The sequence below is a fragment of the Solibacillus isronensis genome (genome assembly GCF_900168685.1).
Lineage (GTDB): Bacteria > Bacillota > Bacilli > Bacillales_A > Planococcaceae > Solibacillus > Solibacillus isronensis_A.
On record NZ_FVZN01000009.1, the window covers coordinates 115,344 to 173,014 of the forward strand.

Below are 57,671 nucleotides of genomic sequence, written 5' to 3' on the forward strand. Positions count from 1 at the left end.
AGAAATTCCAAGTTCCCGGTCGAGTTCACCCATTTTCGTTAAAATTTCACCATACGAAATCCATGGTAAAGGGTTACTAGTCAAATGTAATGACATAAAAATAACAGGTACTAAATATGCGATAATTAAAATGACATATTGTGCTACTTGAGTCCAAGTGATACCTTTCATACCACCAAATGCAGCATAAAATGCAATAAGTACAACGCCGATTAGTGTTCCTATTTTCGCATCAATTTCAAAAAGACGTCCGATTACTACACCAGAACCTGATAGCTGTCCGATTGAATACGTGAAACTTATAATAATTGTACATATAGCAGCTATTATTAGTGCTGCCTTACTATTAAAACGATCCCCAATAAACTCAGGTACAGTATAGCGACCAAATTTCCGAAGCTGTGGCGCGAGTAATATTGATAAAAATAAATAGCCGCCAGTCCAGCCCATAATATAAGCTAATCCATCATAGCCAAGTAACATGATCGTACCAGCCATCCCGATAAAGGATGCTGCACTCATCCAGTCTGCCCCAATTGCCATCCCATTAAAAATAGGTGGCACTCCACGACCAGCAACATAGAAATCAGATGTTTGTTTAGCAGTATTATAAACCGCAATCCAAATATACAAAGCAAATGTAGCCAATATAATTAACGTTGAAACTATAAATTGAGTATCCATAAATTACCTCCCTTCATTAATGATTTATCATATTGTTTGCGCTTATTTCTTCATTTCGCGCTTCACTGATCCCATACTTTTTATCGATTTTGTCCCCAACGATCGCATTTACAAAGAGTAAAATAATGAAAGTAAGCAAGGCTCCAATTGCCCCCATGAAATAGTGGAACGGGAATCCTAAAAACTGAACATCGGTTAATGAGTCTGCAAGCGCTACCATAACAAAGGACACTAAAAACCAGATAACAAAATAAATAGCCATGTACGTATTTTTCTCACGGAAATAGGCATCAGCAACTTTTTTATCGATTTTTTTCATCTAGACCTTCTTTCTTCAAATTTTTATCTTAAATCAAAAATAAAAAGAAGTGTTTCCTTTAAAGGAAGTGGTACTAAAATCACCTTAACAACCATTAACATAATAAGTCCTATTATAGGAAAGGTGAGGGCGATGAAACGTTTTTTAATTAGTCCATAAGCAAGACAGCAAATGGAGAAAAGAATAATAAAAAGAAGCAACTAATTCCTCCTAGTCTCTAAGTTTTTTTTAATGTATGTTAAAAAGGTCCAGGATAAAACGACTATTTAATAAAAAAATCATTTGAGTAGGGATAACTAAAACAGACAAGCATCAAAAAATAAAACTACCTGATACGATGATAAATCAACGTTCGAGGTGGTTTTTATTAAAAATAATCCAACTTATGATATAGTTTATTTCCTCCTTTATCGGATATATTTTTTCTTATAAACTTAAATACAGAATACATAATTATTAAAGATTCCATGGGTTACTATGTTATATTGGAATAGTAGTAAATGGCCAGCATATTTTTGACATCGACAATGTTAATTTATAATCGTTAAATCAGCATTATTGGGTGCCAAACCCATTAGAGTTCTTCAGGAACAAAGAATTCTACCGCAGCATCTCCAAGTGAGATGCTGCCTTTTTATTTGCAGAAACAATTTACAGTTTATAAACAAAAACTAAAAAGCTTAGAGGATATTAGTTGCTAACATCCTCTAAGCTTTTATATATATTTTCTTACACACCAAAAATTAACTGAATTTTTTATCAATCCCCGTTATTTTCTACACATGAAACAGTACCGTTCGTTGGTGTAAGCCTTTTTTGTTCCCGTTGTTCTTCTAGAAGATTCATCATTAATGATTGAATCAATTTTATTACAATATTTGCGTGTATAGGATTTGCAAGATTTTTTCTTTCAAGAGAATCCTTCGTAAGATTATACAGTTCATATTGTTCAGGAACAGAAACTGTTTTCGTTACTATTTTTGACATAGAAACAGTGATTTCTTCATTAATAGGAGTTTGACTCTGGACTTCCGTTACTTGATCTTCTACTCCTGGGTTACTCCAAAATTGCGGATTGTCGAAATATCTTGAAAACTTCCATAGCTCCCTTTCTCTATTTTGACCTGTTGGAAGATAGGCGATGACAGATTCAATATGGTTTGGCTGGGAAACAGAATTATAAGGTTGGCCGGAAATACTAATCTGAGATAATCCTCTCGTAACATCATCATCTGTCATAAAATAAATCGGCTCATTTGCCCGTAGAAAAACATCTTCGCCATTGATAAGCGGCGTTAAATCTCTACCTACAGGTGGATGTACTTCAGTATGATTTTTCCTTAACTCCTTTTGAACTTTGTTTACGTCAATTTTAGCTAATCCTAACAAGGTTGGCAGGATGTCTACATGACTAGTCAACATATCCGCAGTTTGCCTATTTGGAAACAATTTTGGACTATGAACGATAAAGGGTACATGAGTCGCTTCTTCGTATGCGTTATACCACTTTTGAAATAATCCCCCGTGAGCACCTAATAAATCTCCATGGTCAGAAGTAAAAATAACAATTGTATTATCATAAAATTTGCTGGATTTTAGTTTATTGAATACTTTACCCATTTCGTGATCGACTTTTTTATGAAGAGAGAAATAAAGCTGACGATAAAAAAGACTATCTCTTGTTGGCTGGAAGGCTTTGTGGTAAGTCTCTTTGTAGCTTTGTTGTGCATCTGGCTTTGTGTGCAATAATTCATCCGCTGTAGGAGCAGGTGGAATAAAAGGAACAGTAGGGTCTACTTCAAAATTGAATAACGGATGGTATTCAGTTGTTTCTCCAAACAACGTAATATCATGTGGATTTAAAAATGAAGATACAATCAACCAAGGTTGACTTTGATTAACACTATCCGCTTCGAGTGAATGAAGTAACTCAACTACTTCCCTTGAATACACTTCATCACGCCCACTTGTTCCAATGCCAGCAGATGAAGCAGAATTACGAGGATTGGATCCATGAGGTTCTGGACCAAGCCAGCCTGAAAAGCCATATTCATTTAGACGATCCGATTCCAAGTAAAACTCTTCAAGATTTCGGTCAGGAATACCTGTATTTGAGTCATAACTAGGCAATGCATTTTGAGTTCCAGGAATCAAAATATCCTGAGGACTCACATGCCATTTTCCCTTCCAAAATGTGCGGTAGCCTGCCGAACGAAAATAGTCCCCAAATGTAGGAACTGTATTAGCATCTAGCCAAAATACATCCGGTTCAAATGAAGAGGCAGCAGCACCAGTTGTTTTAGTTAGCCCATGTAATGATGGGTATTGCCCAGTATACAGTGTTGCTCTACTCGGTGAGCAAGCCGTGCTTCCAACGTAATGGTTTAAAAATTCCAGTCCATTTTCCCGTAATAATTCCTGTGTCTTTAGATTTTCTTTACGCCATTTCTTTAGTTCCTTATTTTCATAAACTGTCGGAAATCGTTGTTCATCCACTATAAAGATAAGGAAATTAGGTTTTGTTCCTTCTATGTTCTCCTCTTTCTGCAATTCCAAATATTTTCCCCCTTGCAAACATGAATAATTAAAACATTTTATGTTTACAGGCTCGAAAATACCATACACTTTGAAGGGTATTATTTAGAAAGATCCGCACTGCAACAAAGTTACAAAAACCGCATCTATTTAAGATTGCGGCAAACAAATTGTAAAGGTTGTCCCTTTTCCCTTCTCACTTTTTACTTTTATTCTTCCTCTATGCAACTCAATAATGTGATAACTCATTGATAAGCCCAACCCCAACCCGTCTTTTTTCGTTGAATGAAAAGGAGTGGATAGTTTTTCTAACGTATCTTTATCCATTCCAGATCCATCATCTCTGATCGTAATTTCAACTTCGTTATCAGAATGACTTTGATCAATAGCAATTGATATATTGCCATCAAAGTCAATGGCATCAAAAGAGTTTTGTAGGATGTTTAGAAGTACCTGCTTGATTTTATCCTTATCTATATTAATCTTATCCTTAAAAGAAGCCTGATAAAGAACCTTTATATTTTTATTTCTAAAATCATTTTCCATTAACGTCAATATATCTTCAATAAGTTCATGTAAACTCACTCTGGATTTAGAGACTTCTTTTTCATCCGGTTTAGCCATCATCATAAATTGTAAAGTGTACCCTTTGTAAAGGACATTTTGAAAAAGCCTAGGCAACTTGTTGAAGCTGCTGTCTGTATTTTACAGGCGGCAGTTTTTTTAAATTCCACTGGCCTCGATAATAATTGTAATACGTCATATAACTCTTTATCTCTCGTTTTACTTCTTCTAACGTCTCACACTCTTTTAGATTGGCTTCATCTTTAAAATGCCCGAAGAATGATTCCTGGGGCGCATTATCCCAACAGTTCCCACGCCGTGACATGGACTGACCTAAGCCCAATCGCTTCACCAATGCTTGATAGATCGGGCTTGTATAATGAAAGCCCTGATCCGAATGGATAAAGGCATCTTTCACTAAATGCTTGTGTTTTTTCAATTTCTTTAATGTATCGAGGGCGATATCCAACGATAAGGAATTTGATACTTCATACGCTAAAATTTCGTTCGTTTCAGCGTCTTTAATCGTGGATAAATAAGCGCGTTTTCCGTTTCGATACGTCAAATACGTGATATCTGTTAATAACACTTTTCCTACTACACCTTGTTTGAAATTCCGTTTTAAGTCGTTTGGGCATGTACGGTGTTCTTTCGTTGCTTTTACCATACGTCGATAAGGATTCGCTTTTCGAATGGGACAAACAATATCATACTTTTTCATAATGCGACGAATTCGTTTTAGGTTGTAGGTGATACTATATTGATTTTGAAGTGTCATTTTGATTTGGCGCGCTCCCTTTTTGCGTCCTCGGAAATGATAGGCCTTTAAAATGATTTCTTTCACTACTTCATCTGCCGCATCTTGGGTTGCCCGGTTTTGGGCGGATTGTTCATCAAAATAATTGTAATAACCCGAACGGGAAACACCCATCATTTCACATAAGTAGCTCACCATGCGCTTCAATTTATACTTTTCGATGGCTCCTTGAATTAATTCAAATTTTATTTTCGCTTCAATTGTGATTTCTTCTTCAACATCTGCCTTTCGAGTAGATCCAGCTTTTTTAGTAGTTCATTCTCTGCCTCAAGTAATCGCGTTTTCGCTTCTAAACGTGCATATTTTTCTTCAAGGCTTAATTCACGTTCAAGTTGGCGTCCCGAATTCGTTTTACGTGTATCCTGTAAACCATTTATTCCGGCTTTTCGGTAAGCTGCTTGCCAGCGTTTTGCGGAAGAACGAACACGCTCCAAACCGATTAATTCAACGTCCAATCCCGCTTCTTCAAAAATGGCTCTTGGTAATTTCCCCTTTTCATTTTCTGCAATAAAATGACGCTTAAATTCATCTGTATAGGTAATGGCCTTGTCACTGACGGCCTGTACATTCGGATTACATTTTAATTGTGCTTGTTGTTTCTCTGTGAAGTAGATTTTTGTCATTCAATTCCGCTCCAGTATCTTTTTTCTTATTATAAATAAAAATACCCTACAAGATAGGCTTTTTTCAAAGTGTCTATCTTATAGGGTACATTTTATTGCTGAACAAGGTTTTTTATTCTTTCTAATTCACTGTAGATAATTCTAAAATATTCTTCTTGCTTGTCATTATCTGTTTTTAAATTTTCCTTAAATATTTCTAATAAACCTATGATTGAAGTAAGGGGATTTCTAATTTCATGAGCAAGTCCGGCACTTATCTTTCCTATTGCTGACAATTTCTCACTTAGCATAAGTTGTCTTTCTAATGCGAGTCTTTCTGTAATATCTCTAAACTGGCCAAATACTCCATTTATTTGGTGGGATTCATTATAAATTGGAAATGCGTCAAATAAATATGTTTTATTGGATATAGAGACTTCAATATCTTCGTACTTTTTACTATCTCTCAAAACATTCTCCATATATCCGCCAATTACTGCTATTTCTGTAATTGGACGATTGCATACTTCTTCTTTACTGCAAGATAATACTTTCTCAGCAAAAGGATTAATTTCAACTATTTTACCGTCTTCATCGGCCATAATGACCCCGTTTCGACTGTTTTCCATTAGCACTTGATTTAAGACTAATAATTTCTTATTCTGTTGCTTTACTCTGACCTCACGCTCTATAGAATCTACTGCAGATTTGAGTAAACCTGAATGGAAGGAACTTGCATGATGAGCCGCCATCATTACTGATATAGTCCCGCCTATCTTACCTGAAGAACTAAAAGGTACAGAGAAACAGGCACTTTCATGTAAGCTATGGAAGAAATGGTCTAATCCAATAAGCTCCACAGATTCCCCGATTTTTAATGCCATTTCAATGGAATTCGTTCCGACCTCTTCTTCTATTAATCTAACGCCCGGAGTTAACCCTAACGACTCAATTTGCCACTTAATCATTTCATCTCCGTACAACTCTATAATGTATCCTTCATGATCAGTGATAACGATTAAAACAGCTGTCCCATCTAGTTCAGCTATTATCTTCGTCATAAATTTTCTTGCCACGGAAATGATATCATCAAGAATCCTCTTCTTTTGTACCAACTCACTTTTTGGCAATTTCTCTCCAGGAATCGGCAGTTCATAAGGATCCATATTTCTCTTAAGACATCTTTGATGCGAATTATATATATATGTATTTCTAGTTTCCATTTTATTAAAGCCACCATTTACAATTTATTTGTAAGTTTTCCCTTTCAACCTATTAAGAATATCACGTTCATTTGGGAATATGTGACTATAAATTTACTAGATGCTATTTGCTTTAATTTCAGGATATCCGTGTAATAATAATGACCTTTTCGGAAAAACTAGTTCAAAAAGCGATGATAGGAGTGCCTAAAAGTGACAGAACGCCCAAACATAAATCTTAAGACCTTTTGCATGAGTGAATACGATGTTTTAAAAAGAGTAATTCTTTGTCAGCCTCAATATATGACGATTCGTGAGGTAATTAATGAAACACAGGAGCATTTTAAGAAGGAAGGCATCCATATTGAACGCGCACTCGAACAGCATGCTGAATTTGTTAGAATTCTACAGGAAAATAACGTCGATGTTATTTTATTACCTTATCATAAAAAATATCCTGAACAGGTCTTTACAAGGGATGTTGGTTTTACACTAGGACAAACAATTTTTGTTGCTAAAATGGCAACAGAAATTCGCTCAGGAGAGGAAAACATTTTAAAGCAGTGGCTGGAGGATGAAGAAATCTCCTATTATAATTTAATCGAAGAACGAATTGAAGGCGGGGATGTTGTAATCGATCAGAATACCATCTTCGTGGGACTCAGTAATCGGACGGACGAAAAAGCTGTTGAACAATTACAGCGTCTTTTAAATAATTTTAAGGTCATTCCTATTCCATTTAAAGAAAAATACTTACATTTAGATTGTATATTTAATATCGTTTCCCCTGAAGTAGCCCTTATTTATCCAAATGCTTTAACACAAAAAGAAATTGATTTTTTTGCTGCACGTTATGATTTAATTGAGGTTTCTGAAGAAGAGCAATTTCAATTAGGTACCAATGTATTGAGTATTGGTAATAAGCGGATATTAAGTTTGCCAGTTAATATTAATGTCAACAAACAGCTTCGTGATCGGGGCTTTCAGGTAATTGAAGTGGATATTACAGAAATTATTAAATCCGGCGGCTCGTTCCGTTGCTGCACCCTTCCTATCTTACGAGAAGCATAAATAAAAATATATATTGGATCTGTAGTTGCATCTTCCGTGAACCACAAGAAGCATATTCACTTGATATGAATATGCTTCTTTCACAAAATTTTTATACACACTTATTTATCTCCGTAATATAGCTAAGTGCCATTTCTATATTATACGTATATTGGTATGATGTTAAGGTTGTGTAATTACTATGTCACACATTTACATTCATCTAAGAAAGAGGTATTTATGCACTCCACAAAATTATCAAAGCAACATTGGTTGCTGATCTTAACACTTTCTTTATTAACATTTGTTCTCGGGACAAGTGAATTTGTTATTGTCGGAATCTTAACAGATATTTCTTTAAGTCTTAATATGACTAATGCAAAAACCGGCACACTCGTTTCTGCGTTTGCAATTACGTTTGCCATCGCTACACCACTGGTGATGTCAGTAACAAGTCATTTACCAAAGCGAAAATGGATGTTGTTTTTAATAGCATCTTTCATCATTCTAAATGCTTTGTGCGTAATTTCGACGAGCTATATCATGCTCCTTACATTACGGATTATGACAGCGATTGTAACAGGAGTTTTAATCTCTCTAGCCATGATTGTAGCAAGTGAAACCATACCGATTAAAAAACGCGGACTTGCTATTTCATTCGTTTTCGGTGGTTTCACACTTGCAAATGTCGTTGGAGTGCCAATTGGTATTGTTATAGCCGAAGATTACGGCTGGAATACCACTTTCATGTTAACCACTTTCCTTGGAGGATTGGCGTTTTTGGCATCCTTTTTTGTCTTACCTCATAAACTCAGCCAAGTACGCAGTTCGGTACGTGATCAGTTTTCTTTATTGACCAAGCCTCGTATATTGATGGCTTTTTTCATTCCTGCACTCGGATTTGGCGCAACTTATGCAGTCTTTACATACCTTGTACCAATCTTGAAAGAAATGGGGGCACCAAATAAGTCAATTAGTATAATCTTATTTAGTTATGGGTTTATTTCGATTTTCAGCAACATCCTCGCTGGTAAAATTGCTAGCCAAAATGCAATCGGTCGCCTTCGGTTTGTTTTTCTCGTGCAAGCAGTTGTTCTGACAAGTTTATTTTGGACTACCAATCAATTTGTTTTAGGATTAATAAATATTGGATTAATGTCGTTAATGGCTATCCTTTTAACAACATCTACTCAGCTATATTTAATTGACCTTGCAGGAATTTATCAGCCAAAAGCAACAGGACTCGCCGCTTCACTAATGCCAGTGGCAAGCAACGTAGGCATCGCTTTTGGTTCTGCATTAGGTGGAATTGTGTACCATCAAGGAAATTTAATGAATGTAGCTTGGGTCGGTGGGATAATTGCCGTCTGTGCAAGTCTGCTAACTTTCTTTAGTCATCAATTAGACCAAAAAAATTTACATCAGAATAGAAATGATTAATTAAACAAAAGTTTATATTAATTCTACATCAATCATTGCTACCGGTTTGTATTTTTCGGCAGATTGAGATGAATTTTCAGAAACAGTTGCCAATTAAAAGGCTTACTTAGTTACAACCACTTTAGTAGAAAAACAGGCACAATCGCATGAAGCGAATGTGCCTGTTTCAAAAACTGTAATTACTTATGATACGGTTCACCGTACTAAGTCTATATGCGGTTTTTAGATTGCGCTTAAATATAAGTCTAGTGAGGCTTCTACTTCTTTTCCTACTAACTCAACAAAATCTTCATAGTCATTTGTAGTATGTGCCTTATCTAAAGCATTGTAATATGCTAATCTATTTTCTACACGAATGATTATTGGCGGATAACCCGACTTCATTAGTTCTAAATTTAATAATAGTCGTGAAGTGCGACCATTCCCATCAATAAATGGATGAATCCCTACAAATATTGCATGAAGCATAGCACCACGTACAATTGGATGTAAGCTTTGCGCTTCGCCGTCATACCAATTCATTAATACATCCATTTCTTCTTGAATTTTTAATGGTGGCGGAGGTGTATGAACTGCCCCTGAAATAAATACTTGTTGATCTCGGTAAACACCAGCATAGCTATCATCAATCCCCTTTAACACAAGGCGATGTAAATTTTTAATTTGCCATTCTGAAAATGGTTCTTCTTTATGCACAACATCTTCAACGTAAGAAATCGCATCGCGGTGATTAATAACCTCTAAATGCTCTCGCATCGTTTTGCCACCAACTGTAATCCCTTCAAGAACTACTTTCGTTTCATTAATCGTTAAAGTATTACCTTCGATAGCATTTGAGTTATATGTCCATTCTAAAAAAAGCTTTTCTCGTAAGCTTTGCACAGTATATTTAGGTAATGGTCTCTTCGAATCTAACTGCTGCTTCTTTAAATCAATTTGTTCGAACATCTTTTCATCTCCTTTATAGATGAATGTTTATTACTTATCATATTATATGTTTTTCTCTTTTTGTCTATTTTCTATTAAAAAATCCTATCACATCTGTAATAGGATTTAATATTATTTTGAGGCCATTTATATTTTATAGATGATCGTTAAATTAATTGTTCTGTCGCCGTTTGTACAATCGATTGTTTTATTAATTCATGCGTATAATTATTTTTGTTATCTCCATGCTTAAAATCATCAACCATATCAGTTATAAGTAACCAAGCTAATGTTTTATGTTCATCATAACCCAGATTATCTCGATAAATTTTATATAATTCATAAGCATTATCAATAGCAGATTCTTTATCTGTAATTATTTGCTGTAACAAATATTGAAGTTGGGCATTTACTTGTTTCTTATATGTTGGTTCATCTAATTTTAACTCCGCTACAGCTCTTTGGAATAATTGTTCTACTTCAAAGATATTTATAGGTTCTTCTAAAAAAGCTAAAATGTTTAGTGCAGATGAAGTATATTTATTTTCCAGCATGGAATAAGCCCACTCAAGATAATCCTTTGCTTCAATTTGACATTGAGATTTCTTATAAAATAAACGGTTAGTCTCCATAAAATGCGCTCCTCTTAAGTCCTTCTATATTGTATTCTAATTCAAAATTCAATTATTTAGTTACATACTTTCTAGAAAGATATTAAGAAGAACGCGCAAAATTATTATAACTTTTTAAAAACCGCACTTACTTATGATACGGTTCACCCTTAATAATTCTAAAGCTGCGGTAGATTTGTTCTACTAGTACGAGTTTCATCAACTGGTGAGGTAGTGTCATTTTTCCGAAGCACAGTTTTTCATCCGCGCGGTTAAGTACATCGGTATGCAATCCTAATGATCCGCCTATAACAAACGCGACTTTGCTTTTCCCGTAAGTCATTAGCGCCTCTAAATCTGCTGCCATTTCTTCGCTCGATTTCATTTTACCGTCAAGTGCTAACGCGATGACATATGTACCGTCATTAATTTTTGCAAGGATACGGTCTCCTTCTTTACGTTTGACGATTTCCATATCAGCATCACTTAACTGCTCAGGTGCTTTCTCATCCGGTACTTCTACTAAATCGATTTTCGCATAGCCGCCCAATCGCTTCACATATTCCTCAATACCCATTTTTAAATATTTTTCTTTCAACTTACCAACCGAGATGATAGTAATATTCACAACTTATCCACCTTTACGTTCCATTTACAAACAAGTTATCCACAAAAGTTATGCACATATCCACAAATAAAAACTATATATTGTGTAAAGTTATTTACTTGATACAACATATGTTGCTGACTGTTCACAGTAGGAACAAGTTGTTGATAACTTTTCCTCTTCTGATAACAAATCCATCATCGGAAAATTTTCTGTTTCTGCCACATGCATATCTAACGCATGATCTATATGGGTTTCACAGCTGTATGTCTTCATTTTTAAACCTTCTTTCTTTTCTGAAATTTCCACAAACTTATTCACAATTTTTAAAATGTTATCCACAACCCATTGTAACAGACAAAAAACGAGTAGAAAAGACAAGCCTTTTTCTTATCTACCCGTTGTGTACAATTTCATTCTTTAATTAAGTTATCCACATTTACAATTGTGCATTTTCCACTAACTCTAAGTTAGCTTCTACTATTTTACCGTTGCGATATACTTTAATTTTTAATGTATCGCCAATAGATTTTTGATTATATAAATGTTTGCGAAGCTCAATTGCATTTTCGATTTTTTCGCCATCCATTTCTACAATGACATCGTACTGCTGTAAACCTGCTTTATCCGCAGCTGAACCTCTTACAACTTGAGAAATGACAACACCATTCGTTACTTCCTCAGGTAATTTTAATGTTTGCTGTTGATAATAAGCCGGTACTTCCGTTAAATCGACTAAGGAAATTCCCATAGTTGGGCGTTGTACTTCCCCATGCTTTTCGAGTTGTTCAATAATTGGAATTGCTGAATTGATCGGAATCGCAAATCCTAAGCCCTCAACTGAAGACTGGGCAATTTTCATCGAATTTATACCAATTAATTCACCTGCAATATTCACTAAAGCGCCACCTGAGTTCCCTGAGTTGATTGCTGCATCAGTCTGTAATACTTCTGTTGACCAGTCTTCTGCACCATCTTCATTTAAGTCAACTGGTACGGAGCGGTCTTTCCCCGAAATTACACCTGTTGTTACCGAACCGTAAAAATCTAAGCCTAATGGATTTCCGATGGCAATTACTGTTTCACCTTGTTTTAATACATCCGAATCTCCAAAATTAGCTACTGTATCAATGCCTTCACTTGGTATTGAAAGTATTGCCAAGTCTGTCCAAATATCAGAACCGATAAGCTCTGCTTTTACTTTCTCGCCATCATCTAAAGTTACTTCAATTTGTTCTGCACCGTCCACAACATGGTGGTTTGTTACGATAAAGGCAAAGTTTCCTTCTTTTTTATAAACAACGCCTGAACCACTACCTACCGCTTGAGCTTCTCCCGTGCTTTGGTTCCAGAAGTTTGGCGCTACATTTTGAATGTTTGTAATCCCAACAACGGCACTCGATACTTTTTCGACCGCATTTGTTACATCTGTTGTCACCTCTGTTGCAGTTTGACTAATTGTTGAGTTGGGGGAGTCATTTGTAACCGAGTTTACTTCATTACCACCTGGTAGCTGATTTGCCAATGAGGGAAGCAGGAGCCATAATAATAAAGCACCAACGACAACACCGCTTAAGCCAGATAAAAAATATCCGCTTTTACTGCCACCTTTTTTTTCTTTTCTATTTTGCCGCTGTTTTTTCTCTTCTTCTTCTCTTTTTAAACGAGCCTCAAGCTCTGCTATACGATCATTTTGGGTTTCTTTCTTATCGTCTTCAGGATAGTATCCCATATTGCTCATCCTTTCTTTATTCTTCTTACTGATAGCATACACACTTAACATTAAAATTAGATGAAAATCACATAAAACCTAATTAAAAAATTATCATAAAATAAAAAAGGTATGCTAAAAGTAGAAACTTTTAACACACCTATCTTTTACCCATATTTACTTCAATTATGCCTTGCTGAAATTAAACTGTCACAAGCTTTGTCGGCTCATTTGCATCGGTATCATGCAGATGCAGATATTCCCCTGCTATAATACCGCATGACTGCAATGTCTGTTCTACGCTCATCCGCGCCAGATCTTTCATATTGTTGTCTTTACTTAAATGTGCCAAATAAATTTGTGTCGGTTTTTCAGCTACAACATCAGCCATTGCCACTGCAGCATCTTCGTTCGAAACATGCCCTACATCGGATAATATACGGCGTTTAATACTCCATGGGTATTTCCCCATTTGAAGCATACTTACATCGTGATTACTTTCAAATACGTAGGCATCTGCCGCTGAGATATATCCCTTCATCCGGTCGCTGACATATCCTGTATCTGTAATGACAACAAGCTTTCGTCCGTTTTCATAGAATGTATAGAACATCGGTTCAGCAGCATCGTGAGACACGGCAAATGATTGAATATCCAATCCTCCAAATGTTTTTACTGTTTCCATATCAAAATCGAAACATAAATCTGTTGGAATTGTTCCTACGAGCCCGTCCATTGCTGTCCATGTTTTTGCATTTGCAAATACAGGAATATTATATTTACGTGCAATGACACCGAGCCCTTTAATATGGTCGCTATGCTCATGTGTTACTAAAATACCTGATAAATTTTTCATATCACGATCTATATTAGCAAACAGTTGCTCCATTTTCTTTCCGCTTAAGCCTGCATCAATCAAAAATGAATGTTCATCATTTTCTACGTAGACTGCGTTTCCTGTACTGCCACTTGCTAAAACGCTAAATCGCATTGTTAAAACTCCCTACTCTTCCAAATCCTCTGTCTGCTCGACAATTTCGGTTAAGTCATTTTGGATCTCTACAATTCGTCCTTGTACCGCATTCACAAAATGTATTTCTTCTGTGTCATCAGCCAGCTTTACCCGGACTTCCCATGTTGGTGCAAATACTTGTGTTTGCGTTAATTGCACAATTGTAGAGTAGCCTAGATTCATTTCCGTAATCTGAGAATCTGGTTTTAATAAATTCTTTCCATATAAAATCTGCAATACTTGTCTTGCAGTTAATAGATTCTGCTCTTTATCTAACTTTTCATGCTTTTCCAGCGTTGTTTGTTCATAGGAAATAATGCGGTTGTCATCATCCCAATAAAGTTTGATATACCCACGTACATTATAATACAATGTTACGTCGTTTACCTTCTGGAAGAATGTCGCTTCCTTTTTCTCTTCATCAATATCCCAAAGTACATAGGAATCACCTTCATATACATTTTTGTGGACAAAATCAGTATATGAATCTCGCGTATCGCTTTTCTGTAGTTTCACAGGCTTGTCCATCGTCACAATCAGCTTATTGTTATTTTCAATTTTTGCGCTTTGATTCGGAAAGTATGGCACTTCAGATGGAGAGAAATTTTTAATTTGTCCGGAGTAATATGCTGCACTTGCACTTTCCTTATTGTTCGGAAGGGCAATATACGTTATATTATCCCCCTTCAAACGTGCTTCGATTTCCATTGTTTCCCCTAAAACTTCTATTTTCTCTCCTTCTTTATAGCTCTCTAAATACTGCGTATACAAAAAGAGATTTAATACTAGAAAAACCCATATAAAAATAGTTTTCGTTCTACTCCAATCCAAATTCATCACCCCCTATTTCCATGGGTGAAAGGCGTTTCCATGTGTTGTTGGTTACGGCAAACCATTTTGGCTCCAATACGAGGACTAAATCCGTATCCTGCTCTGATTCTTCAAGCGTTAATTCGTACCCAACAACAATTTCATCTGCTTCTCTAAATAATTTATTGTTTTCCGTACGAAGAGACTCAACTATTTGTTCGCCTGATTCCAGTTCTCTCTGTACCCTTTGAAATATAGTACCCATCGAATAATAAGGGCGTCGGTAACGGAAAATACGGTTTTCACCCCAAGTAGTTCCGAGACGAGTCATAACATCACTGTATACAGGAAGCCCCTCTATAAACAGCTGATACTCTGTAATATGCCTTTCAATATTCATTGAAGACAAGCGGTAATCCATTGTAAACCCACCATGGTCATTTATAAAATTAAAGCTATCTATAAATAATCTTGCGGCAGGAATCGGTGCAGTACTTTCTGCAGTCGGATATACATAATTTATAACCCGATTTTGGCTGTCTACTGTCATTAACGATGTCCCATCAGTAAACCTTTCTGATTGAGGACTTTCAATATTCCGTTGTACAATTTTTAAATCGGTAAACAGGATTTTTTTAAATAAATCAGGCTCAATATCTTCAGCTAAATATCTTAACCTTGTTGATTGAATAGGATCTTTCGGTACATATAATGAACGTAAAGGATCCCGTTCAACTTCAACATATGGGCTATAATTATTTGCCGGTTCAATTATCTTCTCCATGAAATAATCTTTATCCGGTACGCTCGCATATGCTCTATATAATGATCGCTTTTCGGTGTTTAGGAAAAGCAACTGCAGCTGATTGCTACTCTCTACATTTGACCAGTCTACAATAAGACGTGTAAAAGTTGTATCTGGTATTTCATTATCATTAAATGACATAAGATTAGAGAAAACGCGCAAAGGAATTTCTTCATTAAAAAACATTGTTATACGATTATCCATACTTAGCATTTCGTTCATTTTACTATCTGATAGTTCACTGTTAATTAAACCCATCTCGTAAACTTGCCATGACCGTAAGTGGCTGTATAAATTTTGTAATGGTGTTGAAGAGACTGTCCCATAAAATTGCTCATTTTGGCGATACAACAATCGGTACGGTTTTATTACTTCCTGTAATTCCTTCGGTTTGCCGACAAGTACTTCCTCAATCTGGGTCTCCTTTACCGTTTCATATTCAGGTTTGTAAGTCCAAATAAGAAGTGTGAAGACGATGCTGAGTAAAACAAGGAATGCTAATAAAAGTGATTTTATCTGTTCAATATATTTCATTCCCAATCCCCCGCTTCATCCAATTCATATGGCAGTGTGAAGAATATCGTAGTACCTTGGCCTTCCTCACTTTCCGCCCAAATTTTCCCGCCATGTGCTTCAATCATTTCACGAGCGATTGCAAGACCTAAACCTGTTCCACCCATGGATCTTGCTCTTGCTCGGTCTACGCGATAGAAACGATCAAAAATTCTTGTCACATTTTCTTTCGGAATCCCCATACCGTCATCTGAAATCATAACGCGAATCATATTATCATGAACGGTAAAGCCAAAACGAATATTGCCGCCATCCGGAGAATATTTCAATGCATTTGAAATAATATTATCGATTACTTGTGTAAGTTTATCGGTATCAATATCAACAAAATAGCTTTTTTCCGGAAGCAATCGGATAAATTCTACATTCTGTGACTTCGACATTTCAAAACGGTCGATAATTTGCGTGAAAAACTTGTTAAATTCCACAAACTCCAGGTTCAGTTCATATTCCTGGCTGTCCATTTTTGACAATTGCAGCAAATCATTTACAAGGCGAATCATACGCTCTGTTTCTGTTTGCGTAACATTTAAAAATGCCGGCGCTATATTTTCATCTTTCCATGCACCTTCTGCAAGTGCTTCTAAATAACTGCGCATCGTCGTTAACGGCGTACGCAATTCATGGGATACATTCGCAACAAATTCACGACGTTCCATATCAATTTTTTCCTGTTCAGTAATATCATGCAATACCGTAATCAGACCATTTACAAAACCTGTTTCCTTTTGAATTACGGAAAAGTTTGCTCGTAATACATATGGAGCATCATTCATACTAAAATCAAGATTCACAGGATCTTTCATATGAATCAAGTCTTCAAAACTATATTCCTGGTCTAAACGCAAAACAGACGCAATTGGACGATTTAAAGTTGTTTCACGTGAATCATGAAGCAATTCCAATGCGGGGTCGTTAATCAATATAATTTTCCCTTTACGGTCTGTTGCAATTACACCATCTGTCATATTACTAAGTACGCTTGCCAGTTTCCGCCGTTCTGCTTCTGTCGTGGATTGTGCTTCCTGCAGACGATTGGTCAGATGGTTGAAAGCAATGGCTAACTGACCGATTTCATCTGTTCCGTATACACGAACTTTCCTTGCATAATTCCCTTTTGACATTGCCTGCGCCTGTTTTCGCATATCGGAAATAGGGCGAGTTATAGTCCGCGCAACTAAAATTCCTAATATGATTGTAATGGCAAGTGATACTGCGATACCTGCCGCAAAAATACGGTTAATTTCATTTAGTTGCTCGTAAACCTTTTCAATATTCGATTGAACATAAATAACACCCTTCAATTCCTCTTTAGGACCTGCGTTATCCATAATAGGGACTGCTAGTATCCAAATGCGCTGCCCTGTATCCCGATCCAATGAAATCTTATCCAACAGTGTTTCCGAAGACGCGGCCTGTTGTATAATTTCTTCATTTATACGCTGACCTACAACTGTCTGATCATCATCGGAGGTAGCCAATATACGATCGTTACGATCCACTACATTAATCTTGTTAATATCTTCTGTAGAAAATCCTTCTAAAATTGTTTTTAAACTATATTCTATAGTTGGGGGAGTATTTTCATCCCGGTCTTTTAACATTTCTTCACGTACACTATAATGCACAAGCTCTATTCTTTGGCGAATCGAATCTTGGAAATTCGTTTTTAAATTCGTCTCCAACTGCTTTGAGAAATAAATGCCTATAATTTGAAGAGCAATAATAATTAATAGGACATAAATCAATACAAGCTTTACATGGATGGACTTAAAAAAGCTCACTTTTTGCATGTATTTTACTCCTGTTCAGGGTTTCGTAAGTAATAGCCGACTCCTCGTCTCGTAACAATCCATAAAGGATGACTTGGATTATCTTCAATTTTTTCACGTAAACGGCGGATTGTTACGTCTACTGTTCGTACATCACCGAAATAATCATAACCCCATACTGTTTGCAGCAAATGCTCACGTGTCATAACTTGACCAATATGTTTTGCTAAATAATGCAGTAGTTCAAATTCGCGGTGTGTTAATTCAATTGACTCGTCACGCTTTAATACTAAATAGGCATCTGGCTGAATCGTTAAAGAACCGACTACAATATCATTCGTTTCAGCCTGTGCTTCTTCTATTTGAGCAGGCACATTTAATCGGCGCATATTCGCTTTTACACGGGCGATTAATTCACGTGTACTGAACGGCTTTGTTACATAGTCGTCAGCGCCCATTTCCAGTCCTAGCACTTTATCGATTTCCGAACCTTTTGCTGTAAGCATAATAATCGGGAAATCATATTTTTTACGCACTTCACGACATACTTCCATGCCGTCACGTTTAGGTAGCATAATATCCAGCAACATTAAATCCGGCTGTTCCTCTTCTACTCTTTGAAGCGCTTCGTCCCCATCGTATGCACAAATGACGCGATAACCTTCTTTTATTAAATTAAACTGCAGAATGTCTGCAATTGGTTTCTCATCGTCTACAACTAATATCGTTTTATCCATCATCTAATTCCTCTTTTCTCATAAATTCTCTATATAATTATGAAAGGTTATCTTTATTTTTACTATAACTACTCTATCATGCTTTGCCGTTTGGTGCATTATACAGCTATACTGCTATGATTATTTTCCGGGAAATATTCCACCCATTTAAGAATAGTTTTTGAATTTTATCCACTCTAATAACTTGAAGACCATATTATAGAAAAAGCAGTCCAATTCTGTCTTGGACTGCTAAAGATTAATCTAAATATGATAACGGATTTACTTCTTTACCGTTTTTATGAACTTCGAAATGTAAGTGTGTGCCTGTTGAACGTCCTGTTGAACCCATTTGTCCTAAAGCGGAACCTTGTTCTACTACTTGTCCCACTTTTACATCAATACGAGATAAATGGGCATACAATGTTTCAAAACCGTTTTTATGGTTAATCACTACATAATTTCCATATGTTGAATGCTGGCCTGCAGTTTTGACAACACCGTTATCTGACGCTTTTATCGTATAGTTTGATGGGCGGGCAATATCAATACCATAGTGGTAACGTCCCCAACGCTCTCCCATATTACTTGAAATATAGCCACCAACTGCTGGCCAAGCAAAAGTACCTGTTCCAACAGAAGGGATCACTTTCGTTCCGACAACGACAATACGGTTTTCAGGCTCAGATACGACATTTGCCTCTGATTGTATTCTTTCAGTACGGACACCATTCTCTTCAGTGATTAAGTACGAAACTTCTTTCTTGCCCTTTTCGCCTTCCTGCTTAACTACTTTTTTACCTTTAAGCATTGTTGCATCTTCTTTGACGATTTTCGCAAAGTCGATTTCCTCTACTTTTTTCTTTTCATAAACTGCCTTTACTGTAACAAATGGCTTTTGTACAGTTACATTGACTTGTTCGCCAATTTGAAGGACAGTGTCTGCTTTAAGCGTGGGGTTGATTTTTAATAATTCAGCAGTTGTTAAATCATGTGCTTTTGCAATTGAACCTAACACATCTCCTGCTTTTACAGTATATACTTCTTGCTCCAATGCACCTGTTTGTAAAAGTTGTACAGCTTGTTTGGCAGAAACAATATTTGCCGGCTCGGCTAACACTTCATCTCCTGTAATCGGAGTAGATAATGTAAGATCCACCAGGCGTGTTTCATCCTTTTGTAATTCGGGTACAGAATCTTTAGTTGCATTGTTTTGCAATTCTTTTAAATCATTTTGTGTCACAAATTGAAGCTTTAATCCGTCAATTACAGCTTCAAACTCTTCTTTATCCTTCACTGATGCAACCACTGTTTCTCCTACTTTTAGTGAGTAGGCTTGTGCCTGAACAGTTATTGCCTCTTGAAGGTTTTTTAATGTCTGCTCTTCATTAGCTTCGACTGTAAATACTTGCTCTGGTATAAGTGAGATATCAGCGCCTGCGTCAATAGTTAAGTCTTCATATTGTTCGCTTGCCTCTTGCTCTTTTTGCTCGACAATCTCATTTACTGTTGCTTCATCTGCAACAGAACCTACGTATGTATCAGCTACATAAACGTGGAAAACTTTAGCGAATTTTTCTTTATCTGTTTCATTCGCGAAACCTATATTGAATGTCATTGTAGAAGCAAGTAAGGCAAATAATGTAGCCATTTTAAGTTTTCTATTATGACGATTCAATAGACTTAGATTAGATTTTTTTAAGTCTAACTTGTTTCCTTTTGAACTCATGATAAAGCTCCTTTCGACTAGATCTGTCCTATAAAAATGTTGTATTTTCTTTAAATAACTAGCGATTGCTAAAAACACACTTTGCTAATGTACCATATTTCTCATTTCAAATGAACCACTCCAGTCTTTTTGTAATGTAAATGTATTATTTTCTAAAAGAATGTTACATTTTTAGTAGGTAAAATAGTCCACTAACCCTCCTTATATCCATTTATAGTTTTTCCTAGTAACAAAAAAAGCGTATTAAAAGCCGGCTAGACTTTTAATACACTCTATACTTCAAATAATTATTTCCAAATTTCATTTACGATATTTGTTTGCTCACGTGAAGGGCCAACTGAGAAAGTCATCAATGAAATACCTGTAAGCTCAACAATGCGCTGTACATAATTTTTCGCATTCTCCGGCAGCTCATCAAATGTGCGAACGTTCGTCACATCTTCTGACCAACCTGGTAGTTCTTCATAGACAGGTTTACACTGTTCAATGATTTCCAAGTTTGCCGGGTATTCTGTAATCTGTTCTCCGTTATATTCGTACGCTGTACAAATTTTAACCGTTTCAAGCCCTGATAATACATCAATAGAATTTAAAGCTAAATCCGTTATTCCTGAAACTCGACGTGAGTGACGAACTACAACCGCATCAAACCACCCAACACGACGCGGACGACCTGTTGTTGTACCATATTCACGGCCTACTTCGCGAATTTGCTGGCCAATTTCATCATGAAGTTCAGATGGAAATGGACCATCCCCAACACGGGATGTATATGCCTTACAAACACCTACAACGCGTTCTACTGCAGTTGGACCAACACCTGATCCGATTGCTGTACCGCCTGCTACAGGATTTGAAGAAGTTACATATGGATAAGTTCCTTGATCGACATCAAGCATAATCCCTTGTGCTCCCTCAAACAGCACTTTACCGCCTTCATCAACAACATCGTTCAGCACTTTCGATGTATCCGTTACATATTGGGCAATTTCCTGACCGTATGCGTAGTATTCCTCGAAAATATCATCAAACTCTAGGCCTTCTACTTCATAAAACTTCGTAAATAAACGATTTTTTAATGTTAGATTTGCACGTAATTTTTTTTCAAATGTTTTTTTATCTAAAAGATCTGCTACACGAATCCCGATTCGGGCAACTTTATCTTGGTAGCAAGGACCAATTCCTTTTGCTGTCGTTCCTATTTTTTCATCACCACGTGCCTCTTCTTCTGCAATATCCTGATGAATATGATATGGCAAAATAACATGTGCACGATTGGAAATTCTTAAGTTCGATGTATCAATTCCTCTAGCTTGCAGTCCTTTTAATTCCGTTACAATTGACTTTGGATTAAGAACAACACCATTTCCTATAACCGAAAGTTTATCCGGATAAAAAATTCCCGAAGGGATTAAATGCAATTTATATGTCTCTTCACCGATTTTAATTGTGTGACCCGCGTTATCTCCACCAGCATAACGTGCGATTGCATCCGCTCTTTTTGAAAGGAAATCTGTAATTTTACCTTTTCCTTCATCTCCCCATTGCGTACCTACTACAACTACAGCTGTCATCTATGTGCACCTCCGACGAATGAATTACCTAACGACTAAAATTATGTATTAAGTATTTCATTCTTATTCATAAGAATTTACCTTTTAATTCCTTAATGATGAAACATGAACATTTTAACAAGTTCAAATCATAAATGTCAACAAAAAACACGAACATCCACATTTAACTTATGTGAAACGTTCGTGTTTAAATGTTATTCCTCTCGTGGAGGAGGGGTAAATTCTAAATTCAGGAACTTATTGTACTCTTTACGGAATGCCAAGCTTACCGTGCCTGTTGGACCGTTACGCTGTTTTGCAATAATGATTTCGATAATATCTTTACTTTCCGATTCTTTATCGTAGTAATCATCACGGTATAAGAAGGCTACGATATCGGCATCCTGCTCAATCGAACCTGATTCACGCAAGTCACTCATCATCGGCCGTTTATCCTGACGCTGCTCTACACCACGGGATAGCTGTGATAAGGCTATTACAGGTACTTTTAGTTCACGTGCTAAACCTTTTAAAGAACGGGAAATTTCCGATACTTCCTGCTGACGGTTTTCCCCTGGCTTACCGCTACCTAAAATAAGCTGCAAGTAGTCGATTAAAATCATCCCTAAACCGCTTTCCTTTGCTAATCGACGGCATTTCGCACGTATATCCGTCATGCGTACACCCGGAGAGTCATCGATATAAATACCGGAATTCGATAGACTTCCCATAGCCATTGTAAGCTTACTCCAGTCCTCTGTCTCCAAAGCACCTGTACGCAAGCGTTGTGCATCAATATTGCCCTCTGCACATAACATACGCATGACAAGTTGGTCCGCGCCCATCTCAAGTGAGAAAATAGCTACATTTTCACGGGCCTTTACAGCAACACTTTGGGCTACATTTAGGGCAAAGGCTGTTTTACCAACAGATGGACGGGCTGCTACAATAATTAAATCGTTGCGTTGGAAACCGGCCGTCATCTTGTCCAAATCACGGAAACCGGTAGGAATACCCGTCACATCTCCGTCACGTGACTGGAGCTGTTCAATATTATCAAAGGTCTGAACAAGTACATCTTTTACGTGCTTAAAGTCGCCTGCATTTTTACGGTTCGAAACTTCAAGCATTTTCTTTTCAGCTTCTGCTAAAAGAACCTCTACCTCATCTTCACGCGTATATCCGTCATCCGCAATTTTAGATGCAACGCGAATAAGGCGACGTAAAATCGCCTTTTCCTCTACTATCTTTGCGTAATGTGCGATATTGGCAGCTGTCGGAACAGCACTCGCCAATTCCGTAATATAGCTTAATCCGCCGATATCCTCGAGCTCTTTTTTTGCTGATAATTCTTCCGTTACAGTGACAAGATCAATTGCTTTTCCCTGATCGCTCAAGTTCAGCATCGTTTGGAAAATCTTTTGATGTGCAATATGATAAAAATCATCTGCTATAACAATTTCAGATGCTGTTATTAGAGCTTGTGGTTCAAGGAAAACGGCTCCAATGACCGATTGTTCCGCTTCACTATTATGTGGAGGAACACGGTCCATCATGGATTCGTTCATTGTTGTCGCTCCTTATTCTTCAATTACATGTACCTTTAAAGTAGCCTTTACATCTTGATGTAACTTCACTGGTACATTGGCATAACCTAATGAACGAAGTCCTTCATTACAATCCATTTTGCGTTTATCTACTTTAAAGCCATGTTTCTTTTGTAATGCATCTGCAATTTGCTTTGTAGATACTGAACCAAATAGGCGACCACCTTCACCTGATTTCGCTTTTACTTCTACTGTAATTGCTTCTAATTGTTCTTTTAAATCTTTCGCTGCCTGCAACTCTGCCGCCGCATTTTTCTCTTCTAAACGCTTTTGACCTTGCAGTTCGCTGATTGCCTGGTTATTAGCTTCTTTCGCATAACCGTTTTTAATTAAAAAGTTACGTGCATAACCTTCTGCTACTTCTTTAATTTCACCTTTTTTGCCTTTACCTTTTACGTCTTTTAAAAATACTACTTTCATGATTCTTTACTCCCTTCGACTACTTCATTAATTGCTTCATATAAATATTTTTTAACCTCATCAATGGATTGAGCTTCCATTTGGGTAGCGGCATTTGTTAAATGGCCTCCACCGCCAAGCTTCTCCATGACAAGCTGGACATTTACTTCTCCTAATGAACGTGCACTAATGCCGATTAATCCATCATTGCGATGGGCAATGACAAACGAGGCACCGACATCTTTCATTGTTAGTAAAATGTCAGCAGTTTGTGCGATTAATACTGAATCATATACTTTTGAATCTTCACCATTTGCAACCGCAATTCCTGCAAACGGGAATTCTACAGTTTGAATAATTTTTGAACGTGCTACATATGTTTCTACATCTTCTTTTAACAGACGTTGAATCAGCACGGTATCAGCACCAAATGTACGTAAATATGAAGCGGCTTCAAATGTACGCGCACCTGTTCTTAATGTAAAGCTTTTTGTATCCACAATAATTCCAGACAATAATGCTGTCGCTTCAAGCGGCAATAACTTTTCATTTTGAGGCTGGTATTCCAGCAGCTCCGTCACGAGTTCTGCTGTAGAGGATGCATATGGCTCCATATATACTAATGTCGGGTTATTGATAAATTCTTCTCCACGACGGTGATGATCGATAACAACAACCTTATCTGTTCTGCTTAATATTCGACTATCTATTACCATACTCGGCTTATGAGTATCGACAATAACTACAAGTGATTTTGGAGTAATTTTTGATAAAGCTTCATCCGGTGTAATAAAGCGATCGTAAAAATCGGTTTTTTGCTCCAACTCGGTCATTAACCGGTCTACACTTCCGCGTACTTCATCAAAATTGACTACGACAAACCCTTCAATTCCGTTCATCGCAACCATTTTACGAACACCGACAGATGCTCCTATTGAGTCCATGTCCGGATTTTTATGGCCCATTACGAAAACGCGGTCACTATCTTGAATTAAATCACTTAGTGCATGCGAGATTACACGGGCACGTACTCGTGTGCGCTTTTCAACAGGGTTTGTTTTACCGCCATAAAAGCGAATTTTACCATTGGACTGCTTAATGGCAACTTGGTCACCACCACGGCCTAGAACTAGATCCAGCCCCGACTGCGCTAATTGTCCAAGCTCTACAAGAGATTGAGAGCCTGCACCAATACCGATACTTAATGTTAATGATAAGTTTTTTTGCATTAAAGTTCGTTCACGAATTACATCTAAAATTGAAAAACGCTTCTGCTCGAGCTCCGATAGAATCGATTCATTTAACACAGCCATGTAACGATCCGATGCGATTCTTTTAACAAAAATATCATAATGTGCTGCCCATTCATTAATAATCGATGTCATCATCGTATTGGTGACGCTTCGTGCCTGATCATCCATGCCAGACGTAAGCTCATCATAGTTATCGATAAATAGAATGGCTAGTACTGTACGGTCCGCCATATATTGCTTTTCAATCTGTACTTGCTTTGTAATATCAAAGAAATAGAAAAGTTTCTCTTCTTCTTTATAATAAATATGGTATTTCCGATCATTGATAGCAATGACCGTTTCATTTTTTTGGTCTTCTTTAACAAGTAGAGGCAGCTCTTCTGAAATCATTTCAAGTTCATATCCGACTAGCGATTCTTGCTGCAGGACGCGAAGCATAAACGGGTTGGCCCATTCCACCGTCATTTCATCATTCATTAACAGAATCCCGAATGGCATTTCCAAAAATGCCTCTTTTCCGACATCCTCCATCCGGTAGGAAAGTGCTTGAATATGCTTTTCAGTTTCTACATATGTTAATAATTCAACTTTTACCGTGTAGTAAGCTGCTATTGAATAAATAGCTATAAAGGCTATTCCCACCCATACATTCCACATCATAATAAGGATAGCTGCTACTGCACCAAGTAAAAACAATACTAATAGTGGATATCGAATTGGTCTTTTACGAAAAATCCCCATTCCCATCAGCTCCTCATTTCTGACTCTTTTCTTGAATGTAACTACGTGCATTAAAGCCTAAATCAACAATACCTACTAAAATAACAAACGAATAGAGAGGTATTGCTAAAATTGTACTTAAAACTTTTATAAACTTCGGATAGCCAAACGCATCAATGACAAAATGTATAAATGAGATACCTTGTATTGTTAATAATACCCACAATACCATTGAAATATTTAGCATAATAATAGCCAATGAAGAACCGGCTTCTGGACGAACGAATAAATTCACTGATAAAACGATTAAGTAATACCATAACACTGATCGTGGTAAACGTAATTCACTAAACTTCGCAAACTTTGGTACGTCTACTTTTAAACGCTTTAAAATCGGTAAATTAACGGTAATAATAATAAATGTTAAAAATAACATGGCAAATGTAATGGACGCCGGTAATGTCATTTCCAACGTATCTAACATTGTATTCGCCAATTCCATTGTTTCTTTGGGCACAGGTTGTCCAGTCAGACTTTCCGTCATTTTAATCGATTCCATATAGCTCGTCTTCATGAGCGCAAGAGAATCCCGAATAAAATCTACTTCAAACAAACGTAATGAAATTAAATACTGAATCGCAAATGTGATCAGCAGGACAATACTCGTTGAGATAAACATAAATACTTTACTCTTTTTATGATAAATAGCATCCCCTATCGCTACACCTGCTGCTGCAAATATTAACGAAGCGGGTAGTAATAGCAGTCCACCAATAAAAAAAGTAATAAATACAGCAATCACTGCGACTAAAAGCGATGACTTCCGATTATAGTTTGCGCTATACCAAATCATCGGTAATGGAGCAATAATCGCCGCAATAATATTCGCCAGTGGAATATAAAATACGATTGCCATCAGCACAGTAAACAGCGCAATCATCATTGCACCATGTGCCAGCTTTCTTGATTGATTATTTTGCATGGAGAACCTTCCTTATCTGTTGTTCGCTAGACTATAATGCAAGGACTTTTCAAACTTTGCTATTACATTTGGTCTGCTTTTCGACCAGTCTACTTTCAACTTTTCTCACCTTCCTATTGTACCATTTTTGCATGGTCAAACAAACTAACCGTTACGACAAGAAGAATGAATTGAACCAATCCATTATGACATTCCCTTTAACTTCTCCTATTACTTAAACAATCTACTTACATCTTGAGCATTATAAGGGCATGTAAATACTGGCATATGTCCAATATATAGGGTAGAAATCCATAGCATAGAGTACAAAAGAAATTATTAGTATGTCATTATGGTTTTTTTAGTATAACTTAATATGGAGTATTTTTTGTTTGAATAACTATGTTCTACGTATTAAAAGCCGTTTTTCTGTTCTTTATGTCCTTTATTTCGTTGACAATTTGTATTGTATAGCATATATTATGTAACCGGTAACACATTTTGTTTAGGGGGCGGATAGATGGTTAACATTAAAGATGTAGCAAAGGTTGCAAATCTTTCTGTGGCAACAGTATCACGCTACTTAAACCAAAATGGTTATGTCAGTAAAAAGTCATCAGAACGTATTGAACAAGCAATTCTTGAGCTGGATTATAAGCCAAGCAGTGTTGCACGTTCATTAAGTAAAAAACAATCCAATATTATTGGTCTCATTGTTCCCGATATAAAAAATCCATATTTCCCAGAACTGGCTCGTGCAGTGGAAGACATGGCATTGTCTTACGGTTATACAGTTGTTCTTTGTAATTCAGACGACCAGATGGAAAAAGAGCTGTTATATCTAGAGCGCCTATCACAAACATATGTTGCCGGTTTAATAGTGGCAACAAGCTTACTGGATCCTTCTGTTTATATGTCCATTAATACACCAATTGTTGCTCTTGACCGAATAATCGATGCAGCAGTCCCGACTGTTGCTACCGATAACCAAAAAGGAGCCAGGATTGGGGCTGAGTACTTACTTACAAATGGAGCTGGAAAGTTACTCTGTATACGTGGTCCACAAGGTTTAAAAACTGCGGATGATCGCCTTACAGGATTTCTTGAAGCAACTGATAAACAAGGACTAGAGCCAATTGTTATAACAACAACATTTGATTTTAATGTTGCTGCTGAAGCGATAGAACAGACTTTAACTGTAAATCCGCAGATAGATGGTATTTTTGCAAGCAGCGATACATTAGCCATTGCTGCACTTCATATTGCGCATAAGCTTGGTAAGCGCGTACCGGAAGAACTGCAAATTGTAGGCTTTGATGGTATTTCACTCGGTGAAATGGTATCACCCCCATTAACAACGGTCGGTCAGGATTTATACAAAATGGGTGCTTCAGCCGCAACAATGTTAATTGAACAGATTGAAGGCAAAGAATTGATACAAACGGTATTAAATATAGATCCACAACTAATTGTGCGAGGGACGACAAGAAAGGAAGCTGCAAAATGATTACAGTAATAGGAAGCATCAACATGGACTTAGTCGTTCAAATGGATGTATTCCCCAAAAAAGGGGAAACTGTTTTAGGAAGCTTATTTACAACGGTTCCAGGCGGTAAAGGTGCGAATCAGGCAGTAGCTGCTGCACGCTTAGGCAGCCAAGTTAAAATGTTAGGTGCTGTCGGCACAGACAGCTTCGGTACGGAGCTGCGTGCGAATCTGAATGAAGAAAATATAGATACTAGCTTAGTGATAAATACAAATGGTGCTACAGGCATTGCAAATATTTTACTCCACGAATCGGACAACCGTATTGTCGTTGTTCCAGGCGCAAACTCTAAAGTAACACCAGAAGGGATTGCTTCAGCAAAAACTGTTATCGAAAACAGCCAGTTAGTAGTGATGCAGCTTGAAATACCAGTAGAGACGATTGAGTACAGCTTAAAGTTATGTAAAGAGCTTCAAGTACCGGTACTATTCAACCCTGCCCCGGCAGCAAACTTCGACATTGAGTGGATGCCTTACATTAAATTCTTAACACCAAACGAAACTGAATGTGCCTTACTTTTCGGAGACGATGTTGAAGCAGCATTAGAAAAATACCCAAATCAGTTAATCGTAACATTAGGTGAAGATGGTGCGCGCTACTTCGATGGAACAAAACATGTGCACGTAAAAGGATATACAACGACAGCTGTTGATACAACAGGTGCCGGTGATACATTTAACGGTGCATTCGCACATGCTATTACAAACGGTCAGTCGATTGAAGAAGCAGTATTTTTTGCGAATATAGCGGCGTCATTATCCGTTGAAAAATTTGGAGCCCAAGGTGGTATGCCAAAATTAGAGGAAGTAACTGCTCGAAAGGAAGGCGCAAAATGAAAAAACAAGGCATTTTAAATCGCGAATTAGCCGGTATATTTGCACGTTTAGGTCATACAGACAAAATTGTTATTGCCGATTGCGGCTTACCAATTCCGGACGGCGTTACATGTATCGATTTAGCATACAAACTGGGAGAACCAGGATTTATGACGATTTTAGAAGTTGTTCTAGAAGATCTACAAGTAGAACATAGTTACTTAGCAGAAGAAATAGTAACCGCAAACGAAACAATTCATTCTTCTTTATTGAAAATTGTGGAACCGGTTACATATATATCCCACAAACAATTCAAAAAGATGTCGAGCGAAGCAAAGGTCATTATTCGTACAGGTGAAATGACACCATACGCCAATATCATGCTACAAAGCGGCGTAATTTTCTAAGGTAGGTGACGGAACATGATTGAAATGAAGGGCATAAGAAAAGCATTCAATGGCAACGTCGTATTAAACAATGTTGAGTTCACCCTGTTAGACGGGGAAATCCACGCCTTAATGGGTGAAAATGGCGCCGGTAAATCAACGATGATGAAAATTTTGGCCGGTATCTACTCGCGTGATAACGGTGACGTGCTAGTTGACGGTCAGTCGTATACATTTACTTCAGCAAAAGACGCAGAAAACTTAGGTATTCACGTAATTCACCAAGAATTAAATATTCTGCCGCATTTATCTGTAGCGGAAAACCTCTTTTTAGGAAAAGAAAAAACAATCGGTCGTACAGGATTCCTTCGTACGCGCGAAATGAATAAAGAAGCAAAGGCACTGTTGGCAAAACTCGGTTTGCATATTGATGTACGTCAGCCTGCCGGTTCGCTGTCAGTCGGAAAACAACAGCTAATTGAAATTGCCAAAGCAATTAATTCAGAAGCAAAGTATATCGTAATGGATGAACCGACAGCTGCCCTTACAGATCGTGAAATTGAAACACTTTTTGAAACGATTAGAGAACTGAAAGCAAAAGGTATTTCGTTTGTTTATATTTCACATCGTATGGAAGAGATTTTTGCAATTTGTGATCGTATTACGATTTTACGTGATGGTGAGTATGTTGGTGTTCGTGAAATTCCAAAAACAACTTTTGATGAAATCGTTAAAATGATGGTCGGACGTGAGCTTGGTGAACGTTATCCAAGCCGTGATGCAAAAATTGGGGACGTTGCTCTAGAAGTAAAAGGATTAACATGTCCTGCGGTATGCAAAGATATTAACTTCCAGATTCGTAAAGGAGAAATCTTAGCATTTGCCGGTTTAATGGGAGCAGGCCGTACAGAAGTAGCACAGGCGATTTTCGGTAATCTTAAAAAGTCTAAAGGTGATATTTTCATTCACGGAGAAAAAGCGACGATCAAAAACCCGATTCAAGCAATGAAATACGGAATTGGATTTGTGACAGAAGACCGTAAAACAGAAGGTCTTGTACTGGATTTTTCAATTAAGGAAAATATGTTTTTAACAAATTTGAAAACGATTGCAAAGAGTGGCTTTATTCAACCACAACAAGAGCAATTGCATGCTGCGAAATATATTGAGCAGCTAAATATTCGCTGCAGTGATGCGACACAGCCTGTCGGCTCATTAAGCGGAGGTAATCAGCAAAAAGTAGTTATCGCAAAGTGGTTAAGTACAAAACCGGATATTTTAATTTTGGACGAACCTACTCGCGGTGTTGATATCGGTGCAAAAAAGGAGATCTACTCAATTATGAATCAGTTGGCCGAGGAAGGTGTAGCCATTTTAATGATTTCCTCAGAGCTAACGGAAGTGTTAGGTATGGCTGACCGTGTAATGATCATGCACGAAGGACGCCAAACAGCTATTTTAGACAATGTTGACTTAACACAAGAAACTATTATGCATTACGCAACAGGAGGAGAAGAAATTGTTAAAAACTAGCTCAAAAGAAATGTTAGGAAAGCTAGGTCCTCTTTTAGGATTATTTTTAATTGTAATTGTCATTACAATTTTAAATCCAAGCTTTATGACAACAGATAATGTTTTAAATATTTTACGTCAAGTTTCGATTAGTGCATTAATCGCATTTGGTATGACTTTTGTTATTTTAACTGGCGGCATCGATTTATCGGTTGGATCAACATTAGCCCTTACAGGTGCCGTAGCTGCCACAATGCTAGCTTCAGGAATAGATCCTGTATTAACAATTCTAGCGGCCTTATTACTAGGAGCCGTTCTTGGTGCTGTAAATGGTGTCATCATTGCAAAAGGAAAAGTAGCACCATTCATCGCAACATTGGCAACAATGACAATTTATCGTGGATTAACATTAGTGTATACGGATGGTCGTCCTGTTTCAGACTTAGGAAATGAAATTACATTCCAAATGTTAGGTAAAGGATATTTCTTCGGTATTCCAGTTCCAGTTTGTACAATGATTCTAGCTTTCATTGTGTTATATGTAATTATGCATAAAACAACATTCGGTCGCCGTGTTTATGCAGTAGGCGGCAATGAAGCGGCTTCTAAATTATCAGGAATCAATGTGGATCGTGTAAAAATTGCCGTATACTCATTAACAGGTATGTTAGCTGCTTTATCTGCGCTGATTTTAACATCTCGTCTAAACTCTGCACAGCCAACAGCAGGAACATCTTATGAATTGGATGCAATTGCAGCAGTTGTATTAGGTGGGACAAGTTTAACAGGCGGTAAAGGATGGATTTTCGGGACACTAGTAGGTGCCTTGATTATCGGTGTATTGAATAACGGATTGAACTTAATCGGTGTTTCTTCATTCTTCCAGCAAGTAGTAAAAGGAATTGTTATTTTAATCGCGGTGTTAATTGACCGTAAAAAAACAGCTTAGAAGGAGGTCATTAGCGTGAAAAAACAATTAATATTATTAATGGCACTTTTGGCCACTGTGATGCTGTCGGCTTGTTCGGTAAAACCAGGCTTCTCTTTGGAACCTTCTTTCGGAACATCGGCTACATCAACAGAAAGCAGTAATGATACATTAACAATCGGTTTATCTATTTCAACTTTAAACAATCCTTTCTTCGTAACGCTAAGTGAAAATGCAGAAGCAAAGGCAAAAGAGCTCGGTGTGAAAACAACGATTGTAGATGCGCAGGATAATGCGTCCAAGCAGGCATCCGATATTGAAGATTTAATACAACAAAACGTTGATCTGATCATCATTAACCCGGTTGATTCTGTTGCTGTTGCAACTGCAGTTGAATCTGCTAATGCTTTAAATATTCCGGTCATCACGGTAGACCGTTCATCTGAAGGCGGCGAAGTCGTATCACATATCGCTTCTGATAACGTAGCTGGCGGAAAGCTGGCAGGAGAATATATTACAGAGTTGGTTGGTGAAGGTGCCAAAGTTGTTGAATTGGAAGGTGTGGCAGGGTCTTCTGCTGCACGTGATCGTGGACAAGGGTTCAATGAAGCTGTCACGGGTATACTAGACGTCGTTGCAAAGCAAACAGCGAACTTTAACCGTTCAGAAGGCTTAACAGTAATGGAGAACATTCTGCAGTCAAATCCGGATGTTACAGCCGTATTTGCACATAATGACGAAATGGCATTAGGTGCACAAGAAGCAATTTCGGCTTCAGGTAAGAAGATCGTAGTAGTCGGCTTTGATGCGACTGATGATGCGGTAGCCGCTGTAAAAGCAGGAAGTTTAGCTGCAACGGTTGCGCAAAAACCTGATGAGATCGGAAAGATTGCAATGGAAACAGCGATTGCTCATTTAAACGGTGAAACGGTTGAAGAAGTGATTCCAGTCAATCTTGAATTAATTACAAAATAATAATTCAATAGCCTGCAAATAGGCTACTGCACCTCTCAGGCTGTCACAAGTAATCTTGTGGCAGCCTTTTTATTATGGAACTATAAAAACTTTGGACAATAAAAAAAGTACAACAGAGGCAATTAAGCCTATGCTGTACTTTTAAAAAAAATTATTATTTTTCTTCAGCTACGAATGGTAATAATGCCATAATACGTGAAACTTTGATTGCAGATGTAAGTTTACGTTGGTATTTAGCAGAAGTACCAGTTACGCGACGTGGTAAAATTTTACCGCGCTCAGAGATGAATTTCTTTAAAAGATCTACATCTTTGTAGTCGATGTGCGTAATGTTATTTGAAGTGAAGTAGCAAACTTTACGGCGTTTGCGGCCTCCGCGACGTGGTGCCATTATCGTGTTCCTCCTTTTAATTTTTAATTATAGATGTGAAGTTCTTAGAACGGTAAATCGTCTTCAGATACTTCAATCGGTCCTTTACTGTTTGCAAATGGATCTTCATCTACACGTGTATAGTTTTGCTGATTTTGAGCTGGCTGTTGATAAGAACCGTAAGAATCCTGAGATTGCGCGCCTCCAAATTGTTGGTTAGGCTGATTATAAGATGGCTGACCACCATAATTTTGCCCTCCGCCGTATTGTTGGCTTGGTGCACCTTGTGATGCATTAGCTCCTCCACGTGGTTCTAAGAACTGCACTGAATCAGCAACGACATCTGTTGTATACACACGCTTTCCATCTTGTCCTTCAAAGCTACCTGTTTGAATACGACCTTCTACACCAATCAAACTCCCTTTTCTCATGAAGTTTGCTAAGTTTTCAGCTTGTTTTCTCCAGGCGATACAGCCTATGAAATCTGCTTCGCGTTCACCAGACTGGCTCGAAAATGTACGGTTTACGGCAATCGTAAAGCGTGCCATTGGAACTCCACTCGGTGTGTAACGAAGCTCTGGATCCTTTGTAAGTCTTCCGACTAATACGACACGGTTAATCATCAATGCACCCTCCTTTTTTCAGCATTTAAATTTAAAAATTATTTGTCTTCCTCGCGTACTGCGATGTGACGGATGATGTCTTCGCTGATGTTAGCTAGACGAGTGTATTCGTTGATAGCTTCAGTACCAGCGTTAACTTTCACGATTTGGTAGAAACCTTCGCGGAAGTCATTGATTTCGTAAGCTAAACGACGCTTACCCCAATCTTTTGCTTCTGTGATCTCTGCACCATTTGAAGTTAAGATTTCTTGGAAACGCTCTACTAAAGCTTTCTTCGCTTCTTCTTCAATGTTTGGGCGGATGATGTACATTAATTCGTACTTTCTCATTTGTGTTTGCACCTCCTTATGGACTTGGGCTCTCCTACTAAATAGGGAGCAAGGAGTAAGTAACTTCTATTACTCACATCAATGAATTGTATCATAGTTAACCATTAGGTGCAACCTCAGATGCCTTGTAAAAATACTTTATAAATTATTATTCAAAATAAATTTTCCTTTCATGATTAAAGAAGTTCACCGTTTCCAAACATAACTAAATTTATTTTTATAGTTTTCCCTATCTTTTAAGATAAAACCGCTTCTTTATTATACTAATAGACCTATATTGAATAATCCTTTTTAATCAATTATTTCTATATGTGATTTAAAGACATTAAGAGGACAACAATTAACCGAATTTTCCGATAAAATATTTCCTATTAAAGGAAAAAGGAGGTTTTTCATGTTCAGTCAATTGTTTATAAAAGGATTAAAAATGATTATTGTTTCAATTATGGTCATTGCTGTCTCGCTAGGATTTAGTAATCTCTCCTATGCTAACGGTGATAATGTAATGGCCCAGTTAAACAACCGCGGTTTTAAAGAACCCGTCAACTTAGGGATCGGGGCATCCGAAGTCGTTTTAATTAATGCTGTCTTTGGACAGGAGGATGGGAAAGACGTTGTATACTCAACAGCTAACGGCGGCATTTTTAATATTGTCGATGTTAAAACAAATGAATTGTTATTCTCTAAACAAATGGATAACATCTCCCAAGTTTGGAGCCACTCAATATCAAAAGATGGCACTGTATTTATAGCTGCATTAACTAGTACAAATGTGGGTGAAGTATGGAGCTATTCCCCTCAAACAAAACAACTTTCTAAACTTGGTACACCGAATGCCGAACATCAATTATGGAGCAGTACTACAGATGAAGCTGGAAACGTATATGTAGGTTCTTACGCTGAAGGCAATGGGCGAATTTTTAAATATGATATAGCAACAGAACAGTTTATCGATTTAGGAAAGATCGATGAAGGAACGGCAAGCTATGTTCGTTCTTTAGAATACTACGAAGGCTATTTATATGCTGGTTTAGGTGTTTCTGGAAAGGTATATCGTATTAATGCTACTACATTCGAAAAAGAAGATATTACAAAAAATGTTCCGGAAATAATCGGTAAAACAGTAGAAGAAATTAATTTTGCATATGATATGTCAATCGTCGGCCAGTATTTAGTGACACGCTTTGATGAAGGAAAAGAAGGAGCTATTTTAATTTATAATCTGCAAACTCAGCAGTGGGTCGAAGATTTTAAACTCGGGAAATTACATGATGGGACAACAAATGATGTTGGCAGCTTTGGATTTATTCAGCTCCCTTCTAAAGATAACAAAATGTATGTAGTCCACAATCGTGAATTTGTAGAAGTCGATATGACAACACTTGAAATTCGTCGAACAGGTATCGGCTATGCTGCGGGGCTACGTGGTGGTGCCATATTACAATTCAATACTGCTGAACTGCCGGGTGATTCAATTGTGACAATGTCAAGGTTGGGACAGCTTGTCATTGCAAATCTGCAAACAGGTAAGTCTCAAACCTTACCAGGTGTAATGGTTGCTTCTCCTTTAAAATTGCACAATTTAGGAGAAGGTCCTGATGGTAATCTATATATGACGACTTACCCAGGTGGTCCGAAAGGCTCTAAGTTCAATACTAAAACAAATCAGTTTGTTACTTATAGTCAAGGACAGGCAGAAGGAATAATCGCCGGTAATAATAGTGACCTTTATTTCGGTATTTACCCGGGCGCAGTAATTCAAAAGATGAATACTGACACATTAACAAGTGAAACACTGTTTGAATTAAAAACAGATTACAATCAAGATCGTCCTTACATTATGAAATTTGAAGAGAATAAACTATTAATCGGAACAATCCCCAACTATCAAAAGCTAGGCGGATCTCTTACGATTTATGATCCAACTACAAGTGAACGAAATACGTATACTGATATTATTAAAGACCAAAGTATTGTTGGCTTAGCAATGCATGATGGCAAAATATACGGTTCAACAACAATACGAGGCGGCCTAGATATTAACCCGACTGCATCTGAAGCTAAACTGTTTATTTGGGATATTGCTGAAGAGCGTGTAATAAAAGAAACAGAGCTGGCTATTGACGAATTAGATGCACCACCAATGATAAGCGGCTTAACATTCGGACCAGATAATTTATTGTGGGGAGCGGTAGATGGTATTATTTTTGCTTTAAATCCGGAAACACTGGATATTGTGAAATATAAAAATTTGTATCCCACTATTAAAAACCGTGGCATGTGGCGACCAGTTCATATCGAATTTGGAAAAGACGGTCTATTATATACAGATGTTGCAGGTAAACTTACGGTAATAAATCCAGAAACGCTGGACTTTGTCTCACTCATTTCAAGTGGTCCTGAAATTGACTTCATGGTATTAGCCGAAGATGCAGCAGGTAATGAAAATATTTATTATATCGATGCTACTGCAACTCATCTATATATGATCCCTGTAATTGATGGGGGTCAGGTTGTAACACCTGAAATACCTGAAATGGAGACGGTTTATGTTGAAATTGAAAACAATAGCTTTGAAGAACCTGTAATTGATAGCATAATTTCTGGTTGGTCTTCATTGTTTGGTACATTTTCTCCAAATGCAATATTTGAGGTAAGTTCTGTACGTGCTCACAGTGGGGAGAATAGTTTAAAAATAGTGGATACTGCTCAAAACGAAACAGTATTTGCTCAATCTAATCTTATTCCTATTGATGCTGGACAGACCTATACTGCCTCTACAAAGCTATTTTTGGAAGATGGTAGTGCCACACTCCTATTCCGTTACTATGATGAAAATGGAGTACAGACAGGTACGGATAAAGATAATGAAAGTATCATTCACGTACGTGGCGGTCATAAGGAATGGCAAACTGTTCAAGCCGTAGTAACAGCACCAGCAGAAGCCAAATATGCGCGAATTTCTGTTGGTACTTCGAATTACTTTACAACGAATGGTGCCTATTTTGATGATATGCAATTAACTTTTGAAAGGGAAAAAGTGAGTACACCGGAAGAACCAGAGGAGCCTGGTAAACCAGGCAAAGGAAATCAACCTGAAAAACCAGGTAAGGGTAATCAGCCAGATAAACCCGGTAAAGGGAACCAACCTGAAAAACCTGGTAAAGGCAATCAGCCAGACAAACCTGGTAAAGGGAATAACTAATAAACAGAAAAAGGGATACTCCGGATAGTACTATCCGGAGTATCCCTTTGCTTTATTTTATACGTTAAATAAGAATTCCATTACGTCGCCGTCTTGTACTACATATTCTTTACCTTCAGCGCGCACTCGGCCTGCTTCTTTTGCAGCCGGCTTTGAACCGTACTCTACTAAATCCGTATATGCTACTGTTTCAGCACGGATAAAGCCGCGTTCAAAGTCAGTGTGAATAATACCGGCACATTGTGGTGCTTTCATACCTTTGCGGAATGTCCATGCACGAACTTCCTGCACACCAGCTGTAAAGTAAGTAGCTAAACCTAATAGGCTGTATGAAGCTTTAATCAATTGGTCTAAACCTGATTCAGCAATTCCTAATTCAGCTAAAAATTCTTTTTTCTCATCGTCTTCCAACTCAGAGATTTCTTCTTCAATTTTCGCACAAACAGTGATTACTTGAGCGCCTTCAGCTGCTGCGTATTCTTGTACCATTTTTACATACTTGTTTTCAGATGGATCCGCTACCTCATCCTCAGAAACGTTTGCAACATAAAGCATCGGTTTAATCGTTAATAGGTGTAAACCTTTGATTACTTTTTTCTCGTCATCTGAAAGGTCTGCCGCGCGAGCAGGTTTTTCAGCTTCTAATACTTCTTTAAGCTTTTGAAGAATTGGCTCTTCTACCATTGCTTCTTTATCTTTTTGCTTCGCCATTTTTGCTACACGAGCAATACGTTTATCCACTGATTCCATATCCGCTAAAATTAACTCTAAATTAATAACTTCAATATCATCGATCGGGTTTACTGTACCCGAAACATGTGTAATATTTTCATCTTCAAAACAACGAACAACTTGGCAAATTGCATCTACTTCACGGATGTGAGCAAGGAATTTGTTTCCTAAACCTTCACCAGTAGAAGCACCTTTTACGATACCTGCGATATCTGTAAATTCAAAAGTTGTCGGAACTGTTTTCTTTGGTACTACTAATTCTGTTAATTTGTCTAAACGCTCATCAGGAACAGTTACACTGCCTACGTTCGGTTCGATTGTTGCGAACGGATAGTTAGCCGCAAGAGCGCCTGCTTTTGTAATTGCGTTGAATAAAGTCGATTTCCCTACGTTTGGTAAACCAACAATACCAGCTGTTAATGCCATATTGACACAACCTTTCTATGTTCAGTTCATTTAAATTTATTATTAATTCATTTATGGATTTTTCTGTCCATTAAATTTTACAACCTTGTCTATTATATTGATTGCGGGCATAAAAGTCTATTTTGCTTTTAGACTTCTTCTGCCTGACGTAAAATTTTCTTCATTTTTTTCTCAAACTCGCGGCGTGGAATCATAACGCTATGTCCGCAACCCTCACATTTTATGCGAATATCGGCACCTAGTCGAATTACTTTCCATTCGTTTGTGCCACAAGGATGTTGTTTTTTCATTTCCACAACGTCATTAAGACCGTACTGCTTTGCTTCCATCTATTATTCTCCTCCCTGATTTCGCTCATAAAACATCATTTTCGGTACAGCAAGAGGAATACCGTTGCGTGTTAAGATGTCGATAACATCTTTCCGAATAATACGTGATATTGAATATTGCTGTAATGGTAATGTTTCTATTGTAATAGCAATTGTCGCTTCTGTGCTTGTCGTATTTGTGACACCTAAAAAGACAGGTGCAGAAACAAGTTCCTCATATTTTTCCGGTAATGTATCCAAATAGTTTTGTATAACCATTTGCACTTTTTCAATATTCGCATCGAGCGAAATTTGCATATTTATCGTAGCTTTTGAGTTATTGATGGAATAGTTGATGACATCTACAATACTGCCGTTTGGAATAATAAATTGTTCACCTGTAATACCTTTCACCTTCGTTGTACGAAGACCAATCTCCATAACGGTACCTTCAGCCGTATTGATTTTCACAAAATCCCCTACACCAAACTGATCCTCTAAAATAATGAAAAATCCTGTAATGACATCCTTCACTAAGTTTTGCGCACCAAATGCGATGGCTACAGAAGCAATTCCTGCCCCTGCAAGTAACCCGGCAACTTGTATATTCAGAGCCGATAAAATCCCCATAATGGCAGAGAAGTACACTAAATAGCTCAGTACGCTTTGCAGCAGCTTTACAATTGTAAGCTGTCGACGCTCATTATTTCTTACACGCAGCATAAATACTCGGTGAATAATCTTCTTGCCGATAAAAACAACAAGATACGAAATAATGATAATCGCTAGAATTTTCGCGCTGGCTACAATAATTTTTTCCAAAAATTCTGCACTTGTGACATATTCCCAAAGCTTTGTCGTATAGTGTGCGAGCCCTTTAATATCCGTTTCAGCAAATTCCTCTAAATCTAATTTCAAATCTTCTTCCAAATTTACCACCTCTTGTATAACAAACTTTAAAATTGAATATACTGCATAAATATATCGTACTTTATCTTATTTCTCGAGTAATCTACTTAAATCAAAAAATTAAAGGAGTGATAATATGACACAAGCCTGTCCACAAAATTATAGCGTCCATTACGAGCAGACGAGCGCTGTTTGGGAGCTGAGCGAAATCTTTCTAAAAACGATTCCGTTTGACCATGAAGAACTTATTTTTTGCTGTATCGGTACAGACCGATCTACAGGTGATGCGCTAGGCCCGATTATCGGCAGCCAGCTGCACCAAACTTTTTCATTTCCATTTCCGGTCGTTGGAACATTGCAGGCACCACTTCATGCGCTCAATATTGTAGAGCGCTACGAACAGCTTATTAATGAAAAAGAGCAACCCTTTATTATTGCAATTGATGCTTGTTTAGGTGAATCAAATGCGATTGGTTCTATTCTTATCCAACAAGGTCCTCTTTATCCTGGAAAAGCCGTGAAAAAAGAGTTGCCCCCTATCGGTAACATTTCTGTTAAAGGAATTGTTAACGTAGGAGGCTTTATGGAAGCTAAAGTATTACAAAATACGAGACTGCATGTTACGTATTCTATGAGTGATAAAATCGTTCGGGCACTTGTTTTAGCATGGCAGCGCCATTTACTGAAACGGAAAAATAATGGCAACGAGTATTCCGACCATCAAAATCGCTGGCAGCAGATTGGCTATACGGATTTTCGTTAAGCCGGCAATATTCAAACCAATTGCCATAATCATAATACCGCCTGTAGCCGTCATTTCTGTGATGAATAGATCCAGTGCTTCACTAGGAATATATGTACTAATAACGCCTGCAAATAATGCAATCGAGCCTTGATATAAAAGTACAGGAACCGCCGATAGTAGGACACCAATTCCTAAAGTTGAACTTAATATAATCGACATAAATCCATCGATAATCCCTTTAGTGATGAGGATATTGTGATCATTGCGCAAGCCGCTATCAAGAGCACCGAGAATTCCCATTGAGCCAATAACAAAAATGAGCGTTGCAGTAACAAACCCCTCTGCAATCGTTCCTTTTTGTGCGCGCTTTCCAAAGAGGGATTCAATCCATTGACCGAAGCGATTAAATTTCCCTTCAAGGTCGAGCCATTCACCGATGACCGCACCGATGATTAAACTGACTATAAGGAGAATAAAATTCGTACTCTCCAATCCCATTTGAATTCCTAATAGCGCAACAACTAAACCAATAATAGATAGCACTGTCTGCTGCATGGATTCCGGAATATTTTTAAAGATACGGCCAACCAATGCACCGATAATGATAAATAATGCATTTAACAGAGAACCTAGTAATACCATGAAATTTCCTCTTTCTATTTGCTGTCTAACAAATTTAATTTTATGTATCTTTCTTTTTATATTATAACTGTTCATAAAAAAAGTGCTGAAACTTTTCGTTCAGCACTTTTTATTGTTGTTCCATATTTAATATTTCAAGAATGCGGTGCAAATCATCATCTGAATAAAACTCAATTTCAATTTTACCTTTGTTCTTAGCTTTTTTGATTTGTACTTGTGTTCCAAAATAGTCACGTAACTGGGACTCTGTTGCCTGTGTATGAATATCCTTTTTTGTCGGCTTTGTTTCACGTGAAACGGCCTCATTTAAATCTTGGATATACTTTTCCAATTGACGAACATTAAGGTGGTCCTTTATTACTTTATGTGCCACTTCAGGTATACGTCTTTTATTTTTTAATCCAAGCAATGCACGGCCATGCCCCATTGTCAGTTTACCTTCGTTGACAAGGTCTCGAATGTCTTCCGGTAATTGCAACAGACGGATTAAGTTAGCAATATGCGGACGGCTTTTTCCTAATCTTTTCGCTAAATCATCTTGTGTAAAATTCAGTTTCACAATTAAACTGTTGTATGCTTCCGCTTCTTCAATTGGAGTTAAATCTTCACGTTGCAAGTTTTCCAAAATGGCAACTTCCATCATTTGCTGCTCATTAAAGTCTTTTACAATGACAGGTACTTCAGTTAAACCTGCACAGACAGCCGCACGATAACGGCGTTCACCTGCTACAATTTCATATTTCCTAGCATTTTTGCGTACGACAATCGGTTGAATAATACCATGTTCAATAATAGAGCTGGCTAATTCTTCAATTGCAGTCTCATCAAAGATTTTACGAGGCTGAAATGGATTTGCTAAAATTTTTCCGACTGCAATTTGCTGTACCTGGTCTTCTTTATGTACGGCTTCTTCACGAAAAAGCGCATCAATTCCTTTACCTAAACCTTTAACCATTTTTAATCACTTCCCTTGCAAACTCTAAGTAAATTTCTGCTCCGCGTGATTTTGAATCATATAAAATTACCGGTTTACCATGGCTCGGTGCCTCACTTAATCGCACATTACGCGGAATGATCGAACGATATACTTTATCCTGAAAATAGCGTTTTACTTCATCAATTACTTGAAGCCCTAAATTCGTACGGGCATCCAGCATAGTGAGCAGCACGCCATCAATCATTAACTCCTTGTTCAAATGTTTTTGGACAAGGCGGACTGTCGAAAGTAACTGGCTCAACCCTTCTAATGCGTAATATTCACATTGGACCGGGATGATCAGTGCATCGGAGGCAGTCAGCGCATTAATTGTTAATAAGCCAAGTGATGGCGGACAATCAATAATAATGAAATCAAAATTATTTTTAATCTCCTGCAATGATTTTTTCAGTCGAACTTCACGGGAAATTGTGGACACAAGCTCAATTTCAGCACCTGCCAATGATATTGTAGCAGGGACAATATATAAATTTTCTACATCCGTTTGTTGAATGACGCCTTTAATATCTTCATCATTAATCAAAACGTCATATACACAGCTTTCTAAATCACCTTTTCGAACACCTAATCCGCTTGAAGCGTTACCTTGTGGGTCGATATCGATTATTAATACTTTCTTTCCTAAAAAAGCTAAACATGCACTTAAGTTAACAGAGGTTGTCGTTTTTCCAACGCCACCTTTTTGATTGGCTATCGCAATAATACGTCCCAATATCCGCACCTGCTTTCATCACTTCAATTTAGGTATATTTTTAAAGTCTAAAAATCTTGGATGACTAAATCTTCCTTTTATAATACTGTTTATATTATCTTAACAAAAAATGTTAGAAAACGATGCTATGAAACTAAATTTATTTGAAAAAAACTTGCTGATCCTACTAATCTACTAAAAAAACTGCCTAGAAAGTCATTATCTTTCGGGCAGTTCAATAATTTATTTTTTCTTCGGAATTTTTACAGTGATTTGGTAGTAATCGTCTGTATCCTCTTCCTCCGTTTTTACATTAATTCCACTTTTCGTCACCATCGATAACGATTGCTTGATCGTATTAAGGGCAATACGCACATCTTTGCTAATCGCTTTTCTGCTTGGCTTACGTTTTTTTATCTCTGGCTCATCGGGATTTAGAATTTTTTGAATTTGCTCTTCAAGCTGTCTTACATTCCAATCAAACTCTTTCGTCGCTGCAATGAGCTGCATTTGTAATTGCTCATCTTTGACTACTATTAAAGCCCGGGCATGACGTTCCGAAATTTCACGATTTAAAATAGCATCCTGAACAAATTGAGGCAGCTTTAATAAACGCAATTTATTAGCAACTGTTGATTGTCCTTTACCAAGACGTTGTGCAAGCGCTTCTTGTGTAAGCTGATGCAATCCTAATAATTGTTGATAAGCAAGCGCTTCTTCAATTGCTGTTAATTCCTCACGTTGAAGGTTTTCAATCAGGGCAATAGACGCCGTTTCACGATCATTTAAATTGCGTACAATAGCAGGCACTTCTGTCCATTGTAGGGATTTCATCGCTCGATAACGTCTCTCACCGGCAATAATTTCATATTTATCTGCGTCATTATTTATTGGACGAATCACAATTGGTTGAATGACGCCATGTGTATGAATCGTTCTTGCTAATTCTTCAATCTTCTCATCATCAAAAACTGTACGTGGCTGATAACGGTTCGGAATGATTTTGTCTATTGGAATTTTAACTACTTCTTCTGAAGCCATCGAGATATTCTCTATTACTTCTACTTCACTTTTTACTTCAGGCTCTTTGCTCCCGCCTCCGAAAAAACGTGAAAAAGTACTTTTCATCCGTGTGGCACCACCTTTAGGAAACTGTCTACCTCATATACAATATTATTTCTGATTCATTCAAAAATGTACAGTGTTCAATGAATAGTAATTTACGAGAAAGACAGATTTTGCCTAAAAAAGGACAAAATAATGTCTTTACCCATTTGTATTTCAAAATAAACTTATATTTTTCTATCCACTAAAAAAACATAAATATAAATATATATGCAGCAAAAGACGGATATATTTCAAATTTGGTTAATTTTTTTATTTAATTGGTGTTTTATTAGGAACACCTGGTTTACGCGGGTATTTTTTGGGTGTTGATTTTACTTTATCAAATACATAAAGTGAACGTTCGCTTTCCTCTACCGGTAAATGGAATGCAAACTCTTCTATTAATTTTCCGCCTAATGTAGAGATGGCTTTTGTCGCATCTTTTAATTCTTCTGCACCTGCTGCGGCTTTTAACGCAACAAAATAACCGCCTTCTTTTGCTAATGGAATACATAGCTCTGATAATACAGAAAGACGTGCTACAGCGCGGGCTGTGACAACATCAAATTTCTCACGGTATGCTGCATTTTGACCAAACTCTTCGGCACGGGCATGAACAAATGTCATATGATCCAAGTTTAACTCATTTGTTAAATGATTTAAAAATGTAATTCGTTTATTTAGTGAATCTACAATCGTAATTTGTAAATGCGGGAAGCAGATTTTAATCGGAATACTCGGGAAGCCTGCACCTGCACCAACATCGCATACCGTTGTCACCTTCGTAAAATCAAAATAAAATGACGCACTGATTGAATCATAGAAGTGCTTTAAATAAACGCCTTCCAAATCCGTAATTGCCGTTAAGTTCATTTTTTCATTCCACTCAACTAACAGCTCAAAGTATTTTTTAAACTGCGCAATCTGGTGTTCTGAAAGCTCAATACCCTTTTCCTTCAATGCTTCGATAAACTGCTTTTCGTTCATAAAATGACTCCTCCATATTAAAGAATGAGCGCCTTTTTTGGATAAAGACGCTCACATCATTCAGTTCGTAGTTACTTTTGCAATTTTCCCTTGCTCAATATAGACAAGTAAAATTGAAACGTCCGCAGGGTTTACACCTGAAATACGCGATGCTTGAGCAATTGAAAGCGGCTGAACACTCTTAAGTTTCATGCGTGCTTCTGTCGCCAAGCTTGGAATAGCATCATAATCGATATTTTCAGGGATTTTCTTATCCTCAAGCTTCTTCATTTTCTCTACTTGCTGAAGAGCTTTTTGAATATACCCCTCATATTTTAATTGAATTTCAATCTGCTCTTTAACATCATCTGAAAGTTCCACTTCTGATGGAGTTAGGGAAGCAACTAAATCATACGTCATTTCAGTACGTTTTAAAAGGTCTGCTCCGCGGATACCATCTTTTAGTTCCGCGCCGCCAGCATTGCGGATGACTTCTTGTGTCGTCGAATTCGGCTTAATAATAATTTCACGCAGACGGGCAATTTCCTGTTCAATCTGTGCTTTTTTCTCTTGGAACTTCGCATAACGGTCTTCTGTAATCATCCCTGCTTTATAACCGATTTCCGTTAAACGTAAATCTGCATTGTCATGACGTAATAGAAGACGGTACTCTGCACGAGAAGTTAATAAACGGTAAGGTTCATTCGTACCTTTTGTAACAAGGTCGTCAATTAATACACCGATATAGGCATCTGAACGGTCTAAAATAATTTCTTCACGGCCTAAAACTTTTGCTGCGGCATTCATTCCGGCCATTAACCCTTGCCCTGCTGCTTCTTCATAGCCTGAAGTACCGTTAATTTGACCTGCTGTATAAAGACCTTGAATTTTTTTCGTTTCTAATGTTGGCCATAATTGTGTAGGAATAACTGAATCGTATTCAATCGCATAGCCTGCACGCATCATTTCGGCATTTTCCAAACCAGGAATCGATGCGATTAATTTCTTTTGTACATGCTCCGGTAAGCTTGTTGATAAACCTTGAACATATACTTCACGTGTATTACGTCCTTCAGGCTCAAGGAAAATCTGGTGGCGCGGTTTGTCGTTAAAGCGCGTTACTTTATCTTCAATTGATGGGCAGTAACGTGGACCTGTCCCTTTAATCATCCCTGAAAACATTGGAGACAAATGCAGGTTTTCCTCAATTGTACGATGTGTTTCTTCTGTGGTATAAGTTAACCAGCAAGGAAGCTGATCCATAATATATTCTGTTGTTTCAAAACTGAATGCACGGGGTACATCATCACCAGGTTGAATTTCCGTTTTTGAATAATCAATTGTACGGTTGTTTACACGTGGTGGTGTTCCTGTTTTAAAACGAATTAAGTCAAATCCTAATTCTTTTAGGTTATCCGCTAATTTAATCGATGGCTGCTGGTTGTTTGGACCTGAAGAATATTTCAGATTTCCTAAAATAATTTCTCCACGTAAAAACGTACCTGTTGTAATAATAACAGCCGGTGCACGGTAAATTGCTCCAACTTGTGTAATGACACCTTTTACTGCGCCATCCTCTACAATTAGTTCATCGACCATTGCCTGATGAATTTGAAGGTTTTCTTCTTCTTCCAAAACCCGTTTCATCTCATGCTGATATTGGAATTTATCCGCTTGTGCACGTAAAGCGCGTACTGCTGGACCTTTCCCGGTATTTAACATACGCATTTGAATATGTGTTTTATCGATAATGCGTCCCATTAAACCGCCAAGTGCATCAATTTCACGAACAACGATTCCTTTTGCAGGTCCGCCGACTGAAGGATTACATGGCATAAACGCAATCATATCTAAGTTAATTGTAAGCATGAGTGTTTTAGCACCCATTTTGGCAGCTGCATATGCAGATTCCACACCTGCATGTCCTGCACCAACAACGATTACGTCAAAATTACCTGCTTCGTATTGTATTGACATGTTGTTCTTCCTCTCTTTTATTCCGATTTATTTCCCTAAACAGAACTGCGAGAATAGCTGATTAATTAAGCTTTCCTGTACAGTATCTCCAATAATTTCACCAAGAATCTCCCATGTACGTGTCACATCGATTTGAATCATATCGACAGGTACACCTGATTCAGCTGCAGCAAGCGCATCTTCAATTACCTGTTGTGCTTGATGCAATAGTGCAATATGTCGCGCATTTGATACATATGTTAAATCATTCGCTTCCACTTGCCCTTCAAAGAACAATGCTGCAATTGCTTCTTCCAGCTCAATTACACCTTCTTCTTTCAATAACGAAGTCGTTACGACACGATGTTTTCCAGCCAATTCATGAACACGGTTTAAATCGATTTTACGTTCGATATCTGTCTTGTTGACAACGACAATATAATCCATCGCCTGAATCGTTTCAAAAAGGCGTTCATCTTCTTCTGTAAGCTCTTCTCCGTAATTTAATACAAGCAATATTAAATCAGCATCTTTTAATGCCTCTCTCGAACGCTCAACACCAATTCGTTCAACGATATCTTCTGTTTCCCGAATACCTGCTGTATCAACTAAACGTAAAGGAACTCCTCGTACGTTTACGTATTCTTCAATAATATCACGAGTTGTGCCTGCAATGTCGGTAACAATTGCTTTATTTTCTTGAACTAAACTATTTAAAAGAGATGATTTACCTACGTTTGGACGTCCTAAAATAACGGTAGATAAACCTTCACGTAAAATTTTACCTTGAGATGATGTTTGAAGTAATTTAATAATTTCCTCTCGTACCCAACCGCATTTTTCAAGAAGTACAGGAATCGTCATTTCTTCTACATCGTCATATTCCGGATAATCAATGTTTACTTCCACTTGTGCCAACGTCTCTAATAATGCCTGGCGTAAAGATGTAATAAGACGTGAAAGCTTTCCATCCATCTGGCCGAGCGCAACATTCATTGCACGATCGGTTTTTGCACGAATTAAATCCATTACCGCTTCTGCCTGTGACAAGTCGATACGGCCATTTAAGAATGCACGCTTCGTAAATTCTCCAGGCTCTGCTAAACGTGCACCATACCGTAATACAAGCTGCAGTACTCGGTTAACAGATACAATACCGCCATGACAATTGATTTCGACAACATCTTCACGTGTAAATGTTTTAGGTCCGCGCATTAAGCTCAACATAACTTCCTCTACCACTTCATCGGTTTTCGGGTCGATCAAATGTCCGTAATGGATAGTATGTGTCGCAACGTCCGTCAGACGCTTATGATTTGGTGATTTAAATATTTTATCTGCAATCGCTACCGCCTCATCGCCGCTCAGACGAACAATCGCAATAGCTCCTTCTCCCATCGGAGTGGAAATCGCAGCAATCGTATCGAATTCCATTTATATCCTCCTATTTCAGTGTTATCCACATGTGGATAAATCACATCCGTGCTATACTAACTAACAATTTAGACTAACATATTTTTATTAAAATCTAAAGTAATGTAGATTTGGTTCCATCTCTCATTAAAAAAACGACCTATCCAAAAGAATAGGTCGAAATCTGTCTGTATATTATTTTACTGGCTCAATCACTAAATATCGATTTGGTTCGACACCTTCTGAGTGTGTTTCGATATCTATTCGATTTGCCAAAGCATTATGAATAATTTTTCGTTCATAAGATGCCATAGGTTCAAATGATACGGGTTTTCGTGTTCGAATAGCCTTGTCCGCCATGCGTAATGCCAGCTGTTCAAGTGCTGCTTGACGTCGCTCACGATAATCTTCCACATCCATTTGTAAAATCATAAACGATTTGGCTGTTTTATTAAGAATGAGCTGAGTTAAATGTTGAAGCGCATTTAATGTAAGGCCACGCTTTCCAATTAATAACGCTGCTTTCTCGCTCGATAACTTAAATGAAACATGTTTACCATCTGTTTCATGGTCAATTGTTAAATCTGTAATTCCCATTCCTAGAGCAATATTCGTTAAATACTGTTTTGACTCTTCAATGGGGTACACTTGTTGTTGTTCATGGTGAATTGGTTGATCTTCATTTGCTGAAACCGGCTCATTCTCGATTGTTTCCTCGACAATTGTCAGTTCTTCCACATCAGATGCAGAATCTGAAGTCGTCTCTTGATCCACTTGCTGCTGAACAATTTCCTTTACTGTGACACGAACTTCAGCATTTCGTGCCCCAAAACCTAAAAATCCTTTTTTACCCTCTTGTAAAACTTCCACATCAACTTGTTCACGAGTATGGCCAAGCTTTTGTAACGCTAATGAGATCGCTTCTTCTACTGTTGCGCCTATTTGCGTAGTTTGTTTCACTTATTTCGCCCCTTTAGCATCGGTAGCATCCGGTTTATTTTTATTCCAAGGTTTGTAAATAACAAGGTTTTGTAATACAGATACAAAGTTTCCGACTACCCAATACAATGATAACGCGGCTGGTAAAATAATACCGAAACCAACAATCATTAATGGCATGATGTACATCATAATTTTCATTTGCGGGTTATCTACTGCTGGTCCAGTCATTAATACAACATACTGGATAAGACCTGCGATAACAGCAAATACAATACTTGGCTCCGCTAATGGAACCGATAAAAACGTCCCTAATTCAAATGCATCCGGTGTTGCATTCATACGGCTAATCGCATGATAGAAACCGATTAAAATCGGCATTTGGACAAGAATCGGTAAACAGCCGGCTAACGGGTTAACACCAGAAGTCTGCATTAACTGCATCATTTCCTGCTGGTACTTTTGCTGAGTTACCGCGTCTTTTGAGCTGTATTTTGCTTGCAGCTCTTTTAGCTTCGGTTGCATTTCCTGCATTTTCTTAGAACTTTTTACTTGTTTAATAGTTAAAGGCAGAATAATTAGACGAATAATAACAGTTACGATAATAATTGCAAATGCATAATTCGCAGCACTACCCTCAAACATATCAGCAAAAAGCTTGATAAATGATACTAATGGCCAAACAATATATTCATTCCAAAAGCCATCACTTTCAGATGAAATTGGTTGGTCAAATTCTGTACAGCCTGATAGCAGTAATACTACTGAAACAAGTGACAGCATTATCCATAGATTTTTCTTCAACCTTCTTCCCCCTAAAGCAAATCTATTCAATTTTTATGACAATATTTTACCATTACGGACGTTCGTACACTACTAATTGTTCTGTAAATTCAAATTTTAGAGCATTGAATTAGTAACAATTAAATGTGGAACTATCCTTTATATACTCTTGCAACCTTTAAAACATGCTGCAAGCTTTTTTTGGTTTCGTGAAAATCCAGTGTGGCCGCCTGCGTTCTGGCGATAATAACATAATCCATATCTTGTTTTACTTCATCTTTTAATTCAAGAAAAGCTTGGCGAATATAGCGTTTCACTTGAACCCGAGTGACCGCATTTCCTACTTTTTTGCTCACTGATAAGCCAATACGAAACGCCTGTTGTTCTTCCTTTTTCAAGCAATATACAACAAATTGGCGATTCGCAAACGACTTACCTTTTTTAAACACCTTTTGAAAATCTTCATTTTTCTTTATACGTTGGCGTTTATTCATGATCCATTCACCTGCTCCATCTAATCATTGGTACTTTTTTTGCTCATTCAACAACGATAAAAGAAAAAAAAGACCACTGATGTGGCTCAGTGGACTTATGCTGATAATACTTTTCTTCCTTTTTTACGACGGCGAGCTAATACGTTACGGCCGTTTTTAGTGCTCATACGAGCGCGGAAACCGTGAACTTTAGAGTGCTTACGTTTTTTAGGTTGGTACGTGCGTTTCATTTATATACACCTCCTGAATTCGAGCGTTACTATATCTATCTCTACATACAGACCATGATATTATATAAAGAATAAAACCTATTTGTCAATGCTTCAATTTTATTTTTCTCTTTTTCCTTATAAACCTCATATAATCCCCTTGCTGATCTACAATCCCACTTATCCACAATTTATAAAATTAATTTAAGTTTATGTTGTGAATAGTATTTTTGCCCTTAAAAATTATCCACAGCGTTTATCTACAGGTTTTTCACATATAACAAACCTGTGGACAACTGTTATGTATATAACATATGATTATGTGGATAAGATCGTTTAAGTATTGAAATACCTAACTTTATTTGATACGATAACTGTGTTTTACTTTGTGGAATTCTTTTCTGGGAAATATATTATCCACAATTGTTGATAATCTGTGGACAAAGATTTCCCCTACTCTAGAACAACCTTTATCCACAACTTGTGGTTATGTGTATGAACTCCTTTTTAATTATAAAATATATATTTTATAGCTCTGTTTCCTATTAACCATCTAACAGAGCCTTTCTTTTTTCGTAAGCAGGAAAGTTTGCATTTGTAAGGAAATTCACATAAAAAGAGACTCTCAACTAATCTTTGTTAGTATGAGCTTTGTCATTTAAATATACGAATCGAATGTGAAATGAATTAATGAAAGGAAGAAAGAGCTTGGAACATTTAGAAAACCTATGGAATGCCGTCCTTGCCCAAGCTGAACAGAAAATCTCGAAACCGAGCTTTGATACTTGGCTGAAATCAACAAAACTTCTTGCACATAGTGGCACAAAAGTGACGATTTCCGCGCCTAACTCTTTTGCCCGCGATTGGCTTGAACAATACTACATCCATATGATTACAGGAATATTAAACGAGTTAACTGGAGAGGATCTAGTCATTAATTTTGTTGTCCAGAAAGATCAGGCCGCAGATGACTTTGAACTACCGCCCCCAATTACTCAAGCAAAATCAAGTGAACACCATGACATTACCCCAGGTATGCTCAATCCAAAGTACACATTTGATACATTCGTTATTGGTTCCGGTAACCGCTTTGCCCATGCAGCGAGCTTAGCAGTAGCAGAGGCACCTGCAAAAGCTTACAACCCGTTCTTTATTTATGGGGGGGTAGGTTTAGGAAAAACTCACTTAATGCATGCAATTGGACATTATGTAAAAGAACATAATCCGACAGCAAATGTCGTCTATTTATCATCTGAAAAATTCACAAATGAGTTTATTAACTCGATTCGTGATAATAAAACAATCGATTTTCGAAATAAATACCGCAATGTTGATGTACTGCTAATAGATGATATTCAATTTTTGGCTGGTAAGGAATCGACACAAGAGGAATTCTTCCATACATTCAATACACTGCATGAAGAATCAAAGCAGATTGTCATCTCAAGTGACCGTCCTCCAAAGGAAATTCCAACTTTAGAGGATCGTTTGCGTTCACGCTTTGAATGGGGATTAATTACTGATATTGCACCACCTGATTTAGAAACACGTATTGCGATTTTACGTAAAAAAGCAAAAGCAGATGGACTTGATATTCCGAATGAAGTCATGCTTTATATTGCCAACCAAGTTGATACGAATATTCGTGAACTTGAGGGGGCATTGATCCGCGTTGTGGCCTATTCATCTTTAGTAAATATGGATGTTTCGCCTGAACTTGCTGCTGAAGCTTTAAAAGATATTATGCCAAATTCAAAACCACGCATGATTTCTATTTTGGATATTCAAACAGCAACTGGAGAGCATTTTAATATTCGACTGGAAGACTTTTCGGCAAAACGCCGTACAAAATCCATTGCCTTTCCAAGACAAGTTGCGATGTACTTATCTCGTGAGTTAACCGATTTTTCTTTGCCGAAAATTGGTGAAGAGTTTGGAGGCCGTGATCATACAACAGTAATCCATGCCCATGAGAAAATCTCTTCTTTACTTAAAACAGATCAGCAGCTTCAGCAGGATATTAAACAAATTCGTAGTATGTTAGGTAAATAAACTCTGTGTATAACTTTATCTTTTTCACACAAGACTATTCACAACTTATCAACATGTGGATAGCGCTCTCTACCTGTGCAAAATAGGGGTTATCCACAAATTCACAGGCCCTATTACTATATCTATTAATATCTTTAAATAAATAATTAATTATATAAGAGAGGTAAACTAATGAAATTTACTATTTTACGTGATCGTCTTTTAGCAGGATTAAACGATGTAATGAAAGCTGTAAGTTCTAAAACGACAATCCCTATTTTAACGGGGATTAAAATTGATGTTACAAACGAAGGTATGACGTTAACTGGTAGTGATGCAGACATTACAATCCAGACATTCATTCCTGTAGAAGAAAATGGCGAACAAATTATGGATATTACACAAACAGGCTCTATTGTGCTACAAGCTCGTATGTACAATGAAATTATCCGTAAATTGCCTACTAATGAAGTAGAAATCGAAATTACAAACGGCTATGCAACAATCATCCGATCAGGAAAGTCAGAGTTCCACCTTATCGGCTCAGATGCAACGGAATATCCACAGTTACCTGAAATTGCTGCTGACCGCCAATTTACGATTCCAACAGATTTATTAAAGTCAGTTATTAGAGAAACTGTATTTGCTGTAGCGACATCGGAAAGTCGTCCGGTGTTGACAGGTGTAAACTGGAAAGTTGAAGGTGATGCATTAATATGCGTTGCAACGGATAGTCACCGATTAGCACGTCGCAAAGTGAATCTTGAAAATTTACCAAATGATATTACTTCAGTCGTAATTCCAGGTAAAAGCTTAAATGAATTGAACAAAATTTTAGAAGACACAAATAATCCTGTACAAATCGTACTGACAAACCAGCATGTATTATTTAAAACAGATGATGTCCTGTTCTTCTCTCGTCTTTTAGAAGGCAATTATCCGGATACATCACGTTTAATTCCAGAAGAGTTTAAAACAATGATTACGATTAACGGAAAATCTTTATTGCAGGCAATTGACCGTGCTTCACTTTTAGCTCGTGAAGACCGCAATAATGTTGTTCGTTTTGAAACACTGGAAAATCAAACAGTCGAAATTTCATCGAATTCACCTGAGATCGGTAAAGTTGAAGAGCAGATTCAAGTGGAAAGTTTGGAAGGTGAAACATTAAAGATTTCATTCAGTGCGAAATATATGATGGAAGCCTTAAAAGCGATTGATGGACAAGATGTAGTAATTGAATTTACAGGTGCAATGCGCCCGTTCATCTTACGTTCTGTTGCAGATGATGCAATTTTGCAATTGATTTTACCGGTACGTACTTACTAAAATTCAATAAAATTTTAAAAGGAATGGTCTTAACTTGTTATTGAGACCGTTCCTTTTTTACTTATGGACGATTTTTAGGTATGATAGAATGATAAGACTTTATTTAAGTGGAGGATGACTTACGTTGAATGAATTAGTAATTGATACAGAATATATAACGCTTGGTCAAGCGCTGAAAATGACAGATGCAATTAGCTCTGGCGGTATGGCAAAGTGGTTTTTAAGTGAACATGAAGTGTTTGTAAATGGAGAAGTGGAAGATCGTCGCGGGAAAAAACTGCGTCATGGAGATGTAATTAATATTCCTGGTGTAGGACGCTACAAAATTGTCGATGCATTTATTCAAAACGGAGAAAATTAATACATGAACATCGAGCGCTTGCAGCTAACAAATTATCGTAACTATGAATCGTTAACACTGGATTTTTCAGATAAAATTAATGTTTTTATTGGGGAAAATGCTCAAGGAAAAACAAATGTAATGGAATCAATCTATGTACTAGCGATGGCCAAATCTCATCGTACCGCGAACGATAAAGAATTAATACGTTGGGATGCGGATTATGGTAAAATAGAAGGTGTGGTAAATAAGCGTTACGGTGGCGTTCCTATCGAATTAACGATTTCAAAAAAAGGCAAAAAGGGCAAAATCAATCATCTTGAACAGACGAAGCTAAGCAATTATATCGGACAGATGAATGTAGTAATGTTTGCACCGGAAGATTTGAATATCGTAAAGGGCAGCCCCCAAATTCGCCGAAGATTCATCGATATGGAAATCGGACAAATTTCCCCTGTTTACTTACATGATTTACTAACATTCCAAAAGATTTTGAAACAACGTAATCATTTATTAAAAAAGAATGCGGGAAAACAATCACTCGCATCTGATGTGATGTTTGAAATTTATACAGAACAATATGTGCAGGCGGCAATTCAAATTATCCGTAAAAGATTTCAGTTTATCGAGCTTTTACAAGATTGGGCCGAACCGATTCACTTTGGCATTTCGCGAGGCTTAGAAAAGCTTGTCATAAAATACCGTCCTGTAACGGGGATGGAAGCAAGCTGGACTGCCGAAGAAATGGCGGATTACTTAACAAAGAAACTAGAAGAAGTGAAGCAGCGTGAAATTGAGAGAGGCGTAACACTTATCGGGCCTCATCGGGACGATCTACAGTTTTTTGTCAATGATTATGATGTTCAAGTATACGGCTCACAAGGGCAGCAACGCACAACGGCATTATCTTTGAAACTTGCCGAAATTGAACTTATCAAACAGGAAACAAAGGAAACTCCGATTCTTTTATTGGATGATGTTTTATCTGAATTGGACGATTACCGCCAATCACATTTATTAAATACAATTCAAGGTGAAGTCCAGACATTCGTTACAACAACGAGTGTAGAAGGTATTCACCATGACACAATACAGCACGCAAAATTGTTCCATGTCACACAAGGAACAATTGAGCAACCATAAGTGCATTGAAATACGTAATAAAGAAGCATACTGATAGTTATGAAAGAGTAGGTGAACAATAGTGGCTTTAGAAGATAATAAAGTCCAGCAATCTTATGATGCGGATCAAATACAAGTATTAGAAGGATTAGAGGCTGTTCGAAAACGTCCTGGTATGTATATTGGTTCAACGAGTTCAAAAGGATTGCACCATTTAGTTTGGGAAATTGTTGATAATAGTATTGATGAAGCGTTAGCAGGTTATTGTACAGGAATCACAGTAACAATTGAACAAGACAATTGGATTCGCGTAGAAGATAACGGTCGTGGTATTCCCGTAGATATTCAAGAAAAAATGGGTATGCCTGCTGTTGAAGTAATTATGACAGTACTTCACGCCGGCGGTAAATTCGGCGGCGGAGGCTATAAAGTATCAGGTGGTCTTCACGGTGTTGGTGCTTCCGTAGTAAACGCATTATCAAGTCAGACAATTGTTCAAGTACACCGCGATGGTAAAATCCATGAAATTATTTTTGAGCGCGGTCAAACGGTTCAAAAGTTAACAGTGGTTGGTGAAACAGACCATACAGGTACAACAACTCGATTTAAAGCTGACAGCGAAATCTTTAAAGAAACAACAGTTTATGAATACGATATTTTAGCGACACGTATCCGAGAATTGGCCTATTTAAATCGTGGCATCAGCCTTACGATTGCAGATGAACGTACAGGACAGGAACGTTCTGAAACATTCCACTTTGAAGGTGGTATTCGTGAATATGTTGAGCATATAAACGAAAATAAAGAACCTATTCATGTACCGATTGATGTGTTAGGCGAAAAAGAAGGCATTACAGTTGAAATTGCTATGCAGTATAATGCAGGCTTCAGCTCAAATATTATGTCCTTTGCAAACAACATCAACACGTATGAAGGTGGTACGCACGAATCAGGCTTTAAAACTGCCTTAACACGTGTTATTAACGACTATGCCCGCAAAGCAAACCTGATTAAAGAATCGGATGCCAACCTTACAGGCGAAGATGTTCGTGAAGGTTTAACGGCAATCGTATCAATAAAACACCCGGAACCTCAATTTGAGGGTCAAACAAAAACAAAACTTGGAAACTCTGAAGTAAGTCAGATTACAAATGCTTTATTCTCTGACGGATTTGAACGTTTCCTGCTTGAAAATCCATCTGTTGCACGTCAAGTTATCGAAAAAGGTACAATGGCGGCTCGTGCGCGTGTAGCGGCGAAAAAGGCACGCGAATTTACACGTCGTAAATCTGCATTGGAAGTTTCAAGTTTACCAGGTAAATTAGCAGACTGTTCTTCGACAAACCCTGCTGAATCTGAAATCTATATCGTAGAGGGTGACTCTGCCGGCGGATCTGCTAAATCAGGCCGTGACCGTCATTTCCAGGCGATTTTACCACTGCGCGGAAAAATCCTTAACGTTGAGAAAGCGCGCTTGGACCGTATTTTATCTAATGCCGAAATTCGTGCGATGATTACAGCATTCGGTACTGGTATTGGAGAAGAGTTTAATTTAGAAAAAGCACGATATCACAAAATCGTAATTATGACGGATGCCGATGTCGATGGTGCACATATTCGTGTATTATTGCTGACGTTCTTCTTCCGTTTCATGCGTCCACTGATTGAAGCGGGTTATGTATATGCTGCAAAACCACCGCTTTATCAGGTGAAACAAGGGAAACATGTTGAATACTGCTACTCAGATCAGGAGTTAGAAGATATTTTAAGCCGTCTGCCGAAGTTACCAAAGCCTAATGTACAGCGTTATAAAGGTTTAGGGGAAATGAATGCAGCACAATTATGGGATACAACAATGGATCCA

At 37.5% G+C, this 57,671-nt stretch carries 54 protein-coding genes (2 of these 54 cut by a window edge); 15 read left to right on the forward strand and 39 right to left on the reverse strand.

Going from position 1 to position 57,671, the window contains the following annotated elements; genetic code table 11:
• From B5473_RS02805 to B5473_RS02830, 6 genes are all read right to left on the reverse strand, one after another.
• Positions 1-684, reverse strand: the start of a protein-coding gene (locus B5473_RS02805; protein WP_079523558.1) for a sodium:solute symporter family protein. It extends 984 nt beyond the left edge of the window; only the first 684 of its 1,668 coding nucleotides appear in the window; the start codon lies at positions 682-684; its stop codon lies off the left edge, out of view.
• A gap of 16 nt (positions 685-700) precedes the next feature.
• A complete protein-coding gene (locus B5473_RS02810) occupies positions 701-1,003 on the reverse strand; it encodes a DUF4212 domain-containing protein (RefSeq protein WP_079523559.1) in 303 nt (100 codons plus the stop codon).
• 759 nt (positions 1,004-1,762) lie between these two features.
• Positions 1,763-3,559, reverse strand: a complete 1,797-nt coding sequence (locus B5473_RS02815) for a sulfatase-like hydrolase/transferase (RefSeq protein ID WP_079523560.1) — start codon at positions 3,557-3,559, stop codon at positions 1,763-1,765.
• A 129-nt stretch (positions 3,560-3,688) separates the two neighbouring features.
• Complete coding sequence (locus B5473_RS02820) at positions 3,689-4,162, reverse strand: sensor histidine kinase (RefSeq protein WP_254865224.1); 474 nt, start codon at positions 4,160-4,162, stop codon at positions 3,689-3,691.
• A gap of 49 nt (positions 4,163-4,211) precedes the next feature.
• A protein-coding gene (locus B5473_RS02825) for an IS3 family transposase (protein WP_439848463.1) occupies positions 4,212-5,542 on the reverse strand; the annotation gives its coding sequence in 2 pieces (ribosomal slippage) (positions 4,212-5,161 and positions 5,161-5,542; 1,332 coding nt in all).
• A gap of 92 nt (positions 5,543-5,634) precedes the next feature.
• Complete coding sequence (locus B5473_RS02830; RefSeq protein ID WP_254865226.1) at positions 5,635-6,744, reverse strand: histidine kinase dimerization/phospho-acceptor domain-containing protein; 1,110 nt, start codon at positions 6,742-6,744, stop codon at positions 5,635-5,637.
• A gap of 231 nt (positions 6,745-6,975) precedes the next feature.
• Between B5473_RS02830 and B5473_RS02835 the strand changes: the two genes are divergently transcribed.
• Together B5473_RS02835 and B5473_RS02840 are read left to right on the forward strand one after the other, a co-directional pair.
• The gene (locus B5473_RS02835; protein ID WP_079523606.1) at positions 6,976-7,794 is read left to right on the forward strand and encodes a dimethylarginine dimethylaminohydrolase family protein; all 819 of its coding nucleotides are present in this window, start codon (positions 6,976-6,978) and stop codon (positions 7,792-7,794) included.
• Positions 7,795-7,953: 159 nt separating this feature from the next.
• Entirely contained in the window at positions 7,954-9,213 is a 1,260-nt protein-coding gene (locus B5473_RS02840) for an MFS transporter (RefSeq protein ID WP_368483369.1), read from the forward strand.
• A gap of 222 nt (positions 9,214-9,435) precedes the next feature.
• Here the strand turns inward: B5473_RS02840 and B5473_RS02845 are convergent, their stop codons facing one another.
• The 16 genes from B5473_RS02845 to B5473_RS02920 all read right to left on the reverse strand — a co-directional run bounded on the left by B5473_RS02845 (position 9,436) and on the right by B5473_RS02920 (position 27,000).
• The gene (locus B5473_RS02845) at positions 9,436-10,161 is read right to left on the reverse strand and encodes a Fic family protein (RefSeq protein WP_079523563.1); all 726 of its coding nucleotides are present in this window, start codon (positions 10,159-10,161) and stop codon (positions 9,436-9,438) included.
• Between the two features lie 146 nt (positions 10,162-10,307).
• On the reverse strand, positions 10,308-10,772 hold the full coding sequence (locus B5473_RS02850; protein WP_079523564.1) for a hypothetical protein: 465 nt from the start codon (positions 10,770-10,772) through the stop codon (positions 10,308-10,310).
• Positions 10,773-10,899: 127 nt separating this feature from the next.
• A complete protein-coding gene (gene rlmH, locus B5473_RS02855) occupies positions 10,900-11,379 on the reverse strand; it encodes a 23S rRNA (pseudouridine(1915)-N(3))-methyltransferase RlmH (RefSeq protein WP_079523565.1) in 480 nt (159 codons plus the stop codon).
• Positions 11,380-11,469: 90 nt separating this feature from the next.
• Positions 11,470-11,679 (reverse strand): CxxH/CxxC protein, encoded by a 210-nt coding sequence (locus B5473_RS02860; protein WP_413079677.1) that lies wholly within the window; start codon positions 11,677-11,679, stop codon positions 11,470-11,472.
• Positions 11,680-11,797: 118 nt separating this feature from the next.
• Positions 11,798-13,090, reverse strand: a complete 1,293-nt coding sequence (locus B5473_RS02865; RefSeq protein ID WP_079523566.1) for a S1C family serine protease — start codon at positions 13,088-13,090, stop codon at positions 11,798-11,800.
• A 181-nt stretch (positions 13,091-13,271) separates the two neighbouring features.
• Entirely contained in the window at positions 13,272-14,060 is a 789-nt protein-coding gene (locus B5473_RS02870) for an MBL fold metallo-hydrolase (RefSeq protein WP_079523567.1), read from the reverse strand.
• A gap of 12 nt (positions 14,061-14,072) precedes the next feature.
• Complete coding sequence (locus tag B5473_RS02875) at positions 14,073-14,912, reverse strand: two-component system regulatory protein YycI (protein ID WP_079523568.1); 840 nt, start codon at positions 14,910-14,912, stop codon at positions 14,073-14,075.
• Positions 14,899-16,230, reverse strand: coding sequence for a YycH family regulatory protein (locus tag B5473_RS02880; protein WP_079523569.1), 1,332 nt, complete (start codon positions 16,228-16,230; stop codon positions 14,899-14,901). The genes B5473_RS02875 and B5473_RS02880 overlap by 14 nt, the downstream gene beginning before the upstream one ends.
• Positions 16,227-18,062, reverse strand: a complete 1,836-nt coding sequence (gene walK / locus B5473_RS02885; protein WP_079523570.1) for a cell wall metabolism sensor histidine kinase WalK — start codon at positions 18,060-18,062, stop codon at positions 16,227-16,229. Before walK ends, B5473_RS02880 begins: the two co-directional genes overlap by 4 nt.
• Positions 18,063-18,067: 5 nt before the next feature.
• Positions 18,068-18,778 carry a response regulator YycF gene (gene yycF / locus B5473_RS02890; RefSeq protein ID WP_008408338.1) on the reverse strand — a complete coding sequence of 237 codons (711 nt, stop codon included), beginning with the start codon at positions 18,776-18,778 and terminating at the stop codon, positions 18,068-18,070.
• A 238-nt stretch (positions 18,779-19,016) separates the two neighbouring features.
• Entirely contained in the window at positions 19,017-20,486 is a 1,470-nt protein-coding gene (locus B5473_RS02895; protein WP_079523571.1) for a M23 family metallopeptidase, read from the reverse strand.
• Positions 20,487-20,773: 287 nt separating this feature from the next.
• Positions 20,774-22,060 (reverse strand): adenylosuccinate synthase, encoded by a 1,287-nt coding sequence (locus tag B5473_RS02900; RefSeq protein WP_079523572.1) that lies wholly within the window; start codon positions 22,058-22,060, stop codon positions 20,774-20,776.
• A 194-nt stretch (positions 22,061-22,254) separates the two neighbouring features.
• Positions 22,255-23,607: a replicative DNA helicase gene (dnaB, locus tag B5473_RS02905; protein WP_079523573.1), complete on the reverse strand. Its 1,353-nt coding sequence runs from the start codon at positions 23,605-23,607 to the stop codon at positions 22,255-22,257.
• 12 nt (positions 23,608-23,619) lie between these two features.
• A complete protein-coding gene (rplI, locus tag B5473_RS02910; protein WP_079523574.1) occupies positions 23,620-24,066 on the reverse strand; it encodes a 50S ribosomal protein L9 in 447 nt (148 codons plus the stop codon).
• Positions 24,063-26,039, reverse strand: coding sequence for a DHH family phosphoesterase (locus B5473_RS02915; RefSeq protein WP_079523575.1), 1,977 nt, complete (start codon positions 26,037-26,039; stop codon positions 24,063-24,065). Before B5473_RS02915 ends, rplI begins: the two co-directional genes overlap by 4 nt.
• A 13-nt stretch (positions 26,040-26,052) precedes the next feature.
• Positions 26,053-27,000: a YybS family protein gene (locus B5473_RS02920; protein ID WP_079523576.1), complete on the reverse strand. Its 948-nt coding sequence runs from the start codon at positions 26,998-27,000 to the stop codon at positions 26,053-26,055.
• Between the two features lie 499 nt (positions 27,001-27,499).
• On the opposite strand from B5473_RS02920, the gene B5473_RS02925 reads away from it, so the two are divergent.
• The 6 genes from B5473_RS02925 to rbsB are packed head-to-tail and all read left to right on the forward strand — an operon-like array spanning position 27,500 to position 33,141.
• The gene (locus tag B5473_RS02925; RefSeq protein ID WP_079523577.1) at positions 27,500-28,486 is read left to right on the forward strand and encodes a LacI family DNA-binding transcriptional regulator; all 987 of its coding nucleotides are present in this window, start codon (positions 27,500-27,502) and stop codon (positions 28,484-28,486) included.
• Positions 28,483-29,361 carry a ribokinase gene (gene rbsK, locus B5473_RS02930; RefSeq protein ID WP_079523578.1) on the forward strand — a complete coding sequence of 293 codons (879 nt, stop codon included), beginning with the start codon at positions 28,483-28,485 and terminating at the stop codon, positions 29,359-29,361. The genes B5473_RS02925 and rbsK overlap by 4 nt, the downstream gene beginning before the upstream one ends.
• Positions 29,358-29,747: a D-ribose pyranase gene (rbsD, locus tag B5473_RS02935; RefSeq protein ID WP_079523579.1), complete on the forward strand. Its 390-nt coding sequence runs from the start codon at positions 29,358-29,360 to the stop codon at positions 29,745-29,747. The genes rbsK and rbsD overlap by 4 nt, the downstream gene beginning before the upstream one ends.
• Before the next feature lie 15 nt (positions 29,748-29,762).
• Positions 29,763-31,259 carry a sugar ABC transporter ATP-binding protein gene (locus B5473_RS02940; protein WP_079523580.1) on the forward strand — a complete coding sequence of 499 codons (1,497 nt, stop codon included), beginning with the start codon at positions 29,763-29,765 and terminating at the stop codon, positions 31,257-31,259.
• Positions 31,246-32,187 (forward strand): ribose ABC transporter permease, encoded by a 942-nt coding sequence (gene rbsC / locus B5473_RS02945; RefSeq protein ID WP_079523581.1) that lies wholly within the window; start codon positions 31,246-31,248, stop codon positions 32,185-32,187. Before B5473_RS02940 ends, rbsC begins: the two co-directional genes overlap by 14 nt.
• Before the next feature lie 15 nt (positions 32,188-32,202).
• Positions 32,203-33,141, forward strand: a complete 939-nt coding sequence (gene rbsB / locus B5473_RS02950) for a ribose ABC transporter substrate-binding protein RbsB (protein ID WP_079523582.1) — start codon at positions 32,203-32,205, stop codon at positions 33,139-33,141.
• 154 nt (positions 33,142-33,295) lie between these two features.
• Here the strand turns inward: rbsB and rpsR are convergent, their stop codons facing one another.
• Genes rpsR through rpsF form a run of 3 tightly spaced genes read right to left on the reverse strand, consistent with a single transcriptional unit; the run spans position 33,296 to position 34,463 of the window.
• A complete protein-coding gene (rpsR, locus tag B5473_RS02955; RefSeq protein ID WP_172954456.1) occupies positions 33,296-33,535 on the reverse strand; it encodes a 30S ribosomal protein S18 in 240 nt (79 codons plus the stop codon).
• Between the two features lie 41 nt (positions 33,536-33,576).
• Entirely contained in the window at positions 33,577-34,134 is a 558-nt protein-coding gene (gene ssb, locus B5473_RS02960; RefSeq protein WP_008408356.1) for a single-stranded DNA-binding protein, read from the reverse strand.
• Positions 34,135-34,172: 38 nt separating this feature from the next.
• Complete coding sequence (rpsF, locus tag B5473_RS02965) at positions 34,173-34,463, reverse strand: 30S ribosomal protein S6 (RefSeq protein ID WP_008408357.1); 291 nt, start codon at positions 34,461-34,463, stop codon at positions 34,173-34,175.
• 394 nt (positions 34,464-34,857) lie between these two features.
• On the opposite strand from rpsF, the gene B5473_RS02970 reads away from it, so the two are divergent.
• Positions 34,858-37,668, forward strand: coding sequence for a carbohydrate binding domain-containing protein (locus tag B5473_RS02970; protein WP_079523583.1), 2,811 nt, complete (start codon positions 34,858-34,860; stop codon positions 37,666-37,668).
• Between the two features lie 57 nt (positions 37,669-37,725).
• On the opposite strand, the gene ychF is transcribed toward B5473_RS02970, so the two are convergent.
• From ychF to B5473_RS02985, 3 genes are all read right to left on the reverse strand, one after another.
• Positions 37,726-38,826, reverse strand: coding sequence for a redox-regulated ATPase YchF (gene ychF, locus B5473_RS02975; RefSeq protein WP_079523584.1), 1,101 nt, complete (start codon positions 38,824-38,826; stop codon positions 37,726-37,728).
• Positions 38,827-38,954: 128 nt separating this feature from the next.
• Positions 38,955-39,155 (reverse strand): DUF951 domain-containing protein, encoded by a 201-nt coding sequence (locus tag B5473_RS02980; protein ID WP_079523585.1) that lies wholly within the window; start codon positions 39,153-39,155, stop codon positions 38,955-38,957.
• A 3-nt stretch (positions 39,156-39,158) separates the two neighbouring features.
• Positions 39,159-40,064, reverse strand: coding sequence for a mechanosensitive ion channel family protein (locus tag B5473_RS02985; protein WP_079523586.1), 906 nt, complete (start codon positions 40,062-40,064; stop codon positions 39,159-39,161).
• 115 nt (positions 40,065-40,179) lie between these two features.
• Between B5473_RS02985 and yyaC the strand changes: the two genes are divergently transcribed.
• Positions 40,180-40,806: a spore protease YyaC gene (gene yyaC, locus B5473_RS02990; RefSeq protein ID WP_079523587.1), complete on the forward strand. Its 627-nt coding sequence runs from the start codon at positions 40,180-40,182 to the stop codon at positions 40,804-40,806.
• On the opposite strand, the gene B5473_RS02995 is transcribed toward yyaC, so the two are convergent.
• The 11 genes from B5473_RS02995 to rpmH form a co-directional block, all read right to left on the reverse strand.
• Complete coding sequence (locus B5473_RS02995; protein WP_079523588.1) at positions 40,723-41,430, reverse strand: DUF554 domain-containing protein; 708 nt, start codon at positions 41,428-41,430, stop codon at positions 40,723-40,725. The two genes, yyaC and B5473_RS02995, sit on opposite strands and share 84 nt — an antisense overlap.
• A 109-nt stretch (positions 41,431-41,539) precedes the next feature.
• Entirely contained in the window at positions 41,540-42,385 is an 846-nt protein-coding gene (locus B5473_RS03000) for a ParB/RepB/Spo0J family partition protein (protein WP_079523589.1), read from the reverse strand.
• Entirely contained in the window at positions 42,378-43,139 is a 762-nt protein-coding gene (locus B5473_RS03005) for a ParA family protein (protein WP_079523590.1), read from the reverse strand. Before B5473_RS03005 ends, B5473_RS03000 begins: the two co-directional genes overlap by 8 nt.
• Positions 43,140-43,361: 222 nt before the next feature.
• On the reverse strand, positions 43,362-44,246 hold the full coding sequence (gene noc, locus B5473_RS03010; protein ID WP_079523591.1) for a nucleoid occlusion protein: 885 nt from the start codon (positions 44,244-44,246) through the stop codon (positions 43,362-43,364).
• A 249-nt stretch (positions 44,247-44,495) separates the two neighbouring features.
• Positions 44,496-45,212, reverse strand: a complete 717-nt coding sequence (gene rsmG / locus B5473_RS03015) for a 16S rRNA (guanine(527)-N(7))-methyltransferase RsmG (RefSeq protein WP_014822346.1) — start codon at positions 45,210-45,212, stop codon at positions 44,496-44,498.
• Positions 45,213-45,272: 60 nt separating this feature from the next.
• Positions 45,273-47,168, reverse strand: a complete 1,896-nt coding sequence (mnmG, locus tag B5473_RS03020) for a tRNA uridine-5-carboxymethylaminomethyl(34) synthesis enzyme MnmG (protein WP_079523592.1) — start codon at positions 47,166-47,168, stop codon at positions 45,273-45,275.
• A 27-nt stretch (positions 47,169-47,195) separates the two neighbouring features.
• Positions 47,196-48,581 carry a tRNA uridine-5-carboxymethylaminomethyl(34) synthesis GTPase MnmE gene (gene mnmE, locus B5473_RS03025; protein WP_079523593.1) on the reverse strand — a complete coding sequence of 462 codons (1,386 nt, stop codon included), beginning with the start codon at positions 48,579-48,581 and terminating at the stop codon, positions 47,196-47,198.
• Between the two features lie 174 nt (positions 48,582-48,755).
• Positions 48,756-49,520, reverse strand: coding sequence for an RNA-binding cell elongation regulator Jag/EloR (gene jag / locus B5473_RS03030; protein ID WP_079523594.1), 765 nt, complete (start codon positions 49,518-49,520; stop codon positions 48,756-48,758).
• The gene (yidC, locus tag B5473_RS03035; protein WP_079523595.1) at positions 49,521-50,303 is read right to left on the reverse strand and encodes a membrane protein insertase YidC; all 783 of its coding nucleotides are present in this window, start codon (positions 50,301-50,303) and stop codon (positions 49,521-49,523) included.
• A 131-nt stretch (positions 50,304-50,434) separates the two neighbouring features.
• Positions 50,435-50,776, reverse strand: a complete 342-nt coding sequence (gene rnpA, locus B5473_RS03040) for a ribonuclease P protein component (RefSeq protein WP_008408387.1) — start codon at positions 50,774-50,776, stop codon at positions 50,435-50,437.
• Between the two features lie 95 nt (positions 50,777-50,871).
• Entirely contained in the window at positions 50,872-51,006 is a 135-nt protein-coding gene (rpmH, locus tag B5473_RS03045) for a 50S ribosomal protein L34 (protein ID WP_008408389.1), read from the reverse strand.
• A 687-nt stretch (positions 51,007-51,693) separates the two neighbouring features.
• Between rpmH and dnaA the strand changes: the two genes are divergently transcribed.
• The 5 genes from dnaA to gyrB form a co-directional block, all read left to right on the forward strand.
• On the forward strand, positions 51,694-53,037 hold the full coding sequence (dnaA, locus tag B5473_RS03050) for a chromosomal replication initiator protein DnaA (protein WP_079523596.1): 1,344 nt from the start codon (positions 51,694-51,696) through the stop codon (positions 53,035-53,037).
• Between the two features lie 171 nt (positions 53,038-53,208).
• A complete protein-coding gene (gene dnaN / locus B5473_RS03055) occupies positions 53,209-54,345 on the forward strand; it encodes a DNA polymerase III subunit beta (protein ID WP_079523597.1) in 1,137 nt (378 codons plus the stop codon).
• Positions 54,346-54,469: 124 nt separating this feature from the next.
• Entirely contained in the window at positions 54,470-54,706 is a 237-nt protein-coding gene (gene yaaA, locus B5473_RS03060; protein ID WP_079523598.1) for a S4 domain-containing protein YaaA, read from the forward strand.
• Positions 54,707-54,709: 3 nt separating this feature from the next.
• A complete protein-coding gene (gene recF, locus B5473_RS03065; protein WP_079523599.1) occupies positions 54,710-55,828 on the forward strand; it encodes a DNA replication/repair protein RecF in 1,119 nt (372 codons plus the stop codon).
• Positions 55,829-55,889: 61 nt separating this feature from the next.
• Positions 55,890-57,671, forward strand: the 5' portion of a protein-coding gene (gene gyrB, locus B5473_RS03070; RefSeq protein ID WP_079523600.1) for a DNA topoisomerase (ATP-hydrolyzing) subunit B. 144 nt of this gene lie beyond the right edge of the window; 1,782 of the gene's 1,926 nt are visible here — the first part of the coding sequence; its start codon is at positions 55,890-55,892; the stop codon falls past the right edge of the window.

Excerpts from the sequence above, each read along its gene's own strand:
- B5473_RS02920 (WP_079523576.1), bottom strand. The coding sequence starts at position 27,000 with ATGCAAAATAATCAATCAAGAAAGCTGGCACATGGTGCAATGATGATT.
- dnaN (WP_079523597.1), top strand. The coding sequence starts at position 53,209 with ATGAAATTTACTATTTTACGTGATCGTCTTTTAGCAGGATTAAACGAT.
- B5473_RS02915 (WP_079523575.1), bottom strand. The coding sequence starts at position 26,039 with ATGGGGATTTTTCGTAAAAGACCAATTCGATATCCACTATTAGTATTG.
- B5473_RS02820 (WP_254865224.1), bottom strand. The coding sequence starts at position 4,162 with ATGGCTAAACCGGATGAAAAAGAAGTCTCTAAATCCAGAGTGAGTTTA.
- B5473_RS02940 (WP_079523580.1), top strand. The coding sequence starts at position 29,763 with ATGATTGAAATGAAGGGCATAAGAAAAGCATTCAATGGCAACGTCGTA.
- yycF (WP_008408338.1), bottom strand. The coding sequence starts at position 18,778 with ATGGATAAAACGATATTAGTTGTAGACGATGAGAAACCAATTGCAGAC.
- B5473_RS02830 (WP_254865226.1), bottom strand. The coding sequence starts at position 6,744 with ATGGAAACTAGAAATACATATATATATAATTCGCATCAAAGATGTCTT.
- B5473_RS02995 (WP_079523588.1), bottom strand. The coding sequence starts at position 41,430 with ATGGTATTACTAGGTTCTCTGTTAAATGCATTATTTATCATTATCGGT.
- recF (WP_079523599.1), top strand. The coding sequence starts at position 54,710 with ATGAACATCGAGCGCTTGCAGCTAACAAATTATCGTAACTATGAATCG.
- noc (WP_079523591.1), bottom strand. The coding sequence starts at position 44,246 with ATGAAAAGTACTTTTTCACGTTTTTTCGGAGGCGGGAGCAAAGAGCCT.
- walK (WP_079523570.1), bottom strand. The coding sequence starts at position 18,062 with ATGCAAAAAGTGAGCTTTTTTAAGTCCATCCATGTAAAGCTTGTATTG.
- B5473_RS02970 (WP_079523583.1), top strand. The coding sequence starts at position 34,858 with ATGTTCAGTCAATTGTTTATAAAAGGATTAAAAATGATTATTGTTTCA.
- mnmE (WP_079523593.1), bottom strand. The coding sequence starts at position 48,581 with ATGGAATTCGATACGATTGCTGCGATTTCCACTCCGATGGGAGAAGGA.
- B5473_RS02810 (WP_079523559.1), bottom strand. The coding sequence starts at position 1,003 with ATGAAAAAAATCGATAAAAAAGTTGCTGATGCCTATTTCCGTGAGAAA.
- ssb (WP_008408356.1), bottom strand. The coding sequence starts at position 34,134 with ATGATTAACCGTGTCGTATTAGTCGGAAGACTTACAAAGGATCCAGAG.
- yyaC (WP_079523587.1), top strand. The coding sequence starts at position 40,180 with ATGACACAAGCCTGTCCACAAAATTATAGCGTCCATTACGAGCAGACG.
- B5473_RS02925 (WP_079523577.1), top strand. The coding sequence starts at position 27,500 with ATGGTTAACATTAAAGATGTAGCAAAGGTTGCAAATCTTTCTGTGGCA.
- rplI (WP_079523574.1), bottom strand. The coding sequence starts at position 24,066 with ATGAAAGTAGTATTTTTAAAAGACGTAAAAGGTAAAGGCAAAAAAGGT.
- B5473_RS02880 (WP_079523569.1), bottom strand. The coding sequence starts at position 16,230 with ATGAAATATATTGAACAGATAAAATCACTTTTATTAGCATTCCTTGTT.
- B5473_RS02835 (WP_079523606.1), top strand. The coding sequence starts at position 6,976 with ATGAGTGAATACGATGTTTTAAAAAGAGTAATTCTTTGTCAGCCTCAA.
- B5473_RS02900 (WP_079523572.1), bottom strand. The coding sequence starts at position 22,060 with ATGACAGCTGTAGTTGTAGTAGGTACGCAATGGGGAGATGAAGGAAAA.
- B5473_RS02870 (WP_079523567.1), bottom strand. The coding sequence starts at position 14,060 with ATGCGATTTAGCGTTTTAGCAAGTGGCAGTACAGGAAACGCAGTCTAC.
- rbsK (WP_079523578.1), top strand. The coding sequence starts at position 28,483 with ATGATTACAGTAATAGGAAGCATCAACATGGACTTAGTCGTTCAAATG.
- rpmH (WP_008408389.1), bottom strand. The coding sequence starts at position 51,006 with ATGAAACGCACGTACCAACCTAAAAAACGTAAGCACTCTAAAGTTCAC.
- B5473_RS02895 (WP_079523571.1), bottom strand. The coding sequence starts at position 20,486 with ATGAGTTCAAAAGGAAACAAGTTAGACTTAAAAAAATCTAATCTAAGT.
- rpsF (WP_008408357.1), bottom strand. The coding sequence starts at position 34,463 with ATGAGAAAGTACGAATTAATGTACATCATCCGCCCAAACATTGAAGAA.
- dnaB (WP_079523573.1), bottom strand. The coding sequence starts at position 23,607 with ATGAACGAATCCATGATGGACCGTGTTCCTCCACATAATAGTGAAGCG.
- mnmG (WP_079523592.1), bottom strand. The coding sequence starts at position 47,168 with ATGTCAATACAATACGAAGCAGGTAATTTTGACGTAATCGTTGTTGGT.
- rnpA (WP_008408387.1), bottom strand. The coding sequence starts at position 50,776 with ATGAATAAACGCCAACGTATAAAGAAAAATGAAGATTTTCAAAAGGTG.
- B5473_RS02850 (WP_079523564.1), bottom strand. The coding sequence starts at position 10,772 with ATGGAGACTAACCGTTTATTTTATAAGAAATCTCAATGTCAAATTGAA.
- B5473_RS02865 (WP_079523566.1), bottom strand. The coding sequence starts at position 13,090 with ATGGGATACTATCCTGAAGACGATAAGAAAGAAACCCAAAATGATCGT.
- rbsD (WP_079523579.1), top strand. The coding sequence starts at position 29,358 with ATGAAAAAACAAGGCATTTTAAATCGCGAATTAGCCGGTATATTTGCA.
- B5473_RS03000 (WP_079523589.1), bottom strand. The coding sequence starts at position 42,385 with ATGGTTAAAGGTTTAGGTAAAGGAATTGATGCGCTTTTTCGTGAAGAA.
- ychF (WP_079523584.1), bottom strand. The coding sequence starts at position 38,826 with ATGGCATTAACAGCTGGTATTGTTGGTTTACCAAACGTAGGGAAATCG.
- rsmG (WP_014822346.1), bottom strand. The coding sequence starts at position 45,212 with ATGAACGAAAAGCAGTTTATCGAAGCATTGAAGGAAAAGGGTATTGAG.
- B5473_RS02980 (WP_079523585.1), bottom strand. The coding sequence starts at position 39,155 with ATGGAAGCAAAGCAGTACGGTCTTAATGACGTTGTGGAAATGAAAAAA.
- B5473_RS02845 (WP_079523563.1), bottom strand. The coding sequence starts at position 10,161 with ATGTTCGAACAAATTGATTTAAAGAAGCAGCAGTTAGATTCGAAGAGA.
- B5473_RS02840 (WP_368483369.1), top strand. The coding sequence starts at position 7,954 with ATGTTAAGGTTGTGTAATTACTATGTCACACATTTACATTCATCTAAG.